This is a genomic window from Dactylosporangium sp. NPDC051087 (assembly GCF_055586325.1).
The window spans coordinates 343,632-401,302 of record NZ_JBVJIJ010000001.1; the positions used below are offsets into that span (position 1 = coordinate 343,632).

At 70.9% G+C, this 57,671-nt stretch carries 47 protein-coding genes (1 of these 47 only partly in view); 25 read left to right on the forward strand and 22 right to left on the reverse strand.

Annotation, left to right across the window (positions count from 1 at the left end; all coding sequences use genetic code 11):
* Positions 1-360: 360 nt before the first annotated feature.
* Together ACZ6TV_RS01635 and ACZ6TV_RS01640 are read right to left on the reverse strand one after the other, a co-directional pair.
* On the reverse strand, positions 361-600 hold the full coding sequence (locus tag ACZ6TV_RS01635) for a type II toxin-antitoxin system Phd/YefM family antitoxin (protein WP_465294185.1): 240 nt from the start codon (positions 598-600) through the stop codon (positions 361-363).
* Positions 601-1,046: 446 nt separating this feature from the next.
* Positions 1,047-2,375, reverse strand: coding sequence for a condensation domain-containing protein (locus tag ACZ6TV_RS01640; protein WP_465294187.1), 1,329 nt, complete (start codon positions 2,373-2,375; stop codon positions 1,047-1,049).
* Between the two features lie 277 nt (positions 2,376-2,652).
* Here ACZ6TV_RS01640 and ACZ6TV_RS01645 point away from each other — a divergent pair, with 277 nt between their 5' ends.
* Together ACZ6TV_RS01645 and ACZ6TV_RS01650 are read left to right on the forward strand one after the other, a co-directional pair.
* Complete coding sequence (locus tag ACZ6TV_RS01645) at positions 2,653-2,922, forward strand: hypothetical protein (RefSeq protein WP_465294189.1); 270 nt, start codon at positions 2,653-2,655, stop codon at positions 2,920-2,922.
* A gap of 67 nt (positions 2,923-2,989) precedes the next feature.
* Positions 2,990-3,712 carry a hypothetical protein gene (locus ACZ6TV_RS01650; protein WP_465294191.1) on the forward strand — a complete coding sequence of 241 codons (723 nt, stop codon included), beginning with the start codon at positions 2,990-2,992 and terminating at the stop codon, positions 3,710-3,712.
* Between the two features lie 666 nt (positions 3,713-4,378).
* Here the strand turns inward: ACZ6TV_RS01650 and ACZ6TV_RS01655 are convergent.
* Together ACZ6TV_RS01655 and ACZ6TV_RS01660 are read right to left on the reverse strand one after the other, a co-directional pair.
* Complete coding sequence (locus ACZ6TV_RS01655; protein ID WP_465294193.1) at positions 4,379-5,752, reverse strand: hypothetical protein; 1,374 nt, start codon at positions 5,750-5,752, stop codon at positions 4,379-4,381.
* On the reverse strand, positions 5,749-6,141 hold the full coding sequence (locus ACZ6TV_RS01660) for a hypothetical protein (RefSeq protein ID WP_465294195.1): 393 nt from the start codon (positions 6,139-6,141) through the stop codon (positions 5,749-5,751). Before ACZ6TV_RS01660 ends, ACZ6TV_RS01655 begins: the two co-directional genes overlap by 4 nt.
* Before the next feature lie 87 nt (positions 6,142-6,228).
* Here ACZ6TV_RS01660 and ACZ6TV_RS01665 point away from each other — a divergent pair, with 87 nt between their 5' ends.
* From ACZ6TV_RS01665 to ACZ6TV_RS01675, 3 genes are all read left to right on the forward strand, one after another.
* Positions 6,229-6,639, forward strand: a complete 411-nt coding sequence (locus tag ACZ6TV_RS01665) for a VOC family protein (protein ID WP_465294197.1) — start codon at positions 6,229-6,231, stop codon at positions 6,637-6,639.
* Positions 6,640-6,905: 266 nt separating this feature from the next.
* The gene (locus tag ACZ6TV_RS01670) at positions 6,906-8,945 is read left to right on the forward strand and encodes a glycosyl hydrolase family 28-related protein (protein WP_465294199.1); all 2,040 of its coding nucleotides are present in this window, start codon (positions 6,906-6,908) and stop codon (positions 8,943-8,945) included.
* A gap of 130 nt (positions 8,946-9,075) precedes the next feature.
* Positions 9,076-10,563: an amidohydrolase family protein gene (locus tag ACZ6TV_RS01675; protein WP_465294201.1), complete on the forward strand. Its 1,488-nt coding sequence runs from the start codon at positions 9,076-9,078 to the stop codon at positions 10,561-10,563.
* Here the strand turns inward: ACZ6TV_RS01675 and ACZ6TV_RS01680 are convergent.
* From ACZ6TV_RS01680 to ACZ6TV_RS01690, 3 genes are all read right to left on the reverse strand, one after another.
* Entirely contained in the window at positions 10,560-12,302 is a 1,743-nt protein-coding gene (locus tag ACZ6TV_RS01680; protein ID WP_465294203.1) for a BTAD domain-containing putative transcriptional regulator, read from the reverse strand. The genes ACZ6TV_RS01675 and ACZ6TV_RS01680 overlap by 4 nt on opposite strands.
* Positions 12,303-12,462: 160 nt before the next feature.
* Positions 12,463-13,404: an L-threonylcarbamoyladenylate synthase gene (locus tag ACZ6TV_RS01685; RefSeq protein WP_465294888.1), complete on the reverse strand. Its 942-nt coding sequence runs from the start codon at positions 13,402-13,404 to the stop codon at positions 12,463-12,465.
* Positions 13,405-13,478: 74 nt separating this feature from the next.
* On the reverse strand, positions 13,479-14,213 hold the full coding sequence (locus ACZ6TV_RS01690; RefSeq protein ID WP_465294205.1) for a TetR/AcrR family transcriptional regulator: 735 nt from the start codon (positions 14,211-14,213) through the stop codon (positions 13,479-13,481).
* Between the two features lie 81 nt (positions 14,214-14,294).
* On the opposite strand from ACZ6TV_RS01690, the gene ACZ6TV_RS01695 reads away from it, so the two are divergent.
* The gene (locus ACZ6TV_RS01695) at positions 14,295-15,020 is read left to right on the forward strand and encodes an SDR family oxidoreductase (RefSeq protein WP_465294207.1); all 726 of its coding nucleotides are present in this window, start codon (positions 14,295-14,297) and stop codon (positions 15,018-15,020) included.
* Between the two features lie 151 nt (positions 15,021-15,171).
* Positions 15,172-15,354: a DUF3073 domain-containing protein gene (locus ACZ6TV_RS01700; RefSeq protein WP_465294209.1), complete on the forward strand. Its 183-nt coding sequence runs from the start codon at positions 15,172-15,174 to the stop codon at positions 15,352-15,354.
* Positions 15,355-15,493: 139 nt separating this feature from the next.
* Here ACZ6TV_RS01700 and ACZ6TV_RS01705 read toward each other — a convergent pair whose 3' ends face one another.
* Together ACZ6TV_RS01705 and ACZ6TV_RS01710 are read right to left on the reverse strand one after the other, a co-directional pair.
* Positions 15,494-18,700: a GH92 family glycosyl hydrolase gene (locus ACZ6TV_RS01705; RefSeq protein WP_465294211.1), complete on the reverse strand. Its 3,207-nt coding sequence runs from the start codon at positions 18,698-18,700 to the stop codon at positions 15,494-15,496.
* Positions 18,697-20,619 (reverse strand): family 43 glycosylhydrolase, encoded by a 1,923-nt coding sequence (locus tag ACZ6TV_RS01710; protein WP_465294213.1) that lies wholly within the window; start codon positions 20,617-20,619, stop codon positions 18,697-18,699. Before ACZ6TV_RS01710 ends, ACZ6TV_RS01705 begins: the two co-directional genes overlap by 4 nt.
* Before the next feature lie 180 nt (positions 20,620-20,799).
* Here ACZ6TV_RS01710 and ACZ6TV_RS01715 point away from each other — a divergent pair, with 180 nt between their 5' ends.
* Both ACZ6TV_RS01715 and ACZ6TV_RS01720 read left to right on the forward strand, forming a co-directional pair.
* Positions 20,800-21,219 carry a GNAT family N-acetyltransferase gene (locus ACZ6TV_RS01715; protein WP_465294216.1) on the forward strand — a complete coding sequence of 140 codons (420 nt, stop codon included), beginning with the start codon at positions 20,800-20,802 and terminating at the stop codon, positions 21,217-21,219.
* Between the two features lie 51 nt (positions 21,220-21,270).
* A complete protein-coding gene (locus ACZ6TV_RS01720; RefSeq protein ID WP_465294218.1) occupies positions 21,271-21,915 on the forward strand; it encodes a LysE family translocator in 645 nt (214 codons plus the stop codon).
* Here the strand turns inward: ACZ6TV_RS01720 and ACZ6TV_RS01725 are convergent.
* The 3 genes from ACZ6TV_RS01725 to ACZ6TV_RS01735 are packed head-to-tail and all read right to left on the reverse strand — an operon-like array spanning position 21,904 to position 25,968.
* The gene (locus ACZ6TV_RS01725; protein WP_465294221.1) at positions 21,904-23,136 is read right to left on the reverse strand and encodes an RNA polymerase sigma factor; all 1,233 of its coding nucleotides are present in this window, start codon (positions 23,134-23,136) and stop codon (positions 21,904-21,906) included. The two genes, ACZ6TV_RS01720 and ACZ6TV_RS01725, sit on opposite strands and share 12 nt — an antisense overlap.
* A 36-nt stretch (positions 23,137-23,172) precedes the next feature.
* Complete coding sequence (ggt, locus tag ACZ6TV_RS01730; protein ID WP_465294224.1) at positions 23,173-24,945, reverse strand: gamma-glutamyltransferase; 1,773 nt, start codon at positions 24,943-24,945, stop codon at positions 23,173-23,175.
* A gap of 39 nt (positions 24,946-24,984) precedes the next feature.
* Entirely contained in the window at positions 24,985-25,968 is a 984-nt protein-coding gene (locus ACZ6TV_RS01735; protein WP_465294226.1) for a GlxA family transcriptional regulator, read from the reverse strand.
* A gap of 19 nt (positions 25,969-25,987) precedes the next feature.
* On the opposite strand from ACZ6TV_RS01735, the gene ACZ6TV_RS01740 reads away from it, so the two are divergent.
* Entirely contained in the window at positions 25,988-27,313 is a 1,326-nt protein-coding gene (locus tag ACZ6TV_RS01740; protein ID WP_465294228.1) for an MFS transporter, read from the forward strand.
* On the opposite strand, the gene ACZ6TV_RS01745 is transcribed toward ACZ6TV_RS01740, so the two are convergent.
* The 4 genes from ACZ6TV_RS01745 to ACZ6TV_RS01760 all read right to left on the reverse strand — a co-directional run bounded on the left by ACZ6TV_RS01745 (position 27,310) and on the right by ACZ6TV_RS01760 (position 30,913).
* Positions 27,310-28,860, reverse strand: a complete 1,551-nt coding sequence (locus ACZ6TV_RS01745; RefSeq protein WP_465294231.1) for an aldehyde dehydrogenase family protein — start codon at positions 28,858-28,860, stop codon at positions 27,310-27,312. The two genes, ACZ6TV_RS01740 and ACZ6TV_RS01745, sit on opposite strands and share 4 nt — an antisense overlap.
* Positions 28,857-29,327: a T3SS (YopN, CesT) and YbjN peptide-binding chaperone 1 gene (locus ACZ6TV_RS01750; protein WP_465294233.1), complete on the reverse strand. Its 471-nt coding sequence runs from the start codon at positions 29,325-29,327 to the stop codon at positions 28,857-28,859. Before ACZ6TV_RS01750 ends, ACZ6TV_RS01745 begins: the two co-directional genes overlap by 4 nt.
* Before the next feature lie 74 nt (positions 29,328-29,401).
* Positions 29,402-29,947, reverse strand: a complete 546-nt coding sequence (locus ACZ6TV_RS01755) for a hypothetical protein (RefSeq protein WP_465294235.1) — start codon at positions 29,945-29,947, stop codon at positions 29,402-29,404.
* Positions 29,948-30,499: 552 nt separating this feature from the next.
* Entirely contained in the window at positions 30,500-30,913 is a 414-nt protein-coding gene (locus ACZ6TV_RS01760; RefSeq protein WP_465294237.1) for an HAAS signaling domain-containing protein, read from the reverse strand.
* Positions 30,914-30,998: 85 nt separating this feature from the next.
* Between ACZ6TV_RS01760 and ACZ6TV_RS01765 the strand changes: the two genes are divergently transcribed.
* Positions 30,999-31,463, forward strand: a complete 465-nt coding sequence (locus ACZ6TV_RS01765; RefSeq protein ID WP_465294240.1) for a MarR family winged helix-turn-helix transcriptional regulator — start codon at positions 30,999-31,001, stop codon at positions 31,461-31,463.
* An 85-nt stretch (positions 31,464-31,548) separates the two neighbouring features.
* A complete protein-coding gene (pulA, locus tag ACZ6TV_RS01770) occupies positions 31,549-37,284 on the forward strand; it encodes a pullulanase-type alpha-1,6-glucosidase (protein WP_465294242.1) in 5,736 nt (1,911 codons plus the stop codon).
* 112 nt (positions 37,285-37,396) lie between these two features.
* Here pulA and ACZ6TV_RS01775 read toward each other — a convergent pair whose 3' ends face one another.
* Positions 37,397-37,540: a hypothetical protein gene (locus ACZ6TV_RS01775; RefSeq protein WP_465294244.1), complete on the reverse strand. Its 144-nt coding sequence runs from the start codon at positions 37,538-37,540 to the stop codon at positions 37,397-37,399.
* 427 nt (positions 37,541-37,967) lie between these two features.
* Between ACZ6TV_RS01775 and ACZ6TV_RS01780 the strand changes: the two genes are divergently transcribed.
* From ACZ6TV_RS01780 to ACZ6TV_RS01795, 4 genes are all read left to right on the forward strand, one after another.
* Positions 37,968-40,619: a sensor histidine kinase gene (locus tag ACZ6TV_RS01780; protein ID WP_465294246.1), complete on the forward strand. Its 2,652-nt coding sequence runs from the start codon at positions 37,968-37,970 to the stop codon at positions 40,617-40,619.
* Between the two features lie 5 nt (positions 40,620-40,624).
* Complete coding sequence (locus ACZ6TV_RS01785) at positions 40,625-41,041, forward strand: roadblock/LC7 domain-containing protein (protein WP_203848489.1); 417 nt, start codon at positions 40,625-40,627, stop codon at positions 41,039-41,041.
* On the forward strand, positions 41,038-42,003 hold the full coding sequence (locus tag ACZ6TV_RS01790; protein ID WP_465294249.1) for a TAXI family TRAP transporter solute-binding subunit: 966 nt from the start codon (positions 41,038-41,040) through the stop codon (positions 42,001-42,003). The genes ACZ6TV_RS01785 and ACZ6TV_RS01790 overlap by 4 nt, the downstream gene beginning before the upstream one ends.
* 75 nt (positions 42,004-42,078) lie before the next feature.
* The gene (locus ACZ6TV_RS01795) at positions 42,079-43,038 is read left to right on the forward strand and encodes a threonine ammonia-lyase (protein WP_465294252.1); all 960 of its coding nucleotides are present in this window, start codon (positions 42,079-42,081) and stop codon (positions 43,036-43,038) included.
* Between the two features lie 1,087 nt (positions 43,039-44,125).
* Here ACZ6TV_RS01795 and ACZ6TV_RS01800 read toward each other — a convergent pair.
* On the reverse strand, positions 44,126-46,201 hold the full coding sequence (locus ACZ6TV_RS01800) for a S9 family peptidase (protein WP_465294890.1): 2,076 nt from the start codon (positions 46,199-46,201) through the stop codon (positions 44,126-44,128).
* Between the two features lie 228 nt (positions 46,202-46,429).
* On the opposite strand from ACZ6TV_RS01800, the gene ACZ6TV_RS01805 reads away from it, so the two are divergent.
* Both ACZ6TV_RS01805 and ACZ6TV_RS01810 read left to right on the forward strand, forming a co-directional pair.
* Positions 46,430-47,356: a dienelactone hydrolase family protein gene (locus ACZ6TV_RS01805; protein ID WP_465294254.1), complete on the forward strand. Its 927-nt coding sequence runs from the start codon at positions 46,430-46,432 to the stop codon at positions 47,354-47,356.
* A 166-nt stretch (positions 47,357-47,522) separates the two neighbouring features.
* Positions 47,523-48,746: an FAD-binding oxidoreductase gene (locus tag ACZ6TV_RS01810; protein WP_465294256.1), complete on the forward strand. Its 1,224-nt coding sequence runs from the start codon at positions 47,523-47,525 to the stop codon at positions 48,744-48,746.
* On the opposite strand, the gene ACZ6TV_RS01815 is transcribed toward ACZ6TV_RS01810, so the two are convergent.
* Complete coding sequence (locus ACZ6TV_RS01815) at positions 48,743-49,237, reverse strand: GNAT family N-acetyltransferase (RefSeq protein ID WP_465294258.1); 495 nt, start codon at positions 49,235-49,237, stop codon at positions 48,743-48,745. The genes ACZ6TV_RS01810 and ACZ6TV_RS01815 overlap by 4 nt on opposite strands.
* 106 nt (positions 49,238-49,343) lie before the next feature.
* Here ACZ6TV_RS01815 and ACZ6TV_RS01820 point away from each other — a divergent pair, with 106 nt between their 5' ends.
* The 7 genes from ACZ6TV_RS01820 to ACZ6TV_RS01850 all read left to right on the forward strand — a co-directional run bounded on the left by ACZ6TV_RS01820 (position 49,344) and on the right by ACZ6TV_RS01850 (position 55,304).
* On the forward strand, positions 49,344-49,589 hold the full coding sequence (locus ACZ6TV_RS01820) for an acyl carrier protein (protein ID WP_465294260.1): 246 nt from the start codon (positions 49,344-49,346) through the stop codon (positions 49,587-49,589).
* The gene (locus ACZ6TV_RS01825) at positions 49,573-50,322 is read left to right on the forward strand and encodes an SDR family NAD(P)-dependent oxidoreductase (protein ID WP_465294262.1); all 750 of its coding nucleotides are present in this window, start codon (positions 49,573-49,575) and stop codon (positions 50,320-50,322) included. The genes ACZ6TV_RS01820 and ACZ6TV_RS01825 overlap by 17 nt, the downstream gene beginning before the upstream one ends.
* A 110-nt stretch (positions 50,323-50,432) precedes the next feature.
* Positions 50,433-51,821, forward strand: a complete 1,389-nt coding sequence (locus ACZ6TV_RS01830) for an AMP-binding protein (RefSeq protein ID WP_465294264.1) — start codon at positions 50,433-50,435, stop codon at positions 51,819-51,821.
* Positions 51,818-52,864 (forward strand): LuxE/PaaK family acyltransferase, encoded by a 1,047-nt coding sequence (locus tag ACZ6TV_RS01835; RefSeq protein ID WP_465294266.1) that lies wholly within the window; start codon positions 51,818-51,820, stop codon positions 52,862-52,864. Before ACZ6TV_RS01830 ends, ACZ6TV_RS01835 begins: the two co-directional genes overlap by 4 nt.
* Positions 52,858-54,087, forward strand: coding sequence for an acyl-CoA reductase (locus ACZ6TV_RS01840; RefSeq protein WP_465294892.1), 1,230 nt, complete (start codon positions 52,858-52,860; stop codon positions 54,085-54,087). Before ACZ6TV_RS01835 ends, ACZ6TV_RS01840 begins: the two co-directional genes overlap by 7 nt.
* Before the next feature lie 44 nt (positions 54,088-54,131).
* Positions 54,132-55,061 (forward strand): glycosyltransferase family 2 protein, encoded by a 930-nt coding sequence (locus ACZ6TV_RS01845; protein ID WP_465294268.1) that lies wholly within the window; start codon positions 54,132-54,134, stop codon positions 55,059-55,061.
* An 81-nt stretch (positions 55,062-55,142) separates the two neighbouring features.
* Entirely contained in the window at positions 55,143-55,304 is a 162-nt protein-coding gene (locus tag ACZ6TV_RS01850) for a hypothetical protein (RefSeq protein WP_465294270.1), read from the forward strand.
* Between the two features lie 493 nt (positions 55,305-55,797).
* On the opposite strand, the gene ACZ6TV_RS01855 is transcribed toward ACZ6TV_RS01850, so the two are convergent.
* The 3 genes in view from ACZ6TV_RS01855 to ACZ6TV_RS01865 are tightly spaced (at most 27 nt apart) and all read right to left on the reverse strand, a layout consistent with a single transcriptional unit that may run on beyond the window.
* Complete coding sequence (locus tag ACZ6TV_RS01855; protein WP_465294272.1) at positions 55,798-56,388, reverse strand: GtrA family protein; 591 nt, start codon at positions 56,386-56,388, stop codon at positions 55,798-55,800.
* Positions 56,385-57,542 carry a dTDP-4-amino-4,6-dideoxygalactose transaminase gene (gene rffA, locus ACZ6TV_RS01860; RefSeq protein WP_465294275.1) on the reverse strand — a complete coding sequence of 386 codons (1,158 nt, stop codon included), beginning with the start codon at positions 57,540-57,542 and terminating at the stop codon, positions 56,385-56,387. Before rffA ends, ACZ6TV_RS01855 begins: the two co-directional genes overlap by 4 nt.
* Positions 57,543-57,569: 27 nt before the next feature.
* A protein-coding gene (locus tag ACZ6TV_RS01865) for a hypothetical protein (protein ID WP_465294277.1) crosses the window boundary here: on the reverse strand, positions 57,570-57,671 show its final stretch. The gene runs 2,223 nt beyond the window's last position; the window shows 102 of its 2,325 coding nt (coding positions 2,224-2,325); the start codon falls outside the window, past its right edge — the gene reads right to left on this strand; its stop codon occupies positions 57,570-57,572.

Below are 57,671 nucleotides of genomic sequence, written 5' to 3' on the forward strand. Positions count from 1 at the left end.
CCATCCTTCACCTTCCTCTTCTTTTTCCCCCCCCCCCCCCCCCCCCCCCCCCCCCCCCCCCCCCCCCCCCCCCCCCCCCCCCCCCCCCCCTCGCCGGGAGCCTGCGGAATTCCCCGCGCAGCCTTCGGCTGCTCCCCGGTGGGGGAGCTGCGCTCCACCCACACCCCCTCAAAACCGTCCCGGGGCGGGACCTTCTCGCCTCGCGCCGGACGGCACCGGCCTCGGGCGGGTGCACCCTCCTCGGGTGGGGACGCGGTGGCGCTTTGGCTTCCCTCGGCTCCGCCGTGTGTGCTTGCAGGACCTGCGGCACGGCGCTGTTCGACTGTCCGCGTCATTCCACGGACGGGTCGTCCGGGTCGATCAGGTTGTGGTCTCGCCGCTCGCGCGCAGTTCGTCAATCGCCTCGTTCAGGCGGCGGGCGTTAACGGGGCTCGCCATGAGATACGCCGTTTCCGTCAGCGACTCGTACTCGCGCAGCGAGATGATGACCGCGGACTCGTGACCCGGGCGGGTGATCACGACCTCTTCGGCGTCCTCCACGACGTGGTCGAGCATCTTGGCCAGGTTCTGCCGGACTTCCGAGTAGCTGACCGTGCGCATGGCATCCTCCGAATCAGGACCGCCGAACCGGTGTACAGAATTTGTACGACCTGACGTGCGATGTGTCGGGCCCGCGTACCGAAGACTCGGGTGCCCCGGCGGAAGGCGTCGGCGACGTCAGGCTGGCAGCGTGACGGACGGCTCGCGAGGGACACCGAACTCCTCGATGAGGCCGCGGAGTGCCTCACGGAGGTCCTCCAGTGCGGCTTGCTCTGTGTCGCCCTCGCCGTGGGCGCCGACGCTGGGACGGAGTGGGGCGTGGGGGCACCAGACCCCGTCTTCGTCGCACTCCACGACGATGGGCACAGTGACGGTGCGGGGTTCAGGCATTGCACGAACCATAACCTGGTTATCGGGGCTGCTCCCGCAAGCTCGCTCACGTCATGATTCCGGAGGCGGCCAGGCGCGGGAACGCGACGCCGGTAAGGCAGGCGGAGCAAGGTTGGCTATGTGAGTGCCGCGTCGATCACGGTGGTTTCTGTGTGCAGCAGTAAGGCTGTCAGGGCGGTGCGGGTGATGGCGGTCGTGTCGATCTGGGCTCGGATGCTGAGGGCGTCGACCGCGTCGTTGATGTGGACCATCAGGGGCTGGTGGAGGTTCGGGAGCTGGCGCCACTCGGAGGTGGTGGGGCCGGCGGCGCGGACGTCCGCCGCGGTCGGCGCCGGGTCGATGGGGCCGTCCTCGGTGCGGCGGTTGTTGAACAGGCACAGCAGGTCGAAGCTGACGCCGCGGTCCTGGCCGACCTTGGCGATGAGCTCGTCGATGTCGCCCTGGGCGTAGTACGCGTTCTTCTGCGCGGTCAGGAGGCGGCGCTGTGCTCGCAGTACGAGGTCGTCGAAGCCGCCGTCGGTGAGGTCGAGGGTGCACAGGCCGTGCTGGCTCATGTGGCCGGCGGCGTCGGCCAGGCCGGGGCGGAACCTGTTGTTCACCGTGATCATCGTTGCCAGCCGGGTGGTCTCCGTCGCTTGGCCCAGCGCGTCCGCGAACGCCGCGTAGAGGACGGGTGTCGTGGTCACGCCGAGGCGCGCGGCGATGGAGCGCAGTGCCTGGTACAGGGCGGGTGAGAGGAGGTCCAGCTCCCAGAAGCGGTGCTCGGGTGGCGCGGCGTCGTCCGGGCGTGGGAGCCGCGGGGACGGGAGCGTGAGCAGCTGCGTCTCCCAGTACCGTCGCGCCGCCTCGTTCTGGCGTAGTGCCGACGGTGTCTGTTGCAGCCGGGCCTGCTCCAGTGGCTGGAGCCCAGGCTGTCGCGGGGGCTCGCCCGTCGAGGGGTCGCGGTTGCTCAGGTCCTCGAACATGGCCATCGCGGCCGTCGGGTCGGCGACGTGGTGCGAGAGCGTCACCACCAGGTGGGTCAGCGCCCCGGCGTGCCGGACGAGCGCCATCCGCATCGGCCATTCCCGTTCGTAGTCGAAGCGGACGGCGTAGTACTGCGCGCTCACCTCGGCGGCGACGGTTGCCGGGTCCCGGTCGCCGGCGTCGTACACCTCGATCTCGGCGGTCCCCGAGTCGGCCACGACCTGCGTGACGCTGCCGTCGGGGGCGAAGCGCAACAGTGTGCGCATCGACTGGAAGCGGCTCAGGTAGAACCGGTACTCATCGACATACCGGTCCAGGGTCGTGCCAGGCTCCAGCTCTCTGACGGCGCCCATTGCCAGCGAGCTGCCGGCCGCGGCCATTTCTTTCCAGATGGACTGCTGGCCCCAGCTCAGCGGGCCTTCGCCGCCGCCGTCGCCCGTGAACGGGACGGCGATCCGCTCTACCAAGCCGCTCAACATCTCGGTGGCTCCGTTCGACGGACGATACCCGGCGAGGAACTCTATCGGTCGGCAGCTCTGTCAGGATCTGGCTAACCGGTCACATGACCTCTAAACATCCCATTTCAGGCTCAGTGGAAACGTCACCTCGGTCAACCTGTAGTCGATGGTACTTTGGTACTTGAGCGAGCAGGGTCCGCCAGGGCCGCTCGGTCGCGACGCCTTTGATCGTCACTGCGTCAAGGTCCGCCGAGCGGGCGTGCCGCTCCTGCCGACGCCAGCATGTTGAGGAGACCCAATGGCCGCCGCCGCGACGCCCATCAAGGTTGACGCCCAGACCGACCAGCTCATCTCGCACGCCGCGCACTTCCTCGGCCGCTCCAAGAAAGACGTCGTCGATGTCGCGGTGCGCGAATACATCGAGAATCATCGGGCGGAGATCCAGGAGGCGGTGAGCCGTGCTCTGCAGCAGCTCGACGGCAGCGTTGCCGGTGCCGTTTCGCTGCTCACGGGCATGTCCCGCGCAAAGCTTGACGAACTGGGCGGATTTGAAGAGCCGACCGGCTGAACCCGGCGGGGTGGATCTTATTGCGGCTGATGACAGTTGCAACGCGATTGCCTTTTAAGATCCGTCTATGTCTGCCATGCAACGCGAGCCGGTGCGGCCAACGAAGCGCTGTCTGGTTGCGGCTCAAGGGGCGGAGCGGGTGGTGTCGCTCTCCGATCTGGTCTGGTTCAAGGTCAAGACGGGCCCGTATCGCGCCGCGGTGCACGAGCTTGACCGGGCGCCGGCCCATCCGTCCGAACTCGCCGCAGGCAACGCATGGTGGTGGATCGGAGCCGCCGGAGTACGGAAGGCGGACACGGGTGCCGACGACTTCTACGAAACGCTCAAAGCCGAATGCGTCCGGGCCGGCAAAGGGACGGGCGAGCCATCGTCGGAGCACCTGCTCCCAGGTGGGCCGGACATGGAGCGCCTGCAGGCAGAGGTAGCCACGCGAGTTGTGGTCGAGATCAGGCGCATCGTGTGCCGGCTGGTCGCGCGATCGATTCGCGACGGCAAGCCCTGGTCGGCGTCATTCGACAGGTATGAGATCACCGTGCTCGTCCGTGCGAGAGATGGTGAGGCGTATGTCGCTGTCATCACCGAGGGCTTTATCGGTCCCACCTTCCTGGCGTTTGTCTTGAACTGCGTTCCAGGCGTCGCGGGCGACGATTGGCTACCAGAACCTGGCGGGGCGCTGGGCGTTCAGCCCGCGTTCGGGAAAATAGTCTATTCGGCGATCATGCCACCTGAGTTTCAATCGAAGATCGTGGACCAGTGGGGCGACGAACCGTCCGCCGCTGAACGGACCTAGGAAGAGTCGCCGGAATGGGCGAGTACTGCCTTGATCTGGCCGAGTTGGAGCGGCACGAACGCCAGGATCAGTTCGCCGGTTGCCCACAGGGGTGGGACCCATTCGTGCACCCATGCGGGAGGTGTCGCTGCACAGCCTTGCGGGGCGGTGTGGGCGGTTGCCGCGGTGGATGACTGTGGCGAAGCACCGTGGTAAAGCTCCGGGAGAAGTCAGGGTCAATACAGCAGCCGATGTAGCGGGGTTTGCGACGCCAGGGGAACGACCCGGGCGGGCGTGGGAAGGCATGCTCGACGGCATGAAGTTCACACCGCGGTGGCGGAAGGCGGTCCTGACCCTGCATGTGGTCACGGCGGTGGGGTGGTTGGGGACCGACCTGGTGCTGCTGACGTTCGGGATCGCGGGGTTGACCGGCGGCGCCGACAAGGAGGTCGTCTATCCGGCGATGCGGATCGTCGGGACGGCGTTTGTTCGTGCCGTTGACCTTTCTGGTGTGGGTGGTCGGGGTGGTCAACTCGGTCGGGACGCCGTGGGGGTTGCTCAAGTGGTGGTGGGTGGCGGTCAAGCTGGGGATCGTCACGGTGATGCTCTTCCTGGTGACGTTCCTGCTGTACCCGGGGCTGCAGAAGGCCGGCGACCTCAAACAGGAGCTTCCCCGGCGGGACCAGATCAACCTGGTGGTGGCGCCGAGTGTGTCATCGACGCTGCTGGTGATTTCGACGGTGTTGTCGACGTATAAGCCGTGGGGGCGGCGGGCGGCGGCGACAAGGCGGTGACGCCCCAGCAGGCGGCGCTCGCGCAGGACAGGACGGCCAGGGCGATCATCACCCGGTCGATCGAGGTGTTCAGGTGCCATTGGATGTCGTACGGCGTGATCAGGTAGATGAAGACGAGGCCGGCGGTGTGGATCGCCGTGACGGCCCACAGCCAGCCGTCGGCGCCGAGGTCGAGGTCGGCGCGGGCGCGGCGCAGGAAGAGGTTGCCGAGCAGTGCGGCGGCGACGGTGAGCAGGAGGATCCAGCCGACCCGGCCGGCCATGAAGTCGAGGATGGTCGGGAGGCGGCCGAGTGTGTCGGCGTCGCCGTGCAGGAGGGCGTCGAAGCGGCCGCCGGCGAGGACGTCGGTCTCGGCGCCGAGGAGGCGGGCGGTCACCGACCAGATCGCGGCGACGCCGACCGGGATCCAGAGTGGGCCCGCGCGGAGGCGGAGCTTCACGGTGCCGACGAGGGCAAGCGCGACCACCAGGCTTAAGCCTTCGTTCTTCATGAGCGCGGCCGAGGACGCCAGGAACAGGGCGAGGGGCGGCAGGCCGGCGACCGGCCGGGCGAAGAGCAGCAGCACGGCGGCGGCGGCGAAGGCGCACGCGCACATGGCGTCGCTGAAGCCGGCGGTCGGGATGAGCCACAGCGGGCTCCAGGCGGCGTACCCGGTGGCGATCGCGGCGGGCCAGGACAGCAGCGCGTGGCCGCGGGCGGTGGCGACGCGGACGGCGTGGATGAGCATGGCGATCGCGGAGAGGGTCAGGAAGCCGGTGACGAACGCGGCCGGGTAGAAGTCGCGGATGTCCAGCACCTGCCAGATGAGCGCGACGGGCGCCGAGGCGAGGGGCGGGTAGTCGGGGTGGCTGAAGGTGAGGACCGGGTTGCCGATCGCCGAGCGCGCGAAGTCGCCGCCCTGCGTGAAGTACCCGGCGTGCAGCCACCAGATGAGGTGGGTGTCCCAGGTGACGGGCTCCGTGCCGAGGCGCAGCATCGGCGGCACCAGGGGCAGGGTGGTCAGCGCCGCGTCGCGCCAGCCGCTGGACGGCAGCCTGGGCCGGTCGCGCAGCCGCCACGCGAGGACGCCGGTCAGCAGGTACACGGGGACGAACCAGACCATGAGCGGGCCGGTGAAGGCGAGCATGAGCAGGACGGCCGCGGTGGCGACGGCGGCGCCGGCGATCGGGGCGAGGACGAGCGCCAGTGGCACGGCGCGGGTCAGCGCGTAGGCGAGCGGCAGGCCGGCGGCGATGAGGACGAGGACCGCCAGCACCGTGGTGATCATGCGGTCACCGGCTTGCGGGTCAGCAGCCGGACGCCGTGCGGCGCGGCCGGGTCCTCCTGCAGGTAGACCTCGAGGTCGGGCTTGTCGTCGGGCGCGACGACGTGGATGCCGTGCATGTAGGCGAACTCGACGAGGCGCAGCTGCAGGTCGACGACCTTTTCCACGACCACGATCCTCGTGCCGGCCGGGACCTGGCGGTGCAGCTCGCGGCTCAGATATTCGAGCTTCTCCCGGTACGTCCGGGTCACGTGCTGCTCGCCGGCGGTGCGCACGGTCTCCACGCCGACGCGGGTGGAGTAGACGGTGGGGCGCATCGCCTGCAGCAGGGCCGCCGCGCAGAGTGCGGCGACGAGGAGACGTACGGCTGTTCGAGAAGATGGCAACCGCATCGCCCCACCCTAAAAGAAGCACCTGGATGGTTTCGGCACCGGGCCGTGGTGGCGGGCAATAGTGTCGGGTCGACGAAGGGACTTGTGATGGCTTCTCGGCTCAATCCGTACCTCAGCTTCCTCGGCAACGCCCGCCAGGCGATGGAGTTCTACCAGGGCGTGTTCGGCGGCACGCTGCGGCTCAGCACGTTCGGCGAGTTCAACCCCGACGCCGGGCCGATCGCGGAGCAGATCATGCACGGCCAGCTGGAGACTCCGAGCGGCTACACCATCATGGCCTCGGACACGCCGCCGGAGATGGCGCACAACCCCGGCGACAACATCACGGTCAGCCTCAGCGGCGACGACAGTGTCGAGCTGCACGGGTACTGGGGCAAGCTGTCGGCCGGCGGCCGGGTCAACGTGCCGCTGGAGAAGCAGATGTGGGGCGACGAGTTCGGCAGCTGCGTCGACCGGTTCGGCATCCCGTGGATGGTCAACATCAGTCAGCCCACGTAAAACCTGCAAAACCGACAAAGCGGCGAGATCTCGTGGAGATCCCGCCGCTTTTGCGTGGAGAAGGCGCCGCAACGATGCCGTCAGTTTTGTGCAACAAACCGACAAGCCGCCGACAATTCTGACTCTGTGCTTGCGTAAATATCTCGCAGGACCTTGTGGAGCGGAGGACGAGGGTCCTAAGGTCACCTCACCCTCATCCTCATGGCGCCGCCCCGCCGTAGAGCGTCTCGGGCGTCCGCCCTCCTCCCGAGAGAATCGAGTTCTCGATGTCACGGAGCACAGGTTTAGCGCGGTGGTCCAGCGGACCGCCGCGGTGGGCCGCGGCGGCGACGGCCGCCGCCGTCGGTCTCGGCGTCGTGGTCACCGGCGCCGCACCGGCCGCCGCGGCCGGATCGACCCCAGCGGTGACCCGCGCCGCCATCGACCCCGCGCTGAGCGTGGGCCGCGGCGCGAGCGTCGCCTTCGTCGAGCAGGAAGCGGAGAAGGCCAAGACGAACGGGACCGTCATCGGCCCGGACCGCACGGCCTACACGCTGCCCGCCGAGGCCTCCGGCCGCAGCGCGGTGAAGCTGACCCCCGGTCAGTACGTCGAGTTCACGCTGCCGAAGAACGCCAACGCGATCAACGTCCGCTACAGCATTCCCGACGCGCCCAACGGCGGTGGCATCACCTCGCCGCTGGACGTGACGGTCAACGGCGGCAAGAAGACCACGATGACGCTCACGTCGCAGTACTCGTGGCTGTACAACCAGTACCCGTTCTCGAACGACCCGAACGCGGGCCTGTTGCACCCCGACTGGTGGATCACCGAGTGCGCCTGCGTGCCGGCCGCCACCACGCCCGCGCCGACGATCACCACCCCGTTCCGGCCGAACCACTTCTACGACGAGCAGCGCCTGCTGCTCGGCCGCACGTACCAGGCCGGTGACAAGGTCCGGCTGACCGCGCCCGCCGGCAGTGCCGCGTGGACGGTCATCGACCTGCTCGACTCCGAGCTCGTGGGTCTGCCGAAGATCAGCATCATCGCCGCCAACGTGTGGCTGTTCGGCGCGGACCCGACCGGCAAGCGCGACTCGGCCGACGCGATCGACAAGGCCATCGCGTTCGCCAAGAAGACCGGCCTCAAGGTCTACATCCCGCCGGGCACGTACCAGGTCAACCGCCACATCGTCGTCGACAACGTCACGATCGAGGGCGCCGGCAACTGGTACACCATCATCAAGGGCAAAGAGGTCGCGCTCAGCGAGCCCGCCCCGGACAACTCGATCCACACCGGTGTCGGGTTCTACGGCAAGTACTCGCAGGACGGCGGCAGCAGCAACGTCCACCTGTCCGGCTTCTCGATCATCGGTGACGTGCGCGAGCGCATCGACACCGACCAGGTCAACGGCATCGGTGGCGCGATGAGCAACTCCACCATCGACGGCCTCTACATCCAGCACACCAAGGTCGGCCTCTGGTTCGACGGCCCGATGAGCAACACCAAGGTCACCAACAACATCATCGTGGACCAGATCGCGGACGGCCTGAACTTCCACACCGGCGTCACCAACTCGACCGCGTCGAACAACTTCGTGCGCAACTCGGGCGACGACGGCCTGGCGATGTGGGCCGAGAAGACCACCAACGCCGGCAACACGTTCGACCACAACACGGTGCAGACCCCGGTCCTCGCCAACGGCATCGCGATCTACGGCGGCAAGGACACCACGGTGTCCAACAACCTCGTCGCGGACCCGATCCGTGAGGGCAGCGCGATCCACGTCGGCTCCCGCTTCGGCGCCGAGCCGTTCACCGGCTTCGTGAAGGTCACGGACAACACCACGGTCCGCGCCGGCACGTACGAGCTGAACTGGAACATCGGTCTCGGTGCCATCTGGTTCATGGCGCTGGACAAGAGCATCGACGCGGACATCCAGGTGACCGGGGACCACTTCCTCGACAACACCTACAACGCGATCATGGTCGTGTCCGACTGGCCGGTGAAGGACCTGTACACGATCAAGGGCCTGAAGTTCAAGAACATCCGCGTCGACGGCACCGGCACCTCGGTGCTCAGCGCCCGCGCGGAGGGCTCCGCCTCGTTCGAGAACGTGGACGCCCGCAACGTCGGTGCCGTCGGCATCAACAACTGCGGCTCGTTCCACTTCACCCCGGCCGGCTCCGAGTTCTCGGTCGTCGACCTGGGTGGCAACGACGGCGGCGGCACCACGGGCCCGTGGCTCGCCCCGTGGGAGCTGCCGAACACGATCACCTGCGACGACCGCCCGCCGGTCGTCGTGCCCCCGGCGCCTCAGCCGTGGTAACAGCACGTTGATCCAGTGAAGGGCGGGCGCTTCGGGGGCGCCCGCCCTTCCTTCTGTGGTGCTACCACCACCCCGGATCGGCGCGCTGGCGCCACTGACCGGGGCGCGTCCATGGCGAAGAGTCGATGCCATGGACATCAACGTTTCCCGCCGCGCATTCCTCGGTACCGGTGCCGCGATCGGAGCGGGTCTCGCCGTCGGTACCCCAGCGGCCGCCGCGACCAGGAACGCCGTCGCGATCGTCGGGTGCACCGTCATCGACGCGACCGGCGGCCCGCCCCGCCGCGACCAGACCGTCATCGCCCGCGGCGCCCGGATCGCCGCGCTCGGCCCGTCGCGGACCGTCCGGGTCCCCGGCGACGCCGCCGTCGTCGACGGCCGCGGCCGGTACGTCATCCCCGGCCTCACCGACATGCACGTCCACAGCAGCGGCATCGACACGATCGACCCGCCGCTGCACCTCGTCAACGGCGTCACCACCGTTCGGGAGATGTCCGGCTACCCGACGCTGCACGAGTGGCGGCAGCGGGTCGCCGACGGCACCCTCTTCGGCCCGCGGTCGGTGATCGCCAGCCCGCTCATCGACGGCTCGCCGTCACTGTGGACCGGCCTCGGCGCGCCCTATGTCGAGGTCGCGGACGCGGCGCAGGCGGTGGCCGCGGTACGGCAGGTGGCCGCCGACGGCGCCGACTTCGTGAAGGTCTACAGCCGCCTGTCGCGGGAGTCGCTCGTCGCCATCGCCCGGGAGTCGCACCGGCTCGGCCTGGAGTTCGCCGGGCACTGCGCCGACGCCGTGCCCGTCACCGTCGCCAGCGACCTCGGGCAGCGCAGCTTCGAGCACGTCTTCACCACCTGGTACGCCACCTCCCGCCACGAGGACGAGATCCGCCGCGCCCTGTCCGAGCTGACCGTCGAGGCCGGCGACTACAACGGCTGGCTGCACCGCATCCACCCGCTGGAGCTCGCCGCGGCCCGCGGCTACGACCCGCACCGCGCCGCGGGCGTGTTCGGGCGGCTGCGGGGCAACGACTCGCACCAGACCCCGACACTCGTCATGCACCGGGTGCTGGACCTGCCGGGCAGCGTCGACCAGGACGACCCGCGGCTGCGGTACATCCCGGCGGAGGTCCGTGCCACCTGGGACTTCGCGATGCAGGAGATCTACCTGAACGGGCGGACACCGCGGGAGCAGGCCGAGCACGAGGAGCTGTTCGGGCACCGCGCGCGGTTCGTCGCCGCGATGCACCGCGCCGGCGTGCCGCTGCTGGCCGGCACCGACACCGGCACCTCCTACGTGTACCCGGGCTTCGGCCTGCACGACGAGCTGGAGCAGCTGGTCAGGGCGGGCCTGCCGCCGATGCGGGCGCTGCAGGCGGCGACCCGGGACCCGGCGCGCTTCCTCGGGCTCGGCTCGGGCACCGTCCGCCAGGGTGCGGCCGCCGACCTGGTCGTCCTGGACGCGGACCCGCTCGCCGACATCCGCAACACCCGCCGCATCCACGCCGTCGTGGTGCGCGGCGAGCTCATCACCCCCGAGCGCCGCGACGCGATGCTGGACGCGGTCGCCGAGGCCGCCCGCACCGCCGCCCCGGTCGCCGCCCCCGTCAGGTGCTGCTAATGCGGCTCGAGCTGCGGGGCCGGCAGCGGCCCCGGCGGCGCCGCCGGCGGCGGGATGAACGGGGGCGGCGGCAGGAACAGCAGGCGGTCGTTGAACGCGGCGGTGACGTCGGCGCCGATCCCGCAGCGGACCGCGAGGTCCAGCATCGAGGTGTACGGCCCGCGGGCGGCCCGGTCCACGGCGATGCGGCGGGCCACGCCACGGCGCAGGCCGGGGACGTTGAACAGGACGTACGCGGGCACCGCGTTGACGTCGACGAGCCCGCCGTCTTTGTGGGTCCGCTTGAGGTCGGGCCGGCCGATCGCGAACGCGAACCTCGACACCGGGTTGGTGACCAGCAGCTGCCGGGCCCGCTCCCGCCGGTCGATCGGTCCGTTGCGGCGGCGCCGCCACACGTGCCGCAGGTGCTCGTTGAGCAGCACCACGTGCACCGGCACAGCGAGCGAGACGAGGATCAGCGTCGACAGGCTGACCGCGCTGGCCCAGTCGGGCTGGGACCCGTCGTCCTCGACGGTCGCGATCATGACGACCCAGAAGACGATGGACACGGCGAAGTAGCCGACCGCTGTGACGGCCAGCGGCACGCTGCGGCGGCGGGTCGCGTGGTACAGAATCGGGACCCACGCCAGCAGGGTCATCGTGCACGCGCCGAAGAGGACGCCGACGAGCGTCTCCATCCAGGTGACCCACGGCTGGCGGTTGAACTCCCTGCCGAAGAACGGGTCGACCCCGACGGCGAAGGGTGGCCACCGTTGCGCGCCCGCCGGAGCCTTGACGAGCAGCGGGATCTCCGGGAACTGGGCCAGCACCGGATCCGCCGGGGCCTGGTCCACGAGGAACGGGGCGGGGCTCACCGGCGACTGCGCGCCCGCCGCCGGACTCGTCGGCCCCAAGGCCGCCGCGGAGACCGGCTCCGTGGCGGAGGAGGCCGCCGAGACCGGATCCGCGGCGGAGGAGGTCGCCGGGAGCACCAGGGACGGGTCGGAGCGCAGGATGCGTCGCTGGAGGTCCCGCAGGGCCTCGCCGGGCTCGATCCCGTGCTCCTCGTCGAGCAGCGCCCGCAGCTCACGGAAGGTCTGCAACGCGTCGGTCGGGCGGCCGCTGCGGTACAGCGACAGCATCAGCAGCTCGCGCAGCCGCTCGTGCAGCGGGAACTCCTCGACCAGGCCGGCCAGGTCCGCGATGAGCTCCCGGTGCTCGCCCCGGCCGAGCCGGATCTCCGCGAGGGCCTCGGACGCCGACACGCGCCGCTCGCCGAGACGCACCCGGGCCGCCTCGAACACCGGCCCGCTCAGCCCGGCGAACGGCTCGCCCTTCCAGAGGCGCAGCCCGGCGCGGAAGCCGTCGGCGGCGTCCTCGTCGCGCCCGGCGGCGTGCGCGGCGGTGGCCGTGTCGACGAACGCCTCGAACTCGGTGACGTCGACGGCGGCGGGGTCGATGGCGAGGCGGTAGCCGGCGTCGTCCAGGGTCAGCAGCCGCGACGGGGCCCGCGGGGACCGGTCCGGCTCCAGCAGGCGGCGCAGCGCGGCGATGTACTTCTGCAGGACGTTCGTCGCGTTCTCGGGGAGGTCCTGCGGCCAGACCGCGTCGATGATCTGGGCGGTCGGCACGGGGCGGCCCGGCTGGAGCAGCAGCACGCCGAGGACGGCCCGCTGCTTGGCGGGTCCGAGGTCGAGCGGTCGGTCCCCGGCCCACGCCCGGGCCGGCCCGAGAATCTCGAAGCGGAAGACCCCGTCCATCCCTGCGTTCCTTATGAGGTGGTCCGGCAAAGGCGCTGGTCAGTGCCATAGACGGTCGGACGGCAGCATACCGGCAGCGGCACCGCAGTGGGAACCGGCAGCATTTCGGCAGTCAGGACGGGCCGGCGACTCAGACGGGGGGTCGCCGTCCCGACCGGGCTCAGGACGCGGAGGCCCTCGTGAGGCGGTCGTGGATCGCGAGCCAGTCGTCGCCGGTCGGCGGGGGCTGGGCGAGGATCGTCGCCACCCCGGCGTCGTCGAGGCGGTGCAGGGCGGCGTACAGGTCGGCGCCGTACTCGAGCGGATCCGCGGACAGCAGCTCGACGTGCGCGCCCTCCGCGGCCGCCGGCAGGTGGGTCAGGATGCCGACGGTGCCGGGGTCGGCGCCCTCGGCGAGGGTGGCGGGATCCTCGACCAGCCGCAGCCGGGCCCGCGGCGCGTAGTGCCGGTGCGCGAGCCCCGGCGAGCGGGCGTCCCCTTTGTCGAGCGCGCCGGGCAGCTGAAGGGCGCCGACGACGTCGCGGATCGCGCGGAGGCTCAGCGCACCCGGGCGCAGCAGCCGGGGCGGCGACACCGTGACGTCGACGACCGTGGACTCGATGCCGTAGCGGCACGGCCCGCCGTCCAGGACCAGCGGCACGTCGGGCAGGCTGCGGAGCACGTGCTCGGCGGTCGTCGGGGAGATGCTCTCGGACCGGTTCGCGCTCGGCGCGGCGAGCGGCAGCCCGCACTCCCGCAGCAGGGCGAGCGCGACCGGATGCGCGGGGACGCGGATCGCGACGGTCGCCGGCCCGCCGTTGGCCGGCAGGTGGTGCGCCCGCTCCACGACGAGGCTGAGCGGGCCCGGCCAGAACCGCTCGGCGAGCAGGCGCGCCGCCGCCGGCCACTCGTGCGCCAGCGCCTCGGCGTCCGCGGCCGACGCGACGTGCACGATCAGCGGGTTCCAGGAGGGGCGGTGCTTCAGCCGGTACACCTCGGCGACGGCCTTGGCGGAGAAGGCGTGCGCGCCCAGCCCATACACCGTCTCGGTCGGGAACGCGCAGACGGACTCCTGCCGCAGCAGCTCGGCGGCGCGGCGCAGCCCGGCGGCGTCGGCGGCCACCACCCCTTCACTCACGCCCGCAACAGTAGAGGGTCACGCGGCCGGACCCCGGCGAGCACCGCCGCAGGACCGGGTCAGATCAGGCGGGTCAGCCACTCTCCGAGGAGGGTGCGCTCCGCGCTCGTCAGTGCCGTGAGGCCGGGCAGCGCCACCCGCAGCGCCCCGACCGCGCCGGCGAGACCGTCACCGGCGCGTGCGTCTGGAGCCGGGCCGTCGCCGCCGGGGTCGGTGCCGGCGGGCGGGCCGAAGCCGGAGCCGGGGCCGGTGATGGTGACCGCGGCGATGGTCGCCTCGCGGGCCAGCACCGGCAGGGCGGGGTCGCGCAGGTCGGGTGGCAGGGCGATGAGGGTGAGCGTCATGCCGCAGCCCGCGGCGTGGATCAGGTGGGCGGCGCGCTCCTCGCTGACCCGCAGCCGGCCGGCGGCCGCGATCCGCCGCACCTGCCCGGCCAGGATTTCGGCGGCGGCGCGGGCGGCCGGTGACTCGGCGCCGGGCCGCGGCTCGCCGTAGATCAGGGTGTAGACCGCGGGGTGCGCGAGCCCGAAGGCGACGTGCAGGTCCCAGCCGCGCCGCAGGTCCTCGACCGGATCCTCGGAGTGCTCGATCGCCGTCTTGCCGCTGAGGTACGACACGAAGCCGTGGCTGGCGACGGCGTCCAACAGGCCCTGCTTGTCGCCGAAGATCCGGTAGATGGTCGGGGCCTGCACGCCGGCGGCGGCGCTGACCGCGCGGGTGGAGATCGCCTCGCGGCCACCCTCGTCCAGCAGGGCCGCGGCGGCTTCGACGATCTTTTCGCGGGTAGTGGTCACGGTAACAACGCTAACACTTGAACGTTAGCGAGTTAGTGCTAACGTCGAGTTGTTAACGCCGCTAACGTGCTGGAGGAAGTCGTGAACAGAGTCGCCGTCGTCACCGGTGGATCCCGCGGCATCGGGCGGGCCGTCGCACTGCGCCTGGCACAGGACGGGCAGGCCGTCGTCATCGCCTACGGCCACTCGTCCGCCCCCGCGGACGCCGTCGTGTCCGAAATCACCGGCAAGGGCGGGCAGGCGCTGGCCGTGCGGGCGGACGTCGCCGACGAGCAGGCCGTCAAGGCCCTCTTCGACGCCGCGGAGCAGCACTTCGGCGGGGTCGACGTCGTCGTCAACGCCGCCGGGATCATGATCCTGCGTCCGCTGGCCGACATCGACCTCGACGACCTGGACCGCATGCACCGCACCAACATCCGTGGAACGTTCATCGTCGACCGGGAGGCCGCCCGCCGGGTCCGCCGCGGCGGCGCGATCGTCAACTTCTCCACGTCGATCACGCGGCTGTCGCTGCCGACCTACGCGGCGTATGCCGCGAGCAAGGCCGCCGTGGAGGCGATCTGCCCGATCCTCGCCAAGGAGCTGCGTGGCCGCGACGTCACCGTCAACGCCGTCGCACCCGGCCCGACCGCCACCGACCTGTTCCTCGACGGCAAGGACGACGCCACGATCGAGCGGATGTCGAAGGCGAACCCGATGGAGCGCCTCGGCACCCCGGAGGACATCGCCGAGGTGGTGTCTTCGCTGGCAGGGCCCGCCCGCTGGGTGAATGGTCAGACGATCTATGTCAACGGGGGTGCCGCCTGAGGCAGTGTCGTCGGACTCTTGTCTCATCGCCGGCAGACGACACCAGCGCGAGGGATGTACCGTGTCGGGCACGAGGATGAATTCAAGTTGTCACGACGCCGGGCGCGGCACTGCCACCGCCGCTGGGGCGCACGGGAAACGGGGAGCCGACATGGGACGTGGACGGGCCAAGGCCAAGCAGACGCGGATCGCCCGGGAGCTGAAGTACTTCACCCCGCCGACCGACCTCACCGCCCTCCAGCACGAGCTCGCCGGCGTGCACCTCCCCGAGCCCGAGGACGCGGACTCCTCCGACTACTACACCCCAGACCGGGACGACCGCACGCCCCGCTGAGCGGCGGGCAGGCGCCCGCCGCCACCCACATACGAAGATCCGCGGCGCCGGTGTCGAGCAGGATCACGTCCTGGTCGTTCGGTCGCCGCGGATCTCCGCGTGCGCATGGCCGCCCGGCATTCCGCCGAGGGTCATGCTGTCAGCCTAGGAGCTGTACCTCCGCCAGCTGGGTCTCCGCGGCACCGTGGTTGGCGGTGATCTGCAGGCGGAACCGCGAGTAGGTAGCGCCACCCGGCACCGAGAACACCCGCGTCTGCCGACGGTCGGCGAAGTCGACGTTGCTGCGGGTGTCCACGGTGGTCCAGGTGGCGCCGTCGTTGGAGCCCTGCAGGACCCAGTTGCGCGGGTCCCGGCCGGGCAGGTCGTCCGCGGACGTCAGCGTGTACATGCGGACGGTCGCCGACGCGGTGAGCTGGCAGGTGATCGTGGCCGTGCCCGAGAACGCCAGCCATTTGGTGAGGGAGTTGTCGTCCGTGAGGGCGCCCTTGCCCTCGCCCGGCGGGTTCTCCGCGGTGACCGTCAGGGTCGACCCGGTCGCCTTGTCCTTCAGCTGTACCGGCGCCGCGGAGCCGCTTGTCAGCGAACCCGGGACGTCCGAGGCCCCGGTGCCCCAGGACGACGGGTTGGGGCCCATCACGAAGCTGAGCGTGCCGCCGGCCAGCAGGTCGCCGTGCGTCAGGTAGTTCTTCGTGTAGTTCACGCCGTTGAGCGTGGCGCTCTGGATGTAGCGGTTGGTGTCGCTGACGCCGGGAGCGTTGACCGTGAACGTGCGCCCGTTCTCCAGGTTGACCGTCGCCTTCGCGTGCAGCGGCGCGCCGATCGTGTAGTCCGTCGTGCCCATCCGCGCCGGGTAGAAGCCCAGCGCCGAGAACACGTACCACGCGGACATCTCGCCGTTGTCCTCGTCGCCGAAGTAGCCGTTGCCCGTCCCGGCGCCCGAGTTGTACAGCGTCGTCAGCACCCGCCGGACCTGGTTCTGGGTCTTCGCGGGCGTGCCGGCGTAGTTGTACATGTAGAGCTGGTGATGGGTCTGCTCGTTGGCGTGCGCGTACTGACCCATGTTCTGGTCGTAGATCTCGCGCATCTCGTGAATCGTCCCGCCGTAGCAGCCCGGCAGGTAGTCGCGCGGCGCGGCGAGCATCGCGTCGAGCTTCGCGGACAGCTGGGCGCGGCCGCCGTACAGGTTGGCCATGCCCTGCGGGTCCTGCGGCGCCGGCGTCGAGTAGTGCCACGGCGCGCCCTCGACGAACTCGCAGCCCCACAGGTTGGGCTTGAAGTCCGCGTCGCTGGTGCGCCACGCGCCGTTGCTCTGCTTGCCGCGGTAGAACCCGACGGACTGCGAATACAGGTTGGTGTAGTCGAGGGCGCGGTTGCGGAAGTACGCGGCGTCGTCGGCGTACCCGAGCGACTGCGCCATCTGCGAGATCCCGAAGTCGTTCGTCGCGCTCTCGAGCGTCCACGACGCCGAGTCGCCCCGGACGTCGGAGGGCAGGTAGCCCTTGAACGTGGACACGTCCAGCCCGACCCGCCCGTTGATCTGCGGCGAGTACACCGTCGCGTTCTTCACCATCGACGCGTACGCCGCCTGGTAGTCGAAGTTCCGGACGCCCTTCATGTACGCGTCGGCGAAGGCCAGGTCCTGGTTGGTGCCGGGCATCGCGGCCCGGTTCCACGGCCCTGACCAGCTCGGCGTCCACCCAGCGGTCTTGTACACGTTGACGAACCCGTCGAGCATCTCGCCGGCGCGGGTCGGCTCCAGGAACGTCAGCAGCGGCCACTCGGCGCGGGCGGTGTCCCAGAAGCCGTTGTTCACGTACATCTGACCGTCGTTGAGCTGGCCGGTGTACGGGTTGTTGTACCGCCGCACGCCGTTGACCATCTCGGTGCGGTTGTTCGGGTACATGAACGTCCGGTACAGGTTGGAGTAGAACGTGACCAGCTGGTCGCCGGACGCGCCCTCGATCCTGACCTTGCCGAGCGTCGCGTCCCACTGCGCCTGCGCCTCGTCCCGGACGGTCTCCAGGCTCTTGGTGCCGACCTCCTGCGTCCGGTTGGCCGCGGCCTGCGCCACGCTCATCCACGACGTGCCGACCCGCATCGTCACCTGCTGGTTCGCGGTGGTGGCGAAGCGGACCCAGCCGGTGCCGCCCCCGCCGGACGCGGTGATCGCCGCGTCGACGGTCGCGGAGAAGTAGAGCTTCTGGCCGCGGTGGTCGGCGAAACCGGAGATCGTCCGCCCGGCGGTGTCGACGGTGAACGAGCCGGTGGCGCTGTCGACGACGTCGAACAGGACCGTCGAGTCCGACGCGGCCGGGAACGTGAAGCGCATGACGCCCGCGTGGTCGGTCGGCGCGATCTCGGTCGTGATCCCGTAGGTGTCGAGGCGCGTCTTGTAGTAGTGCGCCTTCGCGACCTCGTTCGCGTGGCTGAACGTGGACTTCCGCGCGTCCGGGGTCGTCTTCAGCGCGCCGGTCATCGGCATGAACTGCAGCTGGCCGTAGTCGCCGATCCACGGGCTCGGCTGGTGGCTGATCGCGAAGCCCTGCACGGTCGGCGAGCTCCACTGGTACAGCCAGCCGTCCTGGTTGCCGTTGGTCACCGGCGTCCAGAAGTTGAACCCGTGCGGGACCGTGGCGCCCGGGAACGTGTTGCCGCGCGAGTATCCGGAGTCGGAGTTCGAGCCGCGCCGCGTGTCGACCAGGTCGGACAGTCTGCCGCCGGTACCGGCGGAGATCTGGATGTCGTCGAAGTAGCCGCGGAACGTGCCGGTGCCTTCCGGCTTGTCGTAGCCGATGAGGATCCGGTCGATCGTCTTGCCGGCGACGTTGTTGCCGATGTTCGAGGTGACGTAGTTCCAGGTGTCGAAGTTCAGCACCCAGCCGCTGCCCTGGTCGCGCGGGTGCACGCGCACGCCGTGCTGGTCGACCGCGCCGGAGTTGCGCAGGAACGTGCCGTCGGTGAACGCGAGGTCCACCGCGACGTCGAGGTTCCCGCCGGACTGCGGGCGCACCCAGTACGACAGGGTCGTGGTCGCGCCGACGGCGATGTCGACGTCGAACACCCGGTTGTAGGAGTAGCTGGTCGTGGCGCTGGTGTCGGAGCCGGAGTACATGAGCGACGTGGTGCCGGTGTGCGCCGCCTCGGTGCGGGTGCCGCTCTCCATGCCGGTGAGGCCGCAGCAGTACCCGCCGACGCCGGCGCTGCTGTCGACGGTGTTGGTCCAGGTGGGCTGCGGCTGCCCGGCCTCGAACCCGGAGCTGAACTCGGTCACGGCGGCGTGTGCCGGGGCCGGGAGCACCACGGCGAAGCTCGCGGTCAGCAGGGCGGCCGCCCAGATCTTCCTCATGAGCCGAACACCCGCATCTCGTAGATCCGGGTGGCGACCTCGGTGTTCTGGGTGGGCGTGGTGACGTTGAGCCGCACGTACCGGCCGGAGACGCCGCTGACGGTGTGGGTGGTGTTCGCCGCGGTGTTGTTCGTGACGCTCACCGCCTGCGTCCACGTCGTGCCGTTGGTGGAGACCGAGATCGTGTACGCCTTCGTGTTCATGGTCGCGGCCTCGCCGCCGGCCTGGGCGTGCGCCAGCTCGAACCGGCTGATGTTCTTCGTGCTGCCGAGGTCGACCTGCAGCCACGCGCCGGCGCCCGACGAGCAGAACTTGTCGGAGTTGCCGCCGCTGACGCTGCCGTTGAACGCCTTCTCCGGCCCTTCCGAAGCACCGCACGGGGTGGAGCCGGTCGCGGGCCTGCCCTGCGCGATGTTGACGCCCGCGCCGACCGGTGCCCCGACGACCACGTTGTCGTACGTCGCGGCCGCGTTGAACACCCGCACGCCGTCGCTGCCGGACGCGAACGTCCCGTCCGTGACGCTGATCTTCGGGTTGGTCATGTCGTCGACGTACACCTTGATCGACTGTCCGACCGCGGTGACCCGCAGGTGGTAGCTGGTGCCGGTGGTCACCGTCAGGTTGGCGGTGCCGAGCTGGGTCCAGTTGTTCGCGGCGCGGCCGAGGACGACCCGGCCGGCGGGGCTGATGCCCGCGTAGTAGCCGTTGTAGCTGTCGGTGCCGCTGGCCGCGTTGCTGACCCGGAACGTGAGGCCGGCGTCGCCGCCGCCGCTGGTCACGGTCACGTCGGCGTCGTAGGAGAAGTCGCCGAAGTTCGTGTCGAGCTGCGCCTTGCCGCCGAGGCTGTTCCCGGCCGTGTACCTGCCGCCCGTCGCGCTGAACGATCCGCCGTACGTCTTCCAGCCCAGCGCGTTGTTGTCGGCGAAGTTGTCCTTCACCCGCATCGTGATCCGCGGGATGGTGCCGTCGGCGTTGAACGTCATCCGGTCGTAGGCGAGCTGCCGGTGGTTGCCGTCGGTCTCGCTCAGCGGCCGGCGGTGGTACAGGATGTACCAGGTGTCGGTGCCCGGCACGTTGATCACCGAGTTGTGCCCGGAGCCCTTGGCGACCGTGGAGTCCTGCGCGAGCACCCTGTCCAGCTTGGTGAACGGCCCGAGCGGGGAGTTCGCGATCGCGTAGGACACCGAGTAGTCGGGCCCGGTCCAGCCGCCCTCCGACCACATCAGGTAGTACTTGCCGTTGCGCTTGAACATCTGCGAGCCCTCGGTGTACCCGGACGGCGTGATCTCCTTGTAGGTGCTGCCGTCGCTGAACGTGCCGAGGCTGGTCATGTCGGCGTTGAGCTTGACCACGTTGGCGTGACCCCAGCCGCCGTAGTACATGTACGCCTGACCGTCGTCGTCGATGAAGACGTCCTGGTCGATGGGTTGCGCGCCGTTGACGATCTGCCCGATCAGCGGCCGGCCGATCGCGTCCCGGTAGGGGCCGGCCGGGTTGTCGGCGACGGCCACCCCGATCCCGCCGAGCGCGGAGTTGTTCTGGATGTCGTTCGCGCCGAAGTACAGGTAGTACTTGCCGTTGCGCTGGATGGGCGCCGGCGCCCACATCGCGTAGCTCGCCCACGACACGTTCGCCTTGGTGAGCACGTTCGGGTGCCTGGTCCAGTTGACCAGGTCCGTGGACGAGAAGGCGTCGAGGTAGGTCTGCTCCGCATACGACTTCGACGTCGTCGGATACACCCAGAACGTGTTGTTGTAGACCGCGACGTCCGGGTCGGCGTACCACCCGTCGACGAACGGGTTGCCGGCCTCGGCGGTCGTGTAGTCGGGGATGGCGGCTTCGGCCGCGACGGGCGCGAGCACGCTGCCCGCGATCGCCGCGACGGTGAGGACGGCTAGTCGGCTGGCTGTGGTGAACATCGGTGGCGGCTCCGACGGTGACGCGCTGGCGGGCGCGGAATGGGGTGGAGGTTCCCACATGTTCCGTAAATATTGAACAGAACCATCAGGCAGGTCAAGGTTGTCGCACCCCTTGAGCCAACAAACTCCAACAGTTTCTGTCAAAACTTCCCAGAACCGGGTTGGCTGTACGGTCGCGGTGTGGATGTTGAGGTACGGGCGGGGACCGTCGACGAAGTGGGCGCGGTGCTGGCGTTCTGGAAGGTCGCGGCGGAGGGGACGAACCGCGGGGGAGACGACACGGCGGCCGTCGAGGCGCTGATCGAACGGGACCCGCTGGCGCTGCTGCTGGCCGTGCTGGACGGGGAGATCGTCGGGTCGCTGATCGTGGGGTTCGACGGGTGGCGGTGCCACCTGTACCGCTTCGCGGTGCACCCCGGGCGGCGCCGGCAGGGGATCGGGAAGCTGCTCCTCGCGGCGGCCGAGGAGCGGTTCCGGCAGCTCGGCGGGCGGCGGGTCGACGCGATGATCCTCGAGGACAACACCCTCGCGCACCACGCGTGGCGGGCCGCCGGCTACGCGCCGCAGGAGGAGTGGCGGCGCTGGGTCAAGGGCCTCTGATCGCCGATTGGCCCTCGACGCGCCGGGCGCGCGGCTGGCAACGTCACGAGCATGATCACGATGGGTGCGGCGGCCGGCGTGGCGCTCGTGGCGTTGGGGATGGTGCTCACGCCCGGGCCGAACATGATGTACCTCGTCTCCCGCAGCATCTCCCAGGGGCGGCGGGCCGGGATGATCTCCCTCGCGGGGGTCGCCGTGGGGTTCCTCGTCTACCTGACGCTCGCCTCGGCCGGGCTGTCGGTGGTGTTCGCGACCGTGCCCGCGCTGTACACCACCGTGAAGCTGGCGGGGGCGGCCTATCTCGCCTACCTCGCGTGGCAGGCGGTCCGGCCCGGCGGCACGTCGGTGTTCGCGCAGCAGGACCTGCCGCCGGACTCGACGCGGAAGCTGCTGACGATGGGGCTGATGACCAACCTGCTCAACCCCAAGGCCGCGATCATGTACGCGTCGCTGATCCCGCAGTTCGTCGACCCCCGCGCCGGGCACCTGATGGCGCAGGGGTTCCTGCTCGGTGGGGTGCAGATCGCGGTGAGCATGGCGGTCAACGCGGGCGTCGTGCTCGCCGCCGGCAGCATCGCCGTCTTCCTCGCGGAGCGGCCCGGGTGGATGCGGATGCAGCGGTACGTGACGGGCACGCTCCTCGGGACGATCGCGGTCAAGCTCGCCACCGACAAGGCGCGACCGCTACCCGTGTAACGAGGCGGCCTTCGACAGCAGGTACCGCCGCTCGGGGAGGCTGGTCGTACGGCGGGCGGCGACCTCGTACGCCGAACGGGCCGCCGGAGCGTCGCCGGACATCTCCAGCAGGTGGGCGCGCACGGCCGCGAGCCGGTGGTGCCGGGCCAGCCGCTCGTCGGTGTCCAGCGGCGACAGCAGGCGCAGGCCGGCCTCGGGTCCCTGCACCATGGCGAGGGCGACCGCCCGGTTGAGCGTCACCATCGGGTTCGGCGCGACCCGCTCCAGCAGCTGGTACAGCGCGAGGATCTGCGGCCAGTCGGTGTCCGCCGCCGAGGCGGCCTCGTCGTGGACCGCGGCGATCGCGGCCTGCAGCTGGTAGGCGCCCGGCGGCCCCTTCGGCAGCGTCCGGGTGATCAACTCGACGCCCTCGGCGATCATCGACGGGTTCCACAGCGACCGGTCCTGCGCCGCGAGCGGGACCAGCGTGCCGTCCGGCAGGGCGCGGGCGGCGCGGCGGGCGTCGGTGAGCAGCATCAGCGCGAGCAGCCCCGCGACCTCCCCGTTGTCGGGCAGCAGGCGGTGCACCTCGCGGGTCAGGCGGGTCGCCTCGGCGGTCAGCTCGGGCCGGTGCAGGTCCTCGCCCGACGACGCGGTGTATCCCTCGTTGAAGATCAGGTACAGCACCTGCAGGACGACCTGGAGCCTGGCGGCGCGCTCGGCGGGCGGCGGCATGCTGAAGCGCGCGCCGGCGGACCGGATCTTCTGCTTGGCGCGGCTGACCCGCTGCGCGAGCGTGGCCTCCGGGACCAGGAACGCGTGCGCGATCTGCGCGGTGGTCAGCCCGCCCACGGCCCGCAGCGTGAGCGCCAGCTGCGACGCGCTCGAAAGGGACGGATGGCAGCACAGGAACAGCAGCAGCAACGTGTCATCTTTGTCGGGAATGTCCGCGCTGTCGGATGTTTCATGTGAAACACCGTGGGTAAGCTCGCGCCGCCGCCGGGCGTCCTCGCTGCGGAACTGGTCCGTCAACCGCCGCGAGGCGACCGTGATCAGCCACCCGCGCGGCTGCTCCGGCACGCCCTCGACCGGCCACTGCGTCGCCGCCGCGAGCAACGCCTCCTGGACCGCGTCCTCGCAGGCGTCGAACTGCCCGTACCGGCGGACCAGGACCCCGAGCACCTGCGGCGCGAGACCGCGCAGCTCCTCTTCGACGATGTTGCCAGTCGTTTCGCCGGTCACGAGGAGCACGATCTCACGCCGCAGGTGGGCAGGGTGTCAGCGACGGACGGTGCCGGCCGACCCGCTGCCGCGCCGGACCGGCTCCGCGCAGGCCAGGAGCTTTCCGCGGGGCAGGAACTCGATCGCGGTCGCGGCCCCGATCTCAGCCATCGGGGTGAACGTGTGCCCGAGCCCGCCCAGCGCGACGCCCGGCCCGGCGATGAACGCCGGCTCCGCCACCACGGCGGCGGTGTTGCGCTGCGTGGCCCGCGGCGCCGCGAGGGCCTCCGGCAGCGTCATCCCGAGGTCGATCCGGTTGACCAGGATCTGCAGCACGGTGGTGATGATCGTCGAGCCGCCGGGGGAGCCGAGCGCGAGGAACGGCTTGCCGTGCTGCAGGACGATCGTCGGCGCCATCGAGCTGCGCGGCCGCTTGCCTGGGCCGGGCAGGTTCGGGTCGTCGGCGGGCGCCTGGGTGTTGGTGAAGTTGAAGTCGGTCAGCTCGTTGTTGAGCAGGAAACCGCGGCCCGGGACGACGATCCCGTTGCCGCCGATCTGCTCGATGGTGAGCGTGTACTCCACGACGTTGCCCCACTTGTCGGCGACGGTCAGGTTCGTCGTCGACTTGCCGAAGTCGGTGCTCGCCCCGCCCGTCGCGGTGGCACAGCCGTCGTATCGGCCGTCCGGTACGCCGGGCAGCACCGGCTTCTGCGCGGCCTTCGCCGGGTCGATCTGGCAGGCGCGCTCGGCGGCGAAACCGTTGGTCAGCAGCGCGTCGAGCACCCGGCGCGGGGTGTAGTCGCCGACGTAGCGGTTGCGGTCGGCGAAGGCCAGGGCGCTCGCCTCCAGGTAGCGGTGCAGCGCCTGCGTGCCGTCGAGCTTGCCCAGGTCGGAGCGCTCGAGGATGTTGAGGGCCTCGCCGACGGTCGAGCCGCCGGACGACGGGGTCGCCATGCCGTACACGTCGTAGCCGCGGTAGTTCATGTGCGTCGGGTCGGGGCGGCGGACGTCGTAGGCGCGCAGGTCGGCCAGGGTCATGCCGCCGGGGCGGATCTCGTACTGCCACGGCAGCGCCGGGCTCGTCGCGACCGGCGGGTGCTGCACGGTCTGGACGATGTCGCGGCCGACCTCGCCGCCGTAGAACGCGTCGATGCCCCGCCGTCCGACCAGGTCATAGGTGGCGGCCAGGTCGGGGTTGCGCAGCGTGCTGCCGACCGCCGGCGGCTGCCCGCCCGGCAGGAACAGCGCCGCGGTGGGCGTGAACTGTGCGAACGCGGCGGCGTTGTCGCTGACCTGGGTCGCGAACGTCTGGTCGACGGTGAAGCCGCGCCGGGCCACGTCGGCGGCCGGGCGCAGGCTCGTCGCCAGGGACCGCGAACCCCACCTGCGCAGCGCGGTGTCCCAGGTGGCGAGGGTGCCCGGTACGCCGGCGGAGAGGCCACTGACGCGGGCCTCCTGGAACGCGTAGGGCTGGCCGGTCGCCGGGTTCACGAACGCCGTCGACGTCATCGACCGCGGCGCGGTCTCCCGGCCGTCGAGGGTGGACACCTTGCCGCTGCGGGCGTCGTAGTACACGAAGAACCCGCCGCCGCCGATGCCGGAGGAGAACGGCTCGGTCACGCCGAGGGTCGCCGCGACCGCGACGGCCGCGTCGACCGCGTTCCCCCCGCGGCGCAGCACGTCCAGGCCGACCGCGGTGGCTGTCGGGTCGACCGAGGTCACCGCGCCGCCGTAGCCGGTCGCGGTCGGGCCGCTGGTTCCGGCGGCGGTGGCCGGCGCGGCCGGCACGAGCAGTATCGGTATCAGGGCGAGCGGGACGAGCCTGCGCACGGTGCCTCCCGGAGGATCGACGGTGATCGTTCCTCCTGCCTACCGTCCCGGCGCCCCGGGCACAACCCGGAACGTCCGGCGGTACGCGCTCGGGGCGACACCGATCGTGGTCTGCAGGTGCTGGCGCAGCGACGCGGCGGTGCCGAGCCCGGACCGGCGGGCGATCTGCTCCACCGCCAGGTCGGTGCTCTCCAGCAGGCCACGGGCGTGATCGACCCGCTGCTGCAGCAACCACCGGGCCGGGCTGACCCCGGTCTCCTCGCGGAACCGGCGGGTGAACGTCCGCACACTCATCGTCGCGTACGCGGCCATGTCCTGCAGCGTCAACGGCTCACCCAGCCGCTGCAGCGCCCATTCCCGGGTCGGGGCGGTCGTGGTGTCGGTGACCCGCGGCAGGGGGCGTTCGATGTACTGCGCCTGCCCACCCTCCCGCCACGGCGGCACGACGCTGCGCCGGGCGGCCCGGTTGGCGACCTCGCTGCCGAAGTCGGTGCGCACCACGTGCAGGCACAGGTCGATCCCCGCGCCGACACCGGCGGAGGTGAGCACGTCGCCGTCGTCGATGAACAACACGTCAGGGTCGAGCTTGACCTGCGGATACAGCTCCCGGAACTGGTCGGCCCAGCCCCAGTGGGTGGTCGCCCGCCGGTCGTCGAGCAGCCCCGCGGCGGCGAGCACGAACGCCCCGGTGCAGATCGACATGACCCTGGCCCCACGCGCGTGCGCGGCTCGCAGCGCCCCCGCCACCTCGGGCTCGACGCTCGCGTCCTCGACCGGGCCACCGCGGTGGATGCCGGCCACGATCACGGTGTCGGCCACCTCGGTGATCTCCAGGCCGTGGTCGGGCAGCACCTGGAACCCGGCCGCGCTGCGGACCGGCAGCCCGCCCGGCGTGCAGACCTGGATCTTGTACCGCCGCAGCCCGTCGTCGTCCCGGGCCGCGCCGAAGATCTGCGGCGGGGTGCCCAGGTCGAACGCCACGACGCCGTCCAGGGCGAGCACGGCGACCAGGTGTCTGTCCATGGCCCAATTCTTGCGCACTATGGCTGTCGGGCCACTCGTCCGGTCGTACCGACTCCCAGATCATGGTTTTGTGAAACGAATCCATCCGGCCTGGTCGGTCGCCGTCGTCGCCTTCGTCGCGCTGGTCGGGGCGGCCGGCTTCCGCGCCACGCCCGGCGTGATGCTGCACCCGCTGCACGAGGAGTTCGGCTGGTCGCTGGGCACGATCTCGCTCGCCGTGTCGATCAACCTGCTGCTGTTCGGCCTCACCGCACCGTTCGCCGCCGCCCTGATGGAGCGGTTCGGGATCCGGCGCGTCGTGGCGTACGCGCTGCTGCTGGTCGCCGCCGGCAGCGGGCTCACGGTGTTCATGCGACACAGCTGGGAGCTCATCGCGCTGTGGGGCGTGCTCGTCGGCCTCGGCACCGGCTCGATGGCCCTCGCGTTCGTCGCCACGATCACCGGCCGCTGGTTCGTCAAGCGGCGCGGACTCGTCACCGGCATCCTCACCGCCGGCGGCGCCGCCGGTCAGCTGGTGTTCCTGCCGGTCCTGGCGCTGCTGGTGGACGCGCGCGGGTGGCGGGCCGCGGCGCTGACGGTCTCCTTCGCGGCGCTGCTGGTCGTGCCGCTGGTCCTGTGGCGGCTGCGCGACAACCCCGCGGACCTGGGCGTGACCGCCTACGGCGCATCGTCATCCGATGCCGCTCCTGTGCCGCCGCCGGGTGGCGCCGCCCGCCGGGCGCTCGGCGCGCTGCGCGGCGCCGCCCGGGTGCCCGCGTTCTGGCTGCTCGCGGGCGGGTTCGCGATCTGCGGCGCGACGACGAACGGGCTCATCGGCACGCACTTCATCCCCGCCGCGCACGACCACGGCATGACCGAGCCGGTCGCCGCGTCGCTGCTCGCGCTCATCGGGCTCTTCGACATCGTCGGGACGATCGCGTCGGGCTGGCTCACCGACCGGATGGACAGCCGGGTGCTGCTCGGCTGGTACTACGCGCTGCGCGGGCTGTCGCTGCTGGTGCTGCCGGTGCTGTTCGCCGCGACGGTCCGGCCGAGCATGGTCGTGTTCATCCTCTTCTACGGCCTGGACTGGGTGGCGACGGTGCCGCCGACGGTCGCGCTGTGCCGCGAGTACTTCGGCGCCAGCGGCCCGGTGGTGTTCGGCTGGGTGTTCGCGTCGCACCAGTTCGGCGCGGCGATCGCGGCGACCAGCACCGGCCTGCTGCGCGACCGGCTCGGCAACTACGACCTCGCCTGGTACGTCGCGGGCGGCCTGTCGATCGGCGCGGCGGCCCTGTCGCTGCTGTTGCTGCGCACCCGGCGCGGGGTCGTGACCCCCGCGCCGGTCGCCGTGGCGGCCGCCTAACCGGCCAGCCTGTAGTCCAGATCCGGCGTGATCTCCAGCGTGTCCATCTGGGCGCGCTGGAGCTTGCCGGAGTAGTCCCAGTTCATCGACTGCCAGCGGGTGAACTGGTCGAGCACCCAGACACCGGACTGGCGGCTGCCGTTGCCGGACTTGCCGTTGCCGCCGAACGGCAGGTGCGCCTCCGCACCCGACGTCGAGTTGTTGACGCTCACCATCCCGGCCCGGGTGCGGCGGCGGAACGTGAACGCCTTGCCCGGGTCGGTGGTGTAGATCGCCGCAGACAGGCCGTAGCCCGGCGCGTCGGCGAGCTCGACCGCCTGGTCGAGGGTGCTGTAGGCGGTCACCCCGACCAGCGGGCCGAAGGTCTCCTGCTGGAAGATCTTGTCGTCCGGTCGCACGCCGTGGACCAGCACCGGGTGGTAGAACAGGCCCGCCTCGGGGTCGCCGACGAAGCCCTCGCGCGGGTTGTCCCTGCCGATCCTGCCGGTCGCGCCGGACACCCGGTGATGGTCCTCGAGCCAGCCGAGGTATTCGTCGAACCGGGCCGCGAAGCGCTCCGTCATCAGCGGCCCGTAGAGCACCGACGGGTCGGTGGGATCGCCGACGACCGCGCCGCGGACTGCCTTCTCGAGCCGCGCGGTGAACTCGCCGAGGACGCTGTCCTGGACGATCAGCGTGCCGAGCGACGTGCACCGCTGGCCGGCGGTGCCGAACCCGGCGAACAGCGCGCCGTGCACGGCCAGGTCCAGGTCGGCGTCCTCGGTGACGATCATCGGGTTCTTGCCGCCGAGCTCCAGGCAGGCGCTCTGCAGGTGCCGGCCGGCGAGCTCGCCGATCCGCGCGCCGACCTCCGACGAGCCGGTGAACCCGACCTTGTCGATCAGGTTGTCCCCCAGGGCCCGGTCCAGCCCCTCGAACGTGGTCGGCCCGTCGGCGAACACCACGTCGAACACCCCCTCCGGCACCCCCGCGCGCCGGATGAGCTGGGCGAACGCGTCGGCGCAGGCGGCGGAGTACTCGGCCGGCTTCCACACCACGGCGTTGCCGCACAGCAGGGCCGGCACCAGATACCAGCTGGGGACCGCGACCGGGAAGTTGCCGGCCGTGATGATCGCGGTGACGCCGACCGGCACGCGGAACGTGAACAGCTGCTTGTCGGGCATCTCGCTCGGCACGGTCTGCCCGTACAGGCGGCGGCCCTCACCGAGGAAGAAGTCGCAGGTGTCGACGATCTCCTGCACCTCGCCGCGGGCCTCGGCGATGGTCTTGCCGACCTCCCGTGTCACGAGCCTCGCGAGAGGCTCGAAGTTGGCCTCGACGAGCCGGCCCAGGTTGGCGATCACCCGGCCGCGGACCGGCGCGGGGACGTCGGCCCACGCGCGCTGCGCGCTTCTCGCCGCCCGGCACGCGGCGACGAACGTGTCGGCGTCGGCCAGAGCGACCTCGGCGACAACCTGATCGAGGTGGGACGGGTCGACGGAGAGGAAACGGGCATCGCCGGGCGCGTCGAGGGGTCTGCCGCCGACGGTGGAGACGAGGAGGGTCATGCCCCCATCTTGCCGTGCGGAGTGTCCGCCGGATGCCGGGAAGTGGGCGGCGGCGCGAACGCCAGCTCACCGCCGAACTGGTCGTGCAGCCGCACGTCGTAGTAGTCGGCGGCGTCGGCGACCCAGTCGCAGGCGTTGCTCAGCTCGGTCGCGTCGAGGGTCTCGGCCATCAGCTCGTAGGACGCGATGACGGAGCCGTCGCGCCAGAACAGGCGGACGAAGTTGAGCCTGCCGTTGAGGTCGTTGAGCTCGGTCAGCAGCCCCGGCGAGCACTCGAGGCCGCGCAGCAGCGGGGAGAAGGCCCGCACGAACGGCGGATCGTTGGCGACCAGGCGCAGATAGACCACGGCGGTGCCGCTGCGGATGGCGGCCGGGGTCGCGCTCAGGTCCGCAGGCACCGGCTGCCCGCCGAGATAGTCGGTGAGCAGGCGGTGCACCCGAGCTCGCACAGCGTCGTCGATCGACACGCCGCCACCTTACCCAATCGCCGCCAGGCGGGGCGTTGCCGCTTTCGCCGGGGGGCTTGCCGGACGGCGGGCGGTCAGCCGCTCTTGCCGGGGCGGCCCGGCGGCAGGAAGCCGCGGCGGCGGGCCTCCTTCACCCAGCGGTGCGCGGTGCTGACCGGGACGCCGTGCTGGTCGGCGAGGTCGCAGGCGGGCCGCGGCGAGTCCTGGGCGAAGTCGAGATAGACGACGGCGACCTCCCGGTAGAAGACGTCCGGGCGGCCACGCGACCGGCCGGCACCGCCGCCCGCGGCCCTGGACACCGCGAGGGCCGGCTCGACCATCTCCCATCCGGCGTCCACGGCGACCGGCGGCACGACCGGCCGGGCCCGCGGGTTGAGCACCGGAGGCATGTCGATCGACTCGTGGACGACCGTGAGCTGCGCATTGGCCGCCGCCTCGATCCTGCCGACGGGGATCGCGCGGAGCAGCTCGGCGCTCGGGCTGCCGTCGATGTGCAGGCCCGTCAGCACCAGCCGACCGCTGTCCGCGACGCTGACCCGCACCTGGACGCTCTGCGCCAGGGGCGGCTCCTGGCGCCATTCATACCAGCCATCGGCGACTGGAAAGAGCCGGCCACGCACCTGGCAAATCTAGACCACCTTTCCTCAAATCAACAATTGCGCGAACCTAGACGTCTAGATACGCTGACCTGGACACACCAGCCCAGCGGCTTCAACGGGGGGTGTTCGGAGCAACCGACGCATGGCCGTGCGTCGACCAGCTCCGGCCGAAGCCATGGCACGTCCGCGTTCCAGGGGGAGCAGGGGGAGGACGCGGACGGGTGGTCGCCGGGCGGATGCGCAGCGATGCGCGTTCCGCCCGGCGGCGACGGTGACGAGCCGCGGTCGCGAGGTCTCGCCGGGCCTCGCGACCGTTCGCCCCGCCGCCGCGCCTGCTCGGATCGTTCCTGCGTCGGGTGGCGCCGCAGTCGGGGTGTCTCGTGGGTCTGGGTGGCGCCTCGCCGTCGGGTGCACGCCGGCCAGGCGCCGGGCGGAGGTCCGGCCCGGAGCGCCACAGCTGCTAGGTCGCCGCTCTCCGGTCGACTCGTGCGGCAGTGAGTCGCGTGTCGCCGGACCGTGCGTCGAGGACGTGGGTGCCTCGGTCGCTCGGCTGGTCTGAGCGCGGCGCGCGGGTCAGTTGCGGCTGGTGAAGAAGACGAAGACGCCGGTCAGGACGACGCCGATGCAGAGCAGCGACACCATGGCCACCGTGGCGAGGACCCAGAGGACCGCGCCGAGCTTGCGGCCGGGGTCGATCTCGATCGGGGCGGCGGGCTCGGGGGCGTCGCAGGCGTGCTCGGCGGCCTCGAGTTCGGCGGCCAGCTCGGTGGGGTCGCCGAGGAGGTCCAGCACCGAGTGCACCTCGGTCTCGGGGCCGGGCGCATGGGTCTGGCCGCCCTGCTCGGCCTGCCGGGTCTCGGCGAGCTTGGCGGCGATGTGGTCGCTGAGGTCGCTGAGCAGCTCGTCGCGACGGCCGGCAGGCACGCCGTGCAGCGCCTGCTCGACAGCGCGGAGATAGTCGTTGACCTGATCATCGTAGGTGTTCACGGCATCCCCGTCCGGAATAACTGGCACTCTCCAGCATGATCAGTAAGACTTTTCGCACATGCACGCAGTCGTGGAGGGGAGCGATGTGAGCACACCGACCCGCTGGCTCGACGCCGATGAGCAACTCGCCTGGCGTGCTTTCTACTCCGCCGCGACGCAGCTCATCGACCGGCTCGACCGCGAGCTGCAGCACGACGCGAGCATGCCGCACGCCTACTACGAGATCCTCGTCGTGCTGTCGGAGTCGCCGGGACGCACCCGGCGGATGAGTGAGCTCGCCGACCTCACCCGGTCCTCCCGGAGCCGGCTCAGCCACGCCGTCACCAAGCTCGAGGCGCGCGGCTGGGTCCGCCGCCGCGACTGCGACGACGACAAGCGCGGGCAGTTCGCGGATCTGACGGACGCCGGGTTCGCCGCGCTCGAGGCGGCCGCGCCCGGGCACGTGGAGACGGTCCGCTCGCACCTGTTCGACCCGCTCACCCCGGAGCAGGTCGAGCAGCTCAGGAAGATCAGCGAGGCGATCACCGCGTCGCTGCGCCCGCCTTCCTGAATCCCCCACCACCGAGCGGCAAGCCTTGTGTCGATCATTCTGTGTCGATACGTTCACGGCCTGCCGCGAGATGATGGGGCCCGCCATGAAGCGTCTGAAACTCACGCAAACCATCGCAGCCGCGGGCGTCGCGGTGGCCATGCTCGCCGCGGTGCCGGGGAGCGTGCCGACGCTTCCGGAGCAGGCGAAGACGCCCAGCGGCTATTCCAGCGGGGTGCCCCAGTGGGAGGGCGAGCCGTCGATCGCCAGCCTGCTCGCCGGCAGCATCGAGCAGCACGCCGAGCAGTTCTATTTCGTGCTCCCCGACCGTTTCGCCGACGGCGACCCGGCCAACAACACCGGCGGGCTGCCCGGCGACCGGATGAGCACCGGCTACGACCCGACCGACAAGGGCTTCTACCACGGCGGGGACCTCAAGGGCGTCATCGACAAGCTCGACTACATCGAGCATCTCGGCACCACCGCGATCTGGCTCGCCCCCGTGTTGAAGAACCGGCCGGTGCAGGGCAGCGGCGCCGACATCTCGGCGGGATACCACGGCTACTGGACCACCGACTTCACCCAGATCGACCCGCACTTCGGCACGAAGGACGACCTGCAGCGGCTGGTCAGGCTCGCGCACAACCGCGGCATCAAGGTCTATCTGGACGTCATCACCAACCACACCGCCGACGTCATCCGCTATGCGCAGGACCAGTATGCGTACCGGAACAAGACGGACTACCCGTACAAGGACGCGGCCGGCAACAAGTTCGACGACCGCGCGTTCGCCGACGGTCGGCACGGCTTCCCCGCGGTGAACGCGCAGTCCTTCCCTTACACGCCGGTCTTCGGCAGCGAGGCGGACAAGACGGCGAAGAAGCCGGCCTGGCTCAACGATCCGCTGATGTACCACAACCGCGGCGACTCCACGTTCAGCGGCGAGAACAGCGAGTACGGCGACTTCTTCGGCCTCGACGACCTGTGGACGGAGCGGCCAGAGGTCGTCCGCGGCATGACGAAGATCTACGCCGACTGGGTCAAGGACACCGGGATCGACGGCTATCGCATCGACACCACCAAGCACGTCAACATGGAGTTCTGGCCGCAGTTCGTCGAGGGCATCGACAAGGTCGCGAAGCCCGGCTTCTTCATGTTCGGCGAGGTGTACGACGCCGACCCCCAGTTCACCTCCACCTACGTGCGCAAGGGCCGGCTCCCGGCAACCCTGGACTTCCCGTTCCAGCAGGCCGCGACCGACTATGTCGCGCGGGGCGGCTCCGCCGCCGGGCTCGCCGGCGTGTACGCGCAGGACGACCTGTACACCTCGGCCGGCACCACCGCGGGGACCCTGCCCACCTTCCTGGGCAACCACGACATGGGCCGCATCGGCATGTTCGTCGCCGGCGGCGGCACCGACCCCGCCAGCTACCTGCGCCGCGACCAGCTCGGCCACGAGCTGATGTTCCTCACCCGCGGCCAGCCGGTCGTCTACTCCGGCGACGAGCAGGGCTTCACCGGCGCCGGCGGCGACAAGGACGCCCGGCAGGACATGTTCCCCAGCCGGTCCGCCGACTACCTCGACGACGACATCCTCGGCACCGACACGACCCACGCCACCGCCCACTACGACGAGCAGCACCCGATCTACCGCACCATCGCCGGCCTGGCCGCGCTCCGGCAGGCGCACCCCGCCCTCAAGCAGGGCATCCAGCTGACCCGCTACGCGGCGCAGGGCGCGGGCGTCTTCGCGTTCTCCCGGATCGACCCGAAGCAGCGGGTGGAGTACCTGGTCGCGACCAACAACGCCACCACCTCGCAGACGGTGACCGTGCCGACGGCCATGGCCAGCACCACCTTCGACCGGATCTACCCCGCCACCGGCGGGATCGCGGCCTCCGCCGGCGACGGCCGCCTGCAGGTCGACGTGCCGCCGTTGAGCACCGTGGTGTTCAAGGCCCGCGGCGCGATCGCCAAGCCGGCCGCCCGCCCGACGATCAAGCTGGTCGCGCCCGCCGCCGGGCAGCCCGTCCCGGGTCCCGTCGAGGTGAAGGCGGAGGTCACCGGCGACCCCCTCGCCACCGTCACGTTCGCCGCGAAGGTCGGAAACGGGCCGTGGAAGCTGCTCGGCACCGACCACGCCGCGCCGTACAGCGTCTCCCACGACCTCGACGGGCTCCCCGCCGGCACCACCCTCGAATACAAGGCGGTCGTGCGGGACGGCTCCGGCCGTACCGCGGAGACGAGGATCACCGCGAAGGTCGGCACCCCGCCGAGCGCCGCCGCACCCGACTACGCGATCGTGCACTACCAGCGTCCGACCGGCGGATATGAGCCCTGGAGCCTGTACGCGTGGGGCGACATCGAGTCGCCGATGACGTGGCCGACCGGCGCCCCGTTCGCCGGGGAGGATTCGTTCGGCCGCTTCGCATGGGTCAAGCTGAAGCCGGGAGCGGCGAACGTCGGCTTCCTCGTGGTCGACTCGGGCGGGGTGAAGGACGTCGCCGTCGACCGCTCGCTCGACCCGACGAAGACGCCGGAGATCTGGCTCAAGCAAGGAGACGCGACCATCTACACCTCACAGGCCGCGGCCACCGGCACCGTCGCCGTGCACTACGGGCGACCCGACGGCGACTACACCGGCTGGGGTCTGCACCTGTGGGGCGACGGGCTCGCACCCGGCACCGGCACCGACTGGTCCGCGCCGCGGCAGCCCGACGGCACCGACGCCTACGGCGCCTTCTGGCACGTGCCGGTCACCGACCCGAGCAAACCGGTCAACTTCATCGTCCACCAGGGCGACGTGAAGGACCCCGGCGCCGACCAGCAGGTCCTGCCGAGCCGGCAGGGCGAGGCCTGGGTCCGGTCCGGCGAGGCGACCGTCCACCCGACCCGGGCCGCCGCCGAGCACACCGCCGTCCTGCACTACCGCCGCCCCGCCGGCGACTACACCGGCTGGGGCCTGCACGTCTGGACCGGCGCCGCGACCCCCACCGAGTGGGCGAGCCCGCTGCCGCCGGAGGGCACCGACGCGTTCGGCGCGCGGTTCCGCGTCCCGCTGGCCGACAACGCCACGGTCCTCAACTACATCCTGCACAACGGCGACGCCAAGGACCTGCCCAGCGACCAGGCGCTCGACCTCGTCACCGTCGGGCACGAGGTCTGGATCCTGTCCGGCCAGGAGAAGTACCTCCTGCCGATCCCGCCGCAGGGCACCCCCGACACCGACCTGACCAAGGCCAAGGCGGTGTGGGTCGACCGCGACACCATCGCCTGGCGCGCCGGGCCGACCGACGGGCACTCCTATGAGCTGCTGTCCGCGCAGGCCGGCGGGCTGTCGGTCGTCGACGGGCAGGTCGTCGGCACCGCGACCGCGCTGGGGCTGCGGGCCGTCGGCAGCCTGACCGAGGCGCAGCGGGCCAAGTTCCCGCACCTGTGGGCGTATCAGGCGTTCCACGTCACCGGCGACCGGTCCGCGCTGGCCGCCGCCCTGCGCGGGCAGGTCGTCGTGGTGGAGCGCGACGCGGCCGGCGCCGTCACCGAGGCCAGCGCCGTGCAGGTCGCCGGGGCCCTCGACGACCTGTACGTCGGCGCCGTCTCCGCGAAGCTCGGCCCGCACTTCGACGGCGGCCGCGTCGCGGTCAGCGTCTGGGCGCCGACCGCGCAGAACGTCGCGCTGGAGCTCTTCGACAGTCCGTCGGCGCAGCCGGTACTAAAGACGATGCGGCGCGACGAGCTCACCGGCGTGTGGAGCGTCGCCGGCGACCGCTCCTGGAAGGGCCGCTACTACCGCTTCCGGGTCACCGCGTGGCAGCCCGCGGTCCGGGGCGTGACGACGGCGTCGGTGACCGACCCGTATTCGGTGTCCCTCGCCGCCAACTCCACGCACAGCCAGATCGTCGACCTGACCGACGCCGCGCTGCAGCCCACCGGCTGGTCGGCGGTGAAGAAGCCGCCGGTGCCGGCCCGCCCGCAGATCCAGGAGCTGCACGTGCGGGACTTCTCCATCGCCGACACCACGGTGCCGGCGCAGCAGCGCGGCACGTATCTGGCGTTCGCGCAGCCGCAGTCGGCGGGCATGACGCACCTGCGGGACCTGGCGAAGGCCGGCACGTCCTACGTGCACCTGCTGCCGACGTTCGACATCGCCACGATCCCCGAGCGGCGCGCCGACCAGCAGCAGCCGCCGTGCGACCTGGCCACGCTGCCGCCGGACTCCAGCCAGCAGCAGGCGTGCATCGCGCAGATCGCCGAGCAGGACGGCTACAACTGGGGCTACGACCCGTTCCACTACTCCACGCCCGAGGGCTCCTACGCCACCGACCCGCAGGGCACCCCGCGGATCAACCAGTTCCGCCAGATGGTCGCCGGGCTCAACGGCGCCGGCCTGCGGGTCGTCGTCGACGTCGTCTACAACCACACGACCGCCGCCGGCACCGACCCGCACTCGGTCCTCGACCAGATCGTGCCCGGCTACTACCACCGGCTCCTCGACGACGGCACCGTGGCCAACTCGACATGCTGCGCCAACACCGCGCCGGAGAACGCGATGATGGGCAAGCTCGTCGTCGACTCGGTCGTGCTGTGGGCCAAGCAGTACAAGGTCGACGGTTTCCGCTTCGACCTCATGGGTCACCACCCGAAGGCCAACATCCTCGCCGTCCGCGCGGCCCTGGACCAGCTGACCGTCGGCAAGGACGGCGTCGACGGCAAGAAGATCCTCATCTACGGCGAGGGCTGGAACTTCGGTGAGGTCGCCAACGACGCCCGTTTCGTCCAGGCCACCCAGGCCAACATGGGCGGCACCGGCATCGGCACCTTCAACGACCGGCTCCGCGACGCCGTCCGCGGCGGCGGCCCCTTCGACGGCGACCCGCGCATCCAGGGGTTCGCGTCCGGGCTGTACACCGCGCCGAACGGCGACCCGGCCAACGGCACGTCCGCGGAGCAGCGGGCCAGGCTCCTGCACTACCAGGACCTGATCCAGGTCGGTCTCACCGGCAACCTCGCCGCCTACGAGTTCGTCGACTCGACCGGCCGCCGCGTCACCGGCGCGCAGGTCGACTACAACGGCTCACCCGCCGGGTACACGAGACTGCCGGCCGAAGGCGTCACCTATGTCGACGCCCACGACAACGAGATCCTCTACGACGCGCTCGCCTACAAGCTGCCGACCGGCACGACCGCCGAGCAGCGCGCCCGGATGCAGGTCCTCGCCCTGTCGACCACGGTGCTGGGGCAGGGGACCGGGTTCGTCACCACCGGCTCCGACCGGCTGCGTTCCAAATCCCTGGACCGCAACTCGTTCAACTCCGGTGACTGGTTCAACCAGATCCGCTGGGACTGCGCCGCCGGCAACGGCTTCGGCACCGGCCTGCCACCGGCCGCCGACAACCAGGACAAGTGGCCGTACGCCCAGCCGCTGCTCGCCAACCCGGCCCTGGTCCCCGACTGCGCCGCCGTCGACCTGGCCGCGGCCCGCTTCCAGGAGCTGCTGCGCATCCGGGCCAGCTCCCCGGCGTTCGCGCTCGCCACCGCCACCCAGGTCCAGCAGCGGCTGACGTTCCCCCTGTCGGGGACCGCGGCCACCCCCGGCGTGATCACGATGACCCTGGACGCCCGCGGTATCGACCCGCGCTACCGCACCATCGTCGTCGTCTTCAACGCCGGCCCGGCCGCCGCCACCCAGACCCTCGCCGGTTACACGGGCACCCGGTTCACCCTGCATCCCGTCCAGGCCGAATCGGCGGACCCGCTCGCCCGCCAGGCCACGTTCGACACGGCCGGCGGCACGTTCACCGTCCCCGCCCGCACCGTCTCCGTCTTCGTCCAGCCCGCCTAGCGGGGCCGGTCCCAGCCTCGGCGCGGCCTTCGCACGGCCGCGCCGGGGTGAAGTCGGTGCGGCAATGTCCTCAAGAGTGGGCGGCTGGTGCCGTTTCGTCCGGTGTGAGGCATCAGCGGACGTTCAGTGTTGCGGGGCTGCTGCTGGTCGCGGTGCTGTCCGGGGCGACCGGGAAGCCGTCGCCGCCGCCCGGGCCGCCGCTGCCCGGACCGCCCGCCGTGATCGAGCCGGGCGCGCCGCCGTCGACGCTGCCCACGTTGAGCGGGCCGCCGTCGCTGCGGGAGCCGTCCGGGCGGTCGGTGGCACCGCCGTCGAGCGCCGCGCCGCCGGAACCGAGCGTTAAAGCAACCTCAAGCCCGAGCCCCGTCGCGAAGACCGAAAGTAGCCGCCGGTCGACCGGCTGGATCGGGCTCGGTGTGGTCGTCGCGCTCGCCGGAGCAGCCGCTTTCGTCGTACTGCGACGGCGCCGTCACACGTAGTCGCGAATCGCGGGCCGTTTGGCTAGTGCGGGACGCCGTTCGGCGAATGAAGGCTTATCGGCGAAGCACCTTTCCAGTAGCGTGCCCTTTCGTGCTCCTTAACGACCTTTCCAGCTACAGCGGGTCGCGGGGGCGCGGTCACCTTCACTCTTCGCACGCACGCGCGTACATCGCGTGTCCTCTGTGACGGGCAGGGAATGACGGTTGGCAGGCAGCAGCTCCTCCCGAGCGACGTCCGGCGCCGAACCCCGCGCGATCGGCGGCAGCGCCGGCAGCGGACGGCAGCGCCGGCCGGGTGCGCCTGACACCTCGGTCGCCGGGCACCGGCGCGGCGGCGCGACCCGGCCCAGCCGGCTGCGGTCCGTCCGGACCCAACTCATCGCCCCGATCATCGTCGCCATGATCGGTCTGGCGGCGCTGAGCACCGCCCAGGCCGACACGGCCACGTCCGCCGCGACGGACGCCGCCCGCGCCCGCACCCTGGCGTCCACCGCGACCAGCGCGGTCAGCTTCGTCCACGAGCTCGAACGCGAGGTCGCCGAGACCGCGGCGCTGCGGCAACGTGGCGGCAAAGCCGGCGTCTCCCTCGTCATCGCCCAGCGCGGACGCACCGACGAGGCGGCGAAACGGTACCTCGCCGACAGCCGCGCCGCGGTCAAGGCCGTGCCCGCCCTGGACCGCGCGGTCCGGACGGCCAGCGACATCTACAGCCGGCTCGGCGCGACCCGCGAGGCCGCCGACAACAACGCCCCGATCACGCTCATGACCGACCCGGTGTACCGGCCGCTCGCCGAGGCGCTGCTCGCGATCGCTGACGCCGTACCGGCGCAGATCGCCGACATCGAACTCGCCAACGCCGCCCGGGCGGTCGCGTCGGTCGCCGCCGTCGAGCACTTCGCGGCACTGGAACGGGACCTGCTGCGCGCCGTGTTCTCCCGCGGCGCGCTCGAACCCGGCGACCTGGGCACCATGTCGGAGCTGCGGGGCGCCCGCGACCAGCGGGTCGCGGAGTTCCAGCGGGCCGCGACCGGCACCGAACGCACCGTGTACGACGACGAGATCCGCGGCCTGGACGTCGACAAGGCCGACAAGCTCGCCGCCGCCGCCCGCAACGCGGAGAAGGACCCGGCCGGGCTGAAGGTCGACGCCGACACGTGGTTCGTCGCGCAGTCCGGCTTCATCCGGCGGCTCAACAACGTCAGCCTCGACCTGTCCGACCGGCTCGACGCCCGCGCCGAGCAGATCGCGGTCACCGCGCAGCGGCGCGCGTGGGCCACCCTCGTCGGCACCGCCGTGCTCGGTCTCGCCGCGCTCGCGATCGCGGTCACCCTGGCCGTCCGGACGGCCCGCCGGCTGCGCAAACTGCGGGCGGCGGCGCTGACGGTCGCCCGCCAGGAACTGCCGGACGTGATCCATTCCGTGACGACCGGCGCGCCGCTGCCGACGGCGACGGCGGCGGCCGCGGCGACCCGGAGCATCGCCGCCACCAACGACGAGATCGGCCAGGTCGCCGACGCGTTCGCCACCGTCCACCGCACCGCGCTGCGGCTCGCCGGTGAGCAGGCCGAGCTGCGCGTCGACGTGTCCCGCATGGCCGAGGTACTGGCCCGCCGCATCCGCACCCTCATCACCCGGCAGCTGCGCCTCCTCGACGAGTTCGAACGCGACGAGACCGACCCGGACGTGCTGGCCCGCCTGTTCGCGCTCGACCACATCGCGGCCCGCCTGCGCCGCAACGGCGAGAACCTGCTGGTCCTGTCCGGCGGCGAACCGGGCCGCCCGGCGACGCAGGCGATCGGCGTCGGCGCGGTCATCACCGCCGCGGCGTCGGAGATCGAGGACTTCCAGCGGGTCGAGGTCCAGCCCGCCGACCTGGCCATCACCGGCCCGGTGGTCGGCGACCTCGTCCACCTCCTGGCGGAACTCCTCGAGAACGCCACCACCTTCTCGCCGCCGACGCAGCAGGTGCGCGTCGACGCCCGGCCCACGGTCGACGGGGCGATCATCCGCGTCCACGACAGCGGGATCGGCATCGCGCCCCGGCGCCTCGCGGAGATCAACTCCCGGCTGGCGACGCCGACGACGCTGAGCAGCGCGGCGGCCGGCACGATGGGCCTGCACGTGGTCGCGCACCTCGCCGCCCGGCACCGGATCCGGGTCGAGCTGCACGCCACCGGCAGCGGCACGGTCGCCTACGTGGCGCTGCCGCACCGGGCACTGGAGCGGATCAGCGCCCTGCCGGTCGGGGCGACGTCGGTGGCCGCACCGGTCTCCGCCGTGCCGGTGTCGTCCGTGCCCGTGTCGTCGGCGCCGGTGTCGTCCGCGCCCATCTCGGCCGTGCCCGTGTCCGCGTCGCCGACCTTCGGGCCGCCGCCGGTCGTCGTGCCGTCGACGGTCGGCGCGCCGCTCGGCCGCCCCCGGGTCCCGCAGCCGTACGTCCCGCACCAGCCGGCGGCGCGCAGTCCGCTGCAGGCCTCGCCGCGCGTACAGCAGCGGCAACCAGAACCGTCCGGGCAGCCCGCACCGTGGTTCCGCCCGTATCTCAGCAGCGGTGGCGACACCCCCACGCCGCCCGTCTCGCTCACCCCGCCCCCGCCTGCCCCCGGTGCCTGGCCGCCGCGCCCGGGGGTCCTGTCCAGTGCCGGAGGTGGCTCGGTGGACGAGCAACGCGACCTACCCCGCCGTCGCCCCGGAGCGCAGCTCGCGCCCGGTGTCACCGAACCGCAGCAGCAGCCGACCCGCGGTGGCGCGGTCGACCCGGAAGCCGTCAGGAGCCGGCTGTCCGCGTTCGCCGAGGGTGTCTCGGCCGCCGCCCGCCGCGCGAACAGCACCACCTCAGGACAGAAGGACCAATGATGGCGATGCCAGACGCTCAGAACCCGACCGGCGCAGGCCAGCTCGACTGGCTCATGGCCAGTTTCGCCCGGCAGGTCCCCGATGTCGCGCACGCGATCACCGTCTCCGGCGACGGCCTGCGCCTGGCCTGCTCCGCCGACCTGCCGGTGGACCAGGCAGACCACCTCTCCGCCGTGATCAGCGGCCTGGCCAGCCTCACCTTCGGCGCCGCCCGCGTCATGCAGGCCGGCCAGGTGCGCCAGACCATCGTCGACATGGACGGCGGCGTCATGATCGTCATGTCGGTCGGCGACCGCGCGCTGCTCGGCGTGCTCGCCGCCCCCGGCTGCGACCTCGGCCAGGTCGGCTACGAGACGGCGATGCTGGTCCACCGGGTCGCCGACGCGCTCGACCCCCTGCCACGGGATGCGATGCTCAGGTGAGGCGTTTCGCGGCGGTACTGGCGCTGCTGGCAACGCTCGCCGGCTGCGGCTCCACGGCGACACCACGGGCCGGCGCGGGGCTGTGGCACAGCGGGCGTATCTACATCGCGACCGGCAACACGACCGGCGTCTACTACCAGTTCGGCGGCGGCTACGCCGACCTGGTCACCAAGCACGTGACGGGCTACGAGGCGCGCGCCGAGGCGACCGGCGCCTCCGCGGAGAACATCCAGCGCGTCGCGACCGGAGACATGGACGTCGCGTTCAGCATCGCCGACACGGCCGCGGACGCCGTCACCGGCAAGGGCGCCTTCGAAGGCCGGCCGCAGAAGGTCGTCGCCCTCGCCAGCCTGTACCGCAGCTACGCCCAGGTCGTCGTGCGCACGAGCCTGCGCATCACCAAGTTCGCCGACCTGCGCGGCAAACGGGTCTCCACCGGATCCGCCGGCTCCGGCGCCGACATCTTCGCCGGCCGGCTCCTGTTCGCCGGCGGGCTCAACCCCGACACCGACATCGTCCGGCAGCGGCTCTCCCTGCCCGAGACGACCAAAGGCATGCAGGCCGGCACCACCGACGCGCTCGTCTTCACCGGCGGCCTGCCCACCCCCGGCATCGCCGACCTGCTGGCCAGCGCCCCCGGGGAATACACCCTGCTGCCACTCGCCGACCTGCTCAAGCCGCTCGCCTTCCGGTACGGCACGGTGTACGCCGCCGGCAAGCTCCCCAAAACGACCTACGAGACCCCCACGGACATCGACACGATCGTGATCGGCAACCTCCTGCTGGTCTCGCCCGACATGCCCGAACAGCTCGCGCACGACCTGACCAAGATCCTGTTCGACTATCAGATCGAGCTGAGCCGCGTCCACCCGGAAGGCGCCAACTATGACAAAGCGGGTGCTCTGGGCACCGATCCGGTACCGCTCCACCCGGGTGCCGCAAGGTTCTACAGCAGTGGCTGACCGCCGACGTTATGGATCTCTCATTCGCCGGATGCGAGGAGGGTGATCATGCCCGTGGGCTGTCAAGATGACCCGGTGACCGCCACTGCACACGACCTCGTCAGCCTGGACGACATCCGCGACGCCGCCGCGCGGATCTCCGGCCTCGTGGTCCGCACCCCCCTGCTGCCGTGCCCCTGGGCCGACGAACTGTGGCTGAAGCCGGAAAGCCTCCAACCGATCGGCGCGTTCAAGCTCCGCGGCGCGACCAACGCCCTGCACCGCCTCGACCTGGACCACCGCCGCGCCGGCGTGGTCACCCACTCCTCCGGCAACCACGGCCAGGCCCTCGCCTACGCCGGCCGGGCCCTGGGCGTCCCCGTCACCGTCGTCATGCCCGACGTCTCCAACCCCCAGAAGATCGAGGCGACCCGCGGCTACGGCGCCGAAGTCCTCCTCGTCTCCCAGGCCGAACGGGAGAACGTGGCCCGCGGCCTGGTCGCCGAGCGCGGCCTCACCCTCATCCCGCCGTACGACCACCCCGACATCATCGCCGGCCAGGGCACCGTCGGCCTGGAGATCTTCGAAGACCTCTCCAACGTCGACGTCGTCGTCGTCCCCGTCGGCGGCGGCGGCCTCTCCTCCGGCGTCGCCACCGCGATCAAAGCCCTCGCCCCGCACGTCGCCGTGATCGGCGTCGAACCCGCCGTCGCCGCGGACGCCGCCGAAAGCCTCGCCGCCGGGGTCGTGCGCATCTGGCCCGAGCAGCGCATGCTGAGCACCATCGCCGACGGCCTGCGCACGCCGCTGTCCGAGCTGACCCTCGCGCACCTGAGCACCCACCTCGACGCGATCGTCACCGTCGCCGAGGACGAGATCCTCGACGCCGTGAAGGTCCTCGCCCGCCGGGGCCGCCTCATCACCGAACCGAGCGGCGCCGTCTCCACCGCCGCCGTCCTCCACCACCGCGACGAACTCCCCGCAGGCCGCACCGTCGCCGTCGTCAGCGGCGGCAACATCGACCCCCGCCTGGCCGCCCGCCTCTTCGCCGACTGACCAGTTATCCACAGCCTGTGGGTAACACCTGTGGGCATCTTCCCGCCGCAACCCCCTCACCCGGGCAACACGCAGGTGGATCCGAGGTGTACTCAGCGCGGTTATCCACAGGCCTGTGCACAGTCGTCCACAGGTTCGCGGCGGGTTATCCACAGTTGGGGACATCTTCCTGTGGACGACCGCTCCGTCGTCCACAACCCCACACCCAGCGTCCACAACACACGGCAACCCCATTGCTGCCATGTGCCGCGTCCCGATTCAGCGGTCACGGACGGTGTCGCGATACCGCCCGCTTAGGCCCCGGCGGTCAAAGAGTTCAACGGATTACCGGGCCGAGGCGACACGGTGACCTGAGACACGGATCGACGATCAGCGAGATGAACCGGCTGCATGCGCCGGGTCGTTTGAGGGGCGGACCGGCCGCCGACATCCGCGCCCTCCTTGCTGACGCCCCGCAGCCTGCTGACCGAACGTCGATCCCGCCTCCTGCAGACAGGCACGTTGCAGGGGCGGATCTGCCCGCGCAAAACACGGCCAGCAGCAGCCCCGTCAGACAAGCGCCCGCCCGGATTGAGCGAATGCCCTGGCCGGGCAGTTCCTGGCCAGGCGGTTGCTGGCGGGGCGGTGCTGGCGGGGCGGTGCTGGCGGGGCGGTGCTGGCGGGGCGGTGCTCAAAAGGTCGAACCGAGCCAACGGCCGACGGGCCAGCAGCCGAACCGAGCCAGCAGCCGACGTGAGCAGGGGGCCGACCTGGCGAAGCTCGAAGGAAGAACGGACGCAGGCGAAGGCGAGAGGTCCTAGCAACGGCCGATCCAAAGCGTCGGCCCAGTCGAAGACCGACCCGTGCACCCGCCCAACCGAAGGTCAAAGCGGGCCCGGCCCCCAGCGGACGCGGGTCGAGTCGAGGACTGGCTCAAAGCGAAGAGCCGCAGCCGGGGCTGATCAAACCGACGGCCGAAGCGGGCCGGCCCAAGCGAAGGCAGGTCGAAGCGAGGACCAGCGAAAGCCGCAGCCAGAGCCGATCACAGTGGAGGTGCGAAGCTAGGGCCGGCCAGCGCCGCGGCGACAGCCGGCCCAAGCGGTGAACGTCAGGCGAGACCCACGCGGTCGAGGACCCAGGCGGTGATGAACGCCTCCTCGCGCCACGCGTCATACCGGCCGCTCGGGCCGCCGTGGCCCGCGCCCATCTCGGTTTTCAGCAGGACGTCTGAGTTGGGGGAGAGGCTGCGCAGGCGGGCGACCCACTTGGCCGGCTCGTGATACAGGACGCGGGTGTCGTTGAGGCTGGTCACGGCCAGGATCGCCGGATACGGGCGGGCCGTGAGGTTCTCATACGGGGTGTAGGACTTCATGTACGCATACACCTCGGGGTCCGCGAGCGGATTGCCCCACTCTTCCCACTCGGTGACGGTGAGCGGCAGCGACGGGTCGAGGATGGTGTTGAGGGCGTCGACGAACGGGACCTGGGCGACGATGCCCGCGAACGCCTCGGGGGCGATGTTGGCCACGGCGCCCATGAGCAGGCCGCCGGCGGAGCCACCGCGGGCTATGACCTTGTCCGACGACGTCCAGCCGGCCTTGACCAGGTGCTCGGCGCAGGCGACGAAGTCGGTGAACGTGTTCTTCTTCGCCAGCAGCTTGCCCTCGTCATACCAGCGGCGGCCCATCTCGCCGCCGCCGCGGATGTGGGCGACGGCGAAGACCACGCCGCGGTCGAGCAGCGACAGGCGCGCGATGGAGAACCAGGGGTCCATCGAGGCCTCATAGGAGCCGTAGCCATAGAGCACCGCGGGGGCCGAACCGTCGCGGGGGGTGCCGGTGCGCGCGACGATCGAGATCGGGACGCGGGTGCCGTCCTCGGCGAGGGCCCACTCGCGGTGCTGCTCATAGCGGGCCGGGTCGAACTCGCCCAGGACCGGCTTCTGCTTGCGCAGGGTCAGCTCGCCGCTGCCGAGGTTGCAGTCGAAGACCGAGTCGGGCGTGACGAGCGAGACGTAGTGCAGGCGGAACGACGTGGTGTCGTATTCGAGGTTGGCCTCGGGGCCCGCGGCGTAGATCGGCTCGGGGAAGGCGATGTCATACGGCGCGGCGCCCTGCAGCGGCACGACACGGATGCCGGTGAGCCCGTCGCGGCGCAGCGAGACGACCAGGTGGCCGGAGAACGCGTCGACGCCGAGCAGGCGGGTGCCCGGCTCGTGCTCGATGAGCGTCGTCCAGGCGCCGGGCGCGTCGGCGGACGTGTAGGCCAGCGCGAAGTCCTCGGCCTCGTCGTTGTGCAGGATCAGGAACCGGTGGCCGTGGTGCTCCACCGAATACTCGATGCCCTGCCGGCGGGGCGCGATCGACTGGGGCGGGCTGGTCGGCGCGTCGGCCGGGATGACCAGGACCTCGCTGGTGACCTTGCTGTGGATGTCGATGAGGATGAAGCGCTCGGAGCGGGTCAGGTCGACGCCGACCCAGAAACGCTCGTCGGCCTCCTCGTGGACGATCACGTCCTCGCCGGCGGTGCCCATCGTGTGCCGCCAGACCCGGTGGGGCCGCCACGCCTCGTCGACCGTGATGTAGAACAGGGTCGAGCCGTCGCCGGACCAGGCGGAGCCGTAGAACGCGTCCTCGACCGTGTCGGGCAGCAGCTCGCCGGTGTCGAGGTCCTTGACCCGCAGGGTGAAGCGCTCGTCGCCGGCGAAGTCGGTGCTGTAGGCCAGCAGGCGGCTGTCGGGGCTGATGTCGAACGTGCCCAGCGCGAAGAACTCGGAGTCGCCGGCCAGCGCGTTGCCGTCGAGGAGGACCTGCTCGTCGGGCAGGGCACCGCCGTCGCCGACCTCGGGCGGGGTGGTCTGGCCGTCCACCGCCGGGACCCGGCAGTGGATCCCATACTGCTTGCCCTCTTCGGTGCGCGTGTAATACCAGAACCGGCCCTTGCGGGTCGGCACCGAGAGATCAGTCTCCTTGGTGCGGGACTTGATCTCGTTGAACGCCGTCTCGCGCAGACTCTCGAGGTGTGCGGTCGCGGCGGTGGTGAACGCGTTCTCCGCTTCCAGATAGGCGACCGTGTCTGGGTCTTCCTTGTCCTGAAGCCAGAAATACTCGTCGACCACGGTGTCGCCGTGGTGCGTCCGCTCGTGCGGAACCTGCTTCGCCGTCGGCGGCTGCGCGCCACTCACACCTGAAGTCACGCTCAGCACGTTACCCGCACCCACCGACACTTTCCGGCGCGTGGCCCCCTCAAGACACCCCACGAAAAAAGCAACCAAGTGGGCAACTCGGCAGTCTGTCCTGGTAGGAGAAAGCGACGCCGGTACCGTCATGGTCTCGAAGTTCGGGCGAGCCCATGGAGGAGTGCGGTGCGGCGTCGCGGGGTGTTGCACATCGGGGTGGCAGGACTGGCAGCGATGCTGGTCCAAGCGTGCGCCGGGGAGTCGAAGGCACCTGAAGTGCAGGGCGGCACGGCGTCGGGCTCCTCCGGCGCGGTCCAGCCGTCCTCCACGTTCGACCCCTCGGCGTACGTGCCGGCCGCCGTGCCGATCGCGGAGCTCAAGAAGCTCTTCAACTACGACGCCAAGGCGACCCTCAACGCCCAGCTCACCGACAAGCGGACCGGCGACGGCGTGATCCTCGAGGACATCACGTTCTCCGACACGCGCGGTCGCGAGGAGATCCCGGCGTACGTGGTGGGCCCCGAGCGGTTCACCGGGCGGCTGCCCGCCGTGGTCTACGCGCACGGCAGCGACGGCAACCGCGACACCCTGCTGAAGGAGGCGATGGCGGTCGCCAGGCTCGGCGCGCTGGTGTGCGTGCCCGAGCTGCCGCTCACCCCGACGGGCGACCCAGTCGCGGACAGCAAGGTGGTCGCCGACTCGGTGGTCGCCCTGCGCCGCGCCTTCGACCTGCTGATCCGCCGCTCCGACTGCGACGGCTCACGGGTGGGCTTCGCCGGGCACAGCTGGGGCGCCGCCCAGGGCGCCGTCCTGTACGGCATCGACTCCCGCATCACCGCGACCGTGCTCGCGTCAGGGTTCAGCCGGTTCTCCCGCTGGATGGTCAAGGAGAAGACCCCGCAGGACTGGCACGCCTACCTGGACGCGTTGTCCCGCTTCGACGCGGTGCCGTACGTCAAAGTGACCGGTCGCAAGCCGATGCTGCTGCAGTTCGGCAAGCAGGACACCGAGACGACGGATGCCGAGCGGGCCGAGCTCGCCGGTGACGTGGCCGGGCCCAAGGAGCGCAAGGACTACGACACCGGCCACGACCTCGTCGGCTTCGAAGCGGCGAGCACCGACAGGGTGACGTTCCTGCGGAAGCAGTTGCGGCTCAAGTAAGGACCCACTAGTCTCTCGAACAGATGTTCGATACTTGAACGCGTCGTTGGGAAAGCCTGGATCATCCGGGCTTCCGCGAATCCCGCCGGCGAGCACTTCCCCGTGTGGTCGTCTCGTCGGACGGTCCAGCTGGTGCTGAGCCGTGAGCAGGGAAGCGTGGGCAGCGGTGAGCGTGATCGAAGCGTTGGCGGAGGCGTGCGGGCCGGAGCACGTGTGGGAGGCCGGTCCCGCTGACAGGGTCGACGGGGTCCCGGCCGGCTGGGTGGTGGCACCCGGCACCGCCGACGAGGTCTCCGGCGTCCTGCGCGCCGCGGCCGCCGCCGGACTCTCGGTCGTGCCGTCCGGCGCCGGCACCAAACTCGACTGGGGACTGCCGCCGACACACGTCGACGTCCTGATCGACCTCGGCCGCATGAGCGGCGTCCTCGACCACGCCCCCGACGAGCTCGTCGCGACCGTCGCCGCCGGCACCCCGATGCGGGCGCTGCGGGCGCACCTCCTGCGCCACGGCCAGCGCATCCCCCTCGACGTCGCCTCGCCCGGCGCGACCCTCGGCGGCGTCCTCGCCACCAACGAGGCCGGCCCGCTGCGCCACCGCTTCGGCACCCCCCGCGACATGGTCGCCGGCGTCCGCGTCGCCCTGGACGAAGGCAGCCTCGAGCGGCACGTCGACGGGCACGACCTGACCCGGCAGATCTGCGGGTCGTTCGGCACCCTCGGCGTGATCACCGAAGCGACCGTCCGGCTCGAGCCGATGCCCTCCGCACGCGCCTGGGTGGTGCGACCCGTGTCCACGCCGCGGGAGGTACACCAGCTGACGGAAGCACTCGTCGGATCGTCGCTCGGCGCGGCCGCGATCGAGGCCGACCTGCCCGGCGGGGGCACCGGACGCCCCGCCGAGCTCGCCGCGCTCTTCGAAGGAAGCCGGGCCGGCAGCGCCGCCCGGGCCGAAGCGGCCGCACACTTACTCGGCGGCGGCGCCGCCGTCGAACAGGCGCCGCCGGACTGGTGGGGACGGTATCCGTTCGACGCCGACGACGTGGCGTTGAAGATCTGGGGACAGCCGAGTGAACTGTTCGCCGTCGTCTACGCCCTCCGCGACGCCGCCGGCATCCCCGTGCCGGTCCGCGGCTCGGTCGGCGCCGGCATCGCCCACGTCGCGCTGCCCGGCGGGATCCCGGCCGAGCGGCTCGACGGCATGCTCAACGCCGCCCGGACCGTGCTGATGGCCCGCGGCGGCGGCGGGTGCACACTGCTACGCGGCCCCGCCGACCTGCGCGAACTCGTCGAAACGTATGGCCCCGGACGGCTCGCCGACGCGACCGTCCGGCTGAAACTCGCCCTCGACCCCGAGGAGCGGATGGCCCCAGGCCGCCTGTCCGCGTGCTAGCGCGACTTCTCCGTCCACACCACGAGCTGGTCGACGCCGTCGATCTCGGTGGTGTACTGCCGGGAAGCCACCTCGACGAAGCCGAAGCGCCGGTGCAGGGCGATCACCTGCTTGTTCCACGCCAGCGTGCGACCACCGACCGACGTGAGCTTCATCTCGTCGAACGCGTAGGCGACCGCGGCCTTCTCCAGCTCCATCCACGCCGGCAGCAGCTCACCGCGCTCCTCGAGCCCGTCGACGTCGAGGAAGAACCCCCACTCGGCAGTGCCCGCCGCCTCGTCGTGGTCGTTGAACGTGACGACGCCGCAGTCATTGCCCTTGTACGAGAAGATCAGCACCCGGCGGGACGGGTCCGACTGGACCTTCGACCACCACTGTGCGTGACCCTCAGGGGTGATGAACGCGGTGTAGATACTGGCACCGCGGGTCTTCGGGTGATTGCGCCAGCGGCGGATGATCTCGACATCCGATTCGTCGGCTTCGCGCAGCACTCGGAAACCTCCCCAGGGTCGGCCGTGACTCATTGAAAGACCGGCCAACGGTACACTCGCACGCGGATGCCAGACCGCTTTCCCGATCGAACAGGACCCTGAGCTGATGAGCAACCTCGATCGTCTTCGTGTCGCCTTCCGCACCGCGCTGGCGCTGCCAGACGACTATGACGTCGACAAGCTTGAATACCGGGGCATCGAAAAGTGGGACTCGCTGGCGCACCTTTCCCTGGTCGGAGAGATCGAGGACACGTTCGACGTGATGATCGACACCGATGAGGTGATCGACCTCAGCTCGTTCGACAAGGCCGTGGAGATCCTCGGAAAGCACGACGTTGAGTTCTCCGGCTGACGGCAGGATCGCGCTCGTCACCGGATCCTCGCGGGGAATCGGCCGGGCCGTAGCGCGCAAGCTCGCTACCGAGGGTTACGAACTCGTCCTCCACGGCATGCGGGAGGGCTCGGCCAAGACCACGGCCGACGAGATCACCGCCGACTTCGGCATCGACCCGCTCGTCGTGCACGGCGACGTCAGCGACGCCGCCGACGTCAAAGCCATGCTGCGGCTCGTCTTCGAGCGCCACCGCCGCCTCGACGCCCTGGTCGTCAACGCCGGCGTCCACGAAGCCGGCCTGCTCGGCATGATGGGCGACGCCGCCATCGAGCGGCTGTTCGCGGTCAACGCCATCGGCGCCACCTACACGGTCAACGGCGCCGTCAAGCTCCTACGGCGCGGCAACGCTCCGTCGGTCGTCCTGCTGTCCTCCGTCATGGGCACCGCCGGCGCCGCCGGCCAGGTCGTCTACGGCGCCACCAAGGCGGCCGTCGCCGGGTTCACCCGCGCCGCCGCCAAGGAGCTCGGCCCCGCCGGCATCAGGGTCAACGCGGTCGCCCCCGGCTTCATCGCCACCGAGATGCTCGAATCCCTCGACGAGACCGGCCGCGCCGAACGCGTCGCCGCGACCGCCCTGCGCCGCCTCGGCGAGCCCGAAGACGTCGCCGACGTGATCGCGTTCCTGCTCTCCGAAGCGTCCAGATTCGTCACCGGCCAGGTGATCGAAGTCGACGGTGGCCTGGTCGTATGACACGCCGTGATGAGACGACCGCGGAATTCATGATTGTTTTTTCGGGAGTGCTACGGTGAGGAAAATCCGCGTCCACCTCAACGGCACCAGCACGCCGCGGAGCTGACAGCATGACGCTGCTGCACCCTGACGCCAGGCTGATCGACGCGGCGACCGGCGCCGAGCTCGGTGGCGTGCCGCTCCGCGAGGCCGTGCACGCCGCCGTCGCCGGGTTCGCCGAGCTCACACCCGGCGTGGTGTTCCTGCGCACGCCCACCACCGTCGAGGCGATCGTCCGCTACATCGGCGCCTTCGAAGCGGGCCGCCCCCTCGCCCTGCTCGACCCAGGCCTGCCCGCCGAGATCCTCGCCGACTTCATCGAGCGCTTCGAGCCCGCAGCCGTGTGCGGCCCCCTGCCGGAGGACGTGCACAAGGGCTACACCCGCCGCGGCGAAGACCTGTGGGAGCGCGACACGCCGTCGAGCGCCACGCCCCACCCCGACCTCGCCACGCTGCTCGCGACGTCGGGCTCCACCGGCAGCCCGAAGCTGGTCCGGCTGTCGCGCGAGGCGATCCTGGCCAACACCACGTCGATCATCGAGGCGCTCGGCATCACCGCCGCCGACGTCGCGGTGAGCAGCCTGCCGTTCTACTACAGCTTCGGCATGTCGGTGCTCAACACGCACCTCGCCGCCGGCGCGACCGTCGTCGTCGAGTCCGAAGGCCTGGTCGCACGCTCGTTCTGGCCGGCGATCACGAAGTACGAGGTGACCTCGCTCGCGCTGGTGCCGTCGCAGTACGAGATGCTGCGCCGCCTGCGGTTCGACCCGAAGCGCTACCCGAGCCTGCGCACGCTGACCCAGGCCGGCGGCCGGTTGCGGGCCGAGCTCGTCCAGGACTTCCATGACCGGATGGCGGCCGTCGACGGTCGGCTGTTCGTCATGTACGGGCAGACCGAAGCCGCTCCCCGCCTGACCACCCTGCCGGCCGGGCGGCTCGCTGAGAAGCCCGGCTCGGTCGGCCCCGCCGTCCCCGGCGGCACGATCACCGTCCGGCTCGAGGACGGCACCGAGACCACCGCACCGGGCGCCGTCGGCGAGGTGCTGTACCGCGGCCCGAACGTGATGATGGGCTACGCGGAGTCCGCCGCCGACCTGGCCCGCGGCGACGACAACGGTGGCCTGCTGGAGACCGGCGACCTCGGCCATCTCGACGAGGACGGCTACCTGTTCATCGACGGCCGGCTCAAGCGCTTCGGCAAGGTGTTCGGCGTCCGGCTCAACCTCGACGACATCGAGCAACTGGCCGCCGCGACCGGGCCCGGCGCCGTCGCGGCGGTCTCCGGCGACGACAAGATCATCATTTTCGTGGAGAGTGACGGTGACCTCGCCCCGCGGGTCACCCGGCTCGCAGACCAGCTGAAGCTGCACTGGACGGGCTTCGAGATGCGCGGCATCCCCGCGCTGCCGCTGCTCAGCAACGGCAAGGTCGACTATCGAGCGTTGGAGTCCGCACGATGAGCGTGTTCACCCTGCCCCAGCCCGACCGCGAGGCCCAGCTGCTGCCCCGCCTGGTCGAGCTGACCGAGCAGCACCGGGCGAGGGGCGCGGCGTACGCCAACATCCTCGCCGCCACAGGTCATCAGCCCGGCCGCGACTACGCCAGCATCAGCGACCTGCCGTGGCTGCCGGTCCGGCTGTTCAAGACCCACGAGCTCAAAAGCATCCCCGAGGACGAGGTCTTCAAGGTCCTGACCTCCAGCGGCACCACCGGCGACGTCAGCCGCATCTACCTCGACAAGGCCGCCGCGGCCGCGCAGACCAGGATGCTCGGCCAGACCCTGCAGGCCGTCCTCGGCCCGAAGCGGCTGCCGATGCTCATCGTCGACACGACCGCGATCATCAAGAACCGCCGCTCGTTCAGCGCCCGCGGCGCCGGCGTCCTCGGCATGATCACGTTCGGCCGTGACCACGTCTGGGCCCTTGACGAGGACAGCAAGCCCGACCTCGAAGCCGTCCGCGGGTTCCTCGCGAAGCACGGCGACAAGCCCTTCCTGGTCTTCGGCTTCACGTTCATGGTCTGGCTCTATCTGTACGAACTGGCGCGCGACAACGACCTCGACCTCAGCAACGGCATCCTGGTGCACTCCGGAGGCTGGAAGAAGCTGGTGGACCAGCAGGTCGACAACGCCGAGTTCCGCCGGGCGTTCCAGGCCGACACCGGCCTGACCCGCATCCACAACTTCTACGGCATGGTCGAGCAGATCGGCGTCGTCTACCTCGAAGGCCCCGACGGCAACTCGCTGTACTGCCCCGACTTCGCCGACGTCGTGATCCGCGACCCGGAGACGTGGGAGCCGCTGCCGCCGGGCAAGCCGGGGCTGGTCGAGGTGATCAGCACGCTGCCGGAGTCGTACCCGGGACACGTCCTGCTCACCGAGGACATGGGCGTCATCAACGGCATCGACGACGGCGCCTGGCCGGGCAAGCGCTTCTCCATCCTGGGCCGGCTGCCCCGCGCCGAGGCCCGGGGCTGCAGCGACACGTTTGTAGGAGCATCGTGAAAAGCGTATTTCCGGAAAGTCCAGAAATTTCGGTTTCGCGACTCCTGGCGGGAATCACCGATGAGCCGGTCGGCGGGCGGCTGGTGGTCGGCGACGACCGGGTCCGGGATTTCCTGATCGCCTTCTCCCGGCGGCTGCTCAAGCCCGACCTCGCCCGCCGCCACCCCGAGCTCGGCTCGCTCGGCTTCTTCCTCCGCAAGGGTGAGCTGGCCCGCGCCGTCGAGCGCCTCGCCGACGGCGTCGCCGGGCAGCGTCGCGCACCCCGGGGTCTGGTCCTGCACTTCCCGCCCGCCAACGTCGACACGATCTTCGTGTACTCGTGGGCGCTGTCCGCCCTCGCCGGCAACCACAACATCGTGCGGGTCTCCGCCCGTGCCGCCGGCGCCGCGCAGACCGTCCTCGAGGCGCTCAACGACGTCCTCGCCGACGCGCACCCCGCGATCGCGCAGACGCAGCGCATGATCACGTACGACCGCGACGACGCGACGACCGCTGCCCTCATCGCCGCCTGTGACCTGCGGGTCCTGTGGGGCGGCGACCAATCGGTCAACGAGCTCCGCAAGCACCCGATCCGGCCGCTCGCCCGCGACCTCGCCTTCCCGGACCGCTCCTCGTTCGCCGCGATCTCCGTCGCCGGCTGGCAGGCGTCGTCCCCGGAGGAGCGCCGGGCCGCGGTCGACGGGTTCGCCAACGACCTGTACTGGTTCGACCAGGCCGCCTGCTCCTCGCCCCGCGACCTGTTCTGGGTCGGCGCCGCCGAGGACGTCACCCAGGCCCGTGCCGAGTTCGACGAACTGCTCAGCGAGGTCGTCGCGCGGCGCGGCTGGGGCGTCGACCCGGCGATGGCCGTCGAGAAGTACGTCGCCACATACGGGCTCGCCGCCACCGGCGCCGCCACCAAGGTCTCCTTCACCGGCAACGCCGTCGCCAACGTGTCCCTCGCGGGTCTCGACGACCTGCAGCGGCACTGGCTCGGCGCCGGCACCATCTGCCACGTCACCGTCGCCTCACTCGCCGAGCTCGCCCCGGCGATCCAGCGCAAGGATCAGACGCTCAGCCAGTACGGATTCACCATGTCCGACCTCGACGACTTCGTCACCACGCTCGCCGGCCGCGGCATCGACCGGATCGTGCCGTTCGGCCAGGCGTTGACGTTCGCGGGCACGTGGGACGGGTTCAACCTGCTCCACGAGTTCACGCGCATCATCACGATCCAGGCCTGACGGAGTACTCTCGCCATACACGTTTTTGTGAGGAGCTCCACAGCGTGTCATTGTCCGTCGTCGTTCCGTGCTACCGCTCCGCGCGCATCCTCCCGACGCTGGTGGAGCGGCTCAACGGCGTCCTGCCAGGCATCACCCCCGATCATGAGGTGATCCTGGTCGTCGACAGCACCGACAACACCTGGGACGTCGCCAGTCAGCTCGCCGGCAAGTACGAACACGTGCAGGCGATCCGCATGGCCCGCAACTACGGCCAGCACAACGCCCTCATCGCCGGCATCCGAGCCGCGTCCTTCGAGCGCATCATCACCATGGACGACGACCTCCAGCACCCGCCGGAGGAGCTGCCCAAGCTCGTCGACGCCCTCACCGACGACCTCGACGTCGTCTACGCGGTGTCCGAGCAGGAGGAGCACGGCGCCTTCCGCAACCTCACCTCGTGGGGCGCGAAGACCCTCGTCATGGGCCGCACGATGGGCATCCCCAACGCCGACGTCCTCGGCGCGCTGCGCATCTTCCGTACGTTCCTTCGGGCCGGGTTCGACCAGGTCAGCGGCCCCCACGTCTCGGTGGACATCGTCCTGTCCTGGACCACCACCCGGGTCGGCTCCACGAGCGTCCGCATGGACCAGCGCTCAGAGGGCCGGTCCGGCTTCACGTTCCGTTCCTTGATGAAGCACGCCGTCAACATGATCCTCGGCTACTCGACGAAGCCGCTGCGGCTCGTCACGTACCTCGGCTTCCTGATCGGCGTCTGCGGTCTGGTCCTCACGATCAGGCTCATCTGGCTGTACTTCAGCGGGGACACGACCGTGGCCGGCTTCACCACCGTCGCCTCCCTCGTCACCGTCTTCTCATCGGCGCAGCTCATCGGCATCGGCGTCCTGGGTGAGTACCTGGGCCGGGTCCACGCTCACGGCATGGGGCGCCCCACGTACGTCATCCGCGAACACGTCAACAGCACCCGCCGCTGACCGGGTTTTTGTCATACCGCGGTGGTAAACCTGAGTCAGGTGATGGCCGTTGGCGGTCATCTGCCACCGGGGGGATGAAGCATGGACACACGAGCTGTGGCGATTTCGGTTGGGACCGGCATCGCGACGACCTGGCTCACCGCCAAGGTGATGAAGCAATTGAAGCTGCCGGCGATAGCGAGCCCGATCGTCGGTGCCGCTGTCGGCATGGCGGTCAACAAACTCGTCGTCCGGCTGCGCTGACGACATCCGGCCGGCCGTGGTGACCATGGACTGCGGTGAGGCATCGCGGCAGGGCGGTCCGCGGGGGAGGCCGCAGGCGCGGCGATGATGTGCGGCTCGCGGACGCGGGCGCCAGGAGCAGCGTGCTGCAGAACGCGGCGGCCGGCAGCAGGAACCTCATCGCCCGCCCCCGCGCTGGCGCATGCCGCTCAAGGCCCGCTCGCCGCCGGCATCGGCTCCCCGCCCGCCCGGACTCGATCGCCGAATCAGCGGCGTGGGACCGGTGGTGAGACCAGCACCGTGCGACCGGTAGCGCCGAATCAGCGGCGCCGAATCAGCGGCATGGGACCGGTGGTGAGACCGGCGGCGTGGGACCGGCGGCGTGGGACCGGCAGCGTGGGACCGGCGGCGTGGGACCGGCAGCGTGGGACCGGCGGCGTGGGACCGGCGGCGTGGGATCAGCGGCGCCGAATCAGCGGCGTGGGACCGGCGGCGTGGGATCAGCGGCGTGGGATCAGCGGCGGAAGGCCCAGAGCTTGCTGAGCTGGTAGTTGATGAGCGGGGCGACGACGATCAGAATCGCCTGGGCGATCAGGACCGGCACGTTGAAGACCTCGACGAGCAGAGGCAGGCCGAGCCACGTGAACAGCAGCGCCCACAGGCAGATCAGATAGAACTTGAAGAAGCCCGCAAGGACCGGGCCCTTCGACTGGAAGACGAAGTAGCGCTGAAGCGGGTAGGTGACGACGCCGCAGAGGAAGTTGGCGATGACCGTGGGGACCAGGTAGTGCATCTGGTCCGGGGTGAGGAAGAAGACCTGCCCGTAGAAGTCGCCTGAGGTCAGCAGGTAGAGCGCGGTGTAGAAGCCGTAATACGAGACCGCTGACACGCCGCCGACCGCGAGATACCGCACGCGGCGGTCGTTGTAGAGCGCGAGCACCGTCCGGACGAGCCAGGACCGTGGCGCCGGGGCGTCGGATCGCGGTGCCTCGGCCTCCGCGCCCGCCGTCGGCACTGCGCCCGCCGGCACTGCGCCCGTCGGCACTGGGCCCGCCGCCGGCACTGCGCCCGGTGCCTGGGCGGGAGTGTCCATGAGCTCGGTCATCCGCGGGGCTGGAACGACTCGGCGGCGGTGATGACGAGGTCGATGTCGGCTTCGGTCATGGCACCGTACAGCGGGAGCCGCAGCAGCCGGTCGGCGACGTCCTCCGTGACGGGGCAGCCGTCGGGGCCCGTGCGGCCGAACTTGACGCCGGCCGGGGCGACGTGCAGGGGCTGGTAGTGGAAGGTGCCCAGGACGCCGTGGCCGAGGAGGTGCTTCAGCATTCGCTGGCGGCTGTCGAGGTCGGGCAGGAGCAGGTAGTAGAGGTGCGCGGGCTGCTCACGGTCGTCGGGGACGGTCGGCTGCGTGACGCCGTGCTCGACGGCCCACGTGGCGAGGCGCTGGTGATAGCTGTCCCAGATGTGGGCGCGGCGGCGCTGGATGTCGGTGAAGTGCTCGAGCTGCGCGGTGAGGAAGGCGGCGAGCAGGTCCGACGGGAGGTAGGAGGAGCCGATGTCGATCCAGCGGTACTTGTCGACCATGCCGCGGAAGAACTGGCCGCGGTTGGTGCCCTTCTCGCGGATGATCTCGGCGCGCTCGTAGTAGGTGTCGTCGTTGAAGATGAGGGCGCCGCCCTCGCCGCACTGGACGTTCTTCGTCTCGTGGAAGCTCTGGGTGGCCATCGCGCCGATGGAGCCGAGCTTGCGGCCACGGTAGGTGCCGCCGATGCCGTGCGCGTTGTCCTCGATGACGACGAGGCCGTGCTTGCGGGCGATCGCCTCGATCGCGTCCATCTCGACGGCGACGCCGGCGTAGTGCACGACGACGATGGCCTTGGTGCGGTCGGTGACGGCGGCCTCGACCTGACGCTCGTCGAGGTTGAGCGTGTCGGGGCGGCAGTCGACGAAGACCGGCACGGCGCCGCGCAGCGCGTAGGCGTTGGCGGTGGAGCAGAACGTGAACGAGGGGACGATGACCTCGTCGCCCGGCTCGAGGTCCAGCAGCAGCGCGGTCATGTCCAGCGCATGCGTGCAGGAGGTGGTCAACAGTGTGTGCTTCGCGCCCAGGGTCTCCGTGAGCAGCGCGCTCGCACGCTTGGTGAAGGGCCCGTCCCCGGTGAGCGGTCCACTCGTCATCGCCTGCTGCATGTAGCCGGTCTCGTCACCGGTCAGATAGGCCCTGTTGAATGGAACTGCGAGTTGGTTCGTGGGGGTCACTGCTGGAGCCTACCTAACGGTGAGCGGTCATGCCGACGGCAGTTCATACACCGCAGCGACCCCCGACCGATAACGTTCGGTAGCGAAGGCCGACAACTGTGGCGAAACATTGTTCTGGCTTTCGTCAAC

What these genes read in the sequence shown, in the direction of transcription:
- ACZ6TV_RS01635 (WP_465294185.1), bottom strand. Translation starts at nt 600, where the DNA reads ATGCGCACGGTCAGCTACTCGGAAGTCCGGCAGAACCTGGCCAAGATG.
- ACZ6TV_RS01640 (WP_465294187.1), bottom strand. Translation starts at nt 2,375, where the DNA reads ATGTTGAGCGGCTTGGTAGAGCGGATCGCCGTCCCGTTCACGGGCGAC.
- ACZ6TV_RS01645 (WP_465294189.1), top strand. Translation starts at nt 2,653, where the DNA reads ATGGCCGCCGCCGCGACGCCCATCAAGGTTGACGCCCAGACCGACCAG.
- ACZ6TV_RS01650 (WP_465294191.1), top strand. Translation starts at nt 2,990, where the DNA reads ATGTCTGCCATGCAACGCGAGCCGGTGCGGCCAACGAAGCGCTGTCTG.
- ACZ6TV_RS01655 (WP_465294193.1), bottom strand. Translation starts at nt 5,752, where the DNA reads ATGATCACCACGGTGCTGGCGGTCCTCGTCCTCATCGCCGCCGGCCTG.
- ACZ6TV_RS01660 (WP_465294195.1), bottom strand. Translation starts at nt 6,141, where the DNA reads ATGCGGTTGCCATCTTCTCGAACAGCCGTACGTCTCCTCGTCGCCGCA.
- ACZ6TV_RS01665 (WP_465294197.1), top strand. Translation starts at nt 6,229, where the DNA reads ATGGCTTCTCGGCTCAATCCGTACCTCAGCTTCCTCGGCAACGCCCGC.
- ACZ6TV_RS01670 (WP_465294199.1), top strand. Translation starts at nt 6,906, where the DNA reads ATGTCACGGAGCACAGGTTTAGCGCGGTGGTCCAGCGGACCGCCGCGG.
- ACZ6TV_RS01675 (WP_465294201.1), top strand. Translation starts at nt 9,076, where the DNA reads ATGGACATCAACGTTTCCCGCCGCGCATTCCTCGGTACCGGTGCCGCG.
- ACZ6TV_RS01680 (WP_465294203.1), bottom strand. Translation starts at nt 12,302, where the DNA reads ATGGACGGGGTCTTCCGCTTCGAGATTCTCGGGCCGGCCCGGGCGTGG.
- ACZ6TV_RS01700 (WP_465294209.1), top strand. Translation starts at nt 15,172, where the DNA reads ATGGGACGTGGACGGGCCAAGGCCAAGCAGACGCGGATCGCCCGGGAG.
- ACZ6TV_RS01705 (WP_465294211.1), bottom strand. Translation starts at nt 18,700, where the DNA reads ATGAGGAAGATCTGGGCGGCCGCCCTGCTGACCGCGAGCTTCGCCGTG.
- ACZ6TV_RS01710 (WP_465294213.1), bottom strand. Translation starts at nt 20,619, where the DNA reads ATGTTCACCACAGCCAGCCGACTAGCCGTCCTCACCGTCGCGGCGATC.
- ACZ6TV_RS01720 (WP_465294218.1), top strand. Translation starts at nt 21,271, where the DNA reads ATGATCACGATGGGTGCGGCGGCCGGCGTGGCGCTCGTGGCGTTGGGG.
- ACZ6TV_RS01735 (WP_465294226.1), bottom strand. Translation starts at nt 25,968, where the DNA reads ATGGACAGACACCTGGTCGCCGTGCTCGCCCTGGACGGCGTCGTGGCG.
- ACZ6TV_RS01740 (WP_465294228.1), top strand. Translation starts at nt 25,988, where the DNA reads ATGGCTGTCGGGCCACTCGTCCGGTCGTACCGACTCCCAGATCATGGT.
- ACZ6TV_RS01745 (WP_465294231.1), bottom strand. Translation starts at nt 28,860, where the DNA reads ATGACCCTCCTCGTCTCCACCGTCGGCGGCAGACCCCTCGACGCGCCC.
- pulA (WP_465294242.1), top strand. Translation starts at nt 31,549, where the DNA reads ATGAAGCGTCTGAAACTCACGCAAACCATCGCAGCCGCGGGCGTCGCG.
- ACZ6TV_RS01785 (WP_203848489.1), top strand. Translation starts at nt 40,625, where the DNA reads ATGCCAGACGCTCAGAACCCGACCGGCGCAGGCCAGCTCGACTGGCTC.
- ACZ6TV_RS01805 (WP_465294254.1), top strand. Translation starts at nt 46,430, where the DNA reads ATGCTGGTCCAAGCGTGCGCCGGGGAGTCGAAGGCACCTGAAGTGCAG.
- ACZ6TV_RS01820 (WP_465294260.1), top strand. Translation starts at nt 49,344, where the DNA reads ATGAGCAACCTCGATCGTCTTCGTGTCGCCTTCCGCACCGCGCTGGCG.
- ACZ6TV_RS01830 (WP_465294264.1), top strand. Translation starts at nt 50,433, where the DNA reads ATGACGCTGCTGCACCCTGACGCCAGGCTGATCGACGCGGCGACCGGC.
- ACZ6TV_RS01835 (WP_465294266.1), top strand. Translation starts at nt 51,818, where the DNA reads ATGAGCGTGTTCACCCTGCCCCAGCCCGACCGCGAGGCCCAGCTGCTG.
- ACZ6TV_RS01850 (WP_465294270.1), top strand. Translation starts at nt 55,143, where the DNA reads ATGGACACACGAGCTGTGGCGATTTCGGTTGGGACCGGCATCGCGACG.
- ACZ6TV_RS01855 (WP_465294272.1), bottom strand. Translation starts at nt 56,388, where the DNA reads ATGACCGAGCTCATGGACACTCCCGCCCAGGCACCGGGCGCAGTGCCG.